The organism is Streptomyces sp. NPDC000348, assembly GCF_042898795.1.
Classification (GTDB): Bacteria; Actinomycetota; Actinomycetes; order Streptomycetales; family Streptomycetaceae; genus Streptomyces.
Genome location: NZ_JBIAZD010000005.1, coordinates 339,762 through 396,151, shown reverse-complemented (window position 1 = coordinate 396,151; position 56,390 = coordinate 339,762). Strand labels below are relative to the sequence as shown.

The 56,390-nt window shown below is 73.5% G+C and carries 52 protein-coding genes and 1 riboswitch (2 of these 53 cut by a window edge); of the genes, 31 read left to right on the top strand and 21 right to left on the bottom strand.

Translation table 11 applies throughout. The features are described from left to right. The 3 genes from ACFY3N_RS13605 to ACFY3N_RS13595 all read left to right on the top strand — a co-directional run. A protein-coding gene (locus ACFY3N_RS13605) for an SURF1 family protein (protein ID WP_390816816.1) crosses the window boundary here: on the top strand, positions 1-676 show its 3' portion. Its footprint begins 176 nt before the window's first position; the window shows 676 of its 852 coding nt (coding positions 177-852); the start codon falls outside the window, past its left edge; it ends in the stop codon at positions 674-676. A gap of 185 nt (positions 677-861) precedes the next feature. Next, complete coding sequence (locus ACFY3N_RS13600; RefSeq protein ID WP_390816815.1) at positions 862-2,664, top strand: glycoside hydrolase family 15 protein; 1,803 nt, start codon at positions 862-864, stop codon at positions 2,662-2,664. 4 nt (positions 2,665-2,668) lie between these two features. Continuing rightward, positions 2,669-3,424 (top strand): SDR family oxidoreductase, encoded by a 756-nt coding sequence (locus ACFY3N_RS13595; protein ID WP_390816814.1) that lies wholly within the window; start codon positions 2,669-2,671, stop codon positions 3,422-3,424. A 191-nt stretch (positions 3,425-3,615) separates the two neighbouring features. Here ACFY3N_RS13595 and amaP read toward each other — a convergent pair whose 3' ends face one another. The 5 genes from amaP to ACFY3N_RS13570 are packed head-to-tail and all read right to left on the bottom strand — an operon-like array spanning position 3,616 to position 5,890. Then, positions 3,616-4,194: an alkaline shock response membrane anchor protein AmaP gene (gene amaP, locus ACFY3N_RS13590; protein WP_390816813.1), complete on the bottom strand. Its 579-nt coding sequence runs from the start codon at positions 4,192-4,194 to the stop codon at positions 3,616-3,618. A 2-nt stretch (positions 4,195-4,196) separates the two neighbouring features. Beyond that, on the bottom strand, positions 4,197-4,811 hold the full coding sequence (locus tag ACFY3N_RS13585) for a DUF6286 domain-containing protein (RefSeq protein WP_390816812.1): 615 nt from the start codon (positions 4,809-4,811) through the stop codon (positions 4,197-4,199). Beyond that, complete coding sequence (locus tag ACFY3N_RS13580; RefSeq protein WP_390816811.1) at positions 4,808-5,188, bottom strand: hypothetical protein; 381 nt, start codon at positions 5,186-5,188, stop codon at positions 4,808-4,810. The genes ACFY3N_RS13585 and ACFY3N_RS13580 overlap by 4 nt, the downstream gene beginning before the upstream one ends. Next, positions 5,185-5,370 (bottom strand): hypothetical protein, encoded by a 186-nt coding sequence (locus ACFY3N_RS13575; protein WP_390816810.1) that lies wholly within the window; start codon positions 5,368-5,370, stop codon positions 5,185-5,187. Before ACFY3N_RS13575 ends, ACFY3N_RS13580 begins: the two co-directional genes overlap by 4 nt. A 25-nt stretch (positions 5,371-5,395) precedes the next feature. Beyond that, entirely contained in the window at positions 5,396-5,890 is a 495-nt protein-coding gene (locus tag ACFY3N_RS13570; protein WP_390816809.1) for an Asp23/Gls24 family envelope stress response protein, read from the bottom strand. An 86-nt stretch (positions 5,891-5,976) separates the two neighbouring features. Between ACFY3N_RS13570 and ACFY3N_RS13565 the strand changes: the two genes are divergently transcribed. Beyond that, positions 5,977-6,702 (top strand): nucleopolyhedrovirus P10 family protein, encoded by a 726-nt coding sequence (locus ACFY3N_RS13565; RefSeq protein ID WP_390816808.1) that lies wholly within the window; start codon positions 5,977-5,979, stop codon positions 6,700-6,702. Between the two features lie 197 nt (positions 6,703-6,899). Here the strand turns inward: ACFY3N_RS13565 and ACFY3N_RS13560 are convergent, their stop codons facing one another. The 6 genes from ACFY3N_RS13560 to ACFY3N_RS13535 all read right to left on the bottom strand — a co-directional run bounded on the left by ACFY3N_RS13560 (position 6,900) and on the right by ACFY3N_RS13535 (position 14,192). Then, positions 6,900-7,703: an enoyl-CoA hydratase/isomerase family protein gene (locus ACFY3N_RS13560; RefSeq protein ID WP_390816807.1), complete on the bottom strand. Its 804-nt coding sequence runs from the start codon at positions 7,701-7,703 to the stop codon at positions 6,900-6,902. Positions 7,704-7,809: 106 nt separating this feature from the next. Further along, entirely contained in the window at positions 7,810-8,031 is a 222-nt protein-coding gene (locus ACFY3N_RS13555; RefSeq protein WP_029385158.1) for a helix-turn-helix domain-containing protein, read from the bottom strand. A gap of 356 nt (positions 8,032-8,387) precedes the next feature. Further along, positions 8,388-9,986: an ABC-F family ATP-binding cassette domain-containing protein gene (locus tag ACFY3N_RS13550; protein ID WP_390816806.1), complete on the bottom strand. Its 1,599-nt coding sequence runs from the start codon at positions 9,984-9,986 to the stop codon at positions 8,388-8,390. A gap of 426 nt (positions 9,987-10,412) precedes the next feature. After that, positions 10,413-11,855 (bottom strand): hypothetical protein, encoded by a 1,443-nt coding sequence (locus tag ACFY3N_RS13545; protein ID WP_390816871.1) that lies wholly within the window; start codon positions 11,853-11,855, stop codon positions 10,413-10,415. A 244-nt stretch (positions 11,856-12,099) separates the two neighbouring features. Next, positions 12,100-13,227, bottom strand: coding sequence for an alpha/beta hydrolase (locus ACFY3N_RS13540; RefSeq protein ID WP_390816805.1), 1,128 nt, complete (start codon positions 13,225-13,227; stop codon positions 12,100-12,102). A 233-nt stretch (positions 13,228-13,460) separates the two neighbouring features. After that, on the bottom strand, positions 13,461-14,192 hold the full coding sequence (locus ACFY3N_RS13535; protein WP_390816804.1) for a class II aldolase/adducin family protein: 732 nt from the start codon (positions 14,190-14,192) through the stop codon (positions 13,461-13,463). 184 nt (positions 14,193-14,376) lie between these two features. Between ACFY3N_RS13535 and ACFY3N_RS13530 the strand changes: the two genes are divergently transcribed. From ACFY3N_RS13530 to cobI, 9 genes are all read left to right on the top strand, one after another. Continuing rightward, positions 14,377-15,621 (top strand): anion permease, encoded by a 1,245-nt coding sequence (locus ACFY3N_RS13530; protein WP_390816803.1) that lies wholly within the window; start codon positions 14,377-14,379, stop codon positions 15,619-15,621. Between the two features lie 34 nt (positions 15,622-15,655). Beyond that, positions 15,656-15,877, top strand: coding sequence for a hypothetical protein (locus ACFY3N_RS13525; protein ID WP_390816802.1), 222 nt, complete (start codon positions 15,656-15,658; stop codon positions 15,875-15,877). Between the two features lie 154 nt (positions 15,878-16,031). After that, positions 16,032-16,170, top strand: a riboswitch (cobalamin riboswitch). 120 nt (positions 16,171-16,290) lie between these two features. Continuing rightward, positions 16,291-17,232 (top strand): cobalamin biosynthesis protein, encoded by a 942-nt coding sequence (locus tag ACFY3N_RS13520; protein WP_390816801.1) that lies wholly within the window; start codon positions 16,291-16,293, stop codon positions 17,230-17,232. Next, positions 17,229-18,764: a cobyric acid synthase gene (locus tag ACFY3N_RS13515; protein ID WP_390816800.1), complete on the top strand. Its 1,536-nt coding sequence runs from the start codon at positions 17,229-17,231 to the stop codon at positions 18,762-18,764. Before ACFY3N_RS13520 ends, ACFY3N_RS13515 begins: the two co-directional genes overlap by 4 nt. Then, the gene (gene cobN / locus ACFY3N_RS13510; protein WP_390816799.1) at positions 18,761-22,429 is read left to right on the top strand and encodes a cobaltochelatase subunit CobN; all 3,669 of its coding nucleotides are present in this window, start codon (positions 18,761-18,763) and stop codon (positions 22,427-22,429) included. The genes ACFY3N_RS13515 and cobN overlap by 4 nt, the downstream gene beginning before the upstream one ends. Next, positions 22,426-24,441, top strand: coding sequence for a putative cobaltochelatase (locus ACFY3N_RS13505; protein ID WP_390816798.1), 2,016 nt, complete (start codon positions 22,426-22,428; stop codon positions 24,439-24,441). Before cobN ends, ACFY3N_RS13505 begins: the two co-directional genes overlap by 4 nt. Continuing rightward, complete coding sequence (cobO, locus tag ACFY3N_RS13500) at positions 24,441-25,049, top strand: cob(I)yrinic acid a,c-diamide adenosyltransferase (RefSeq protein WP_390816797.1); 609 nt, start codon at positions 24,441-24,443, stop codon at positions 25,047-25,049. Before ACFY3N_RS13505 ends, cobO begins: the two co-directional genes overlap by 1 nt. Beyond that, a complete protein-coding gene (locus ACFY3N_RS13495; RefSeq protein ID WP_390816796.1) occupies positions 25,043-26,515 on the top strand; it encodes a cobyrinate a,c-diamide synthase in 1,473 nt (490 codons plus the stop codon). Before cobO ends, ACFY3N_RS13495 begins: the two co-directional genes overlap by 7 nt. Continuing rightward, the gene (cobI, locus tag ACFY3N_RS13490) at positions 26,512-27,243 is read left to right on the top strand and encodes a precorrin-2 C(20)-methyltransferase (protein WP_390816795.1); all 732 of its coding nucleotides are present in this window, start codon (positions 26,512-26,514) and stop codon (positions 27,241-27,243) included. Before ACFY3N_RS13495 ends, cobI begins: the two co-directional genes overlap by 4 nt. A gap of 17 nt (positions 27,244-27,260) precedes the next feature. Here the strand turns inward: cobI and ACFY3N_RS13485 are convergent, their stop codons facing one another. Then, a complete protein-coding gene (locus tag ACFY3N_RS13485) occupies positions 27,261-27,989 on the bottom strand; it encodes a ZIP family metal transporter (protein ID WP_390816794.1) in 729 nt (242 codons plus the stop codon). A 105-nt stretch (positions 27,990-28,094) separates the two neighbouring features. On the opposite strand from ACFY3N_RS13485, the gene cobM reads away from it, so the two are divergent. From cobM to cobC, 6 genes are read left to right on the top strand one after another with little or no spacing between them, the layout of a single operon-like run. Beyond that, positions 28,095-28,913: a precorrin-4 C(11)-methyltransferase gene (gene cobM, locus ACFY3N_RS13480; protein ID WP_390816793.1), complete on the top strand. Its 819-nt coding sequence runs from the start codon at positions 28,095-28,097 to the stop codon at positions 28,911-28,913. Beyond that, a complete protein-coding gene (gene cbiE / locus ACFY3N_RS13475; RefSeq protein WP_390816792.1) occupies positions 28,910-30,145 on the top strand; it encodes a precorrin-6y C5,15-methyltransferase (decarboxylating) subunit CbiE in 1,236 nt (411 codons plus the stop codon). Before cobM ends, cbiE begins: the two co-directional genes overlap by 4 nt. Further along, complete coding sequence (cobJ, locus tag ACFY3N_RS13470) at positions 30,142-31,824, top strand: precorrin-3B C(17)-methyltransferase (protein WP_390816791.1); 1,683 nt, start codon at positions 30,142-30,144, stop codon at positions 31,822-31,824. The genes cbiE and cobJ overlap by 4 nt, the downstream gene beginning before the upstream one ends. Then, positions 31,821-32,414: a precorrin-8X methylmutase gene (locus tag ACFY3N_RS13465; protein WP_390816790.1), complete on the top strand. Its 594-nt coding sequence runs from the start codon at positions 31,821-31,823 to the stop codon at positions 32,412-32,414. Before cobJ ends, ACFY3N_RS13465 begins: the two co-directional genes overlap by 4 nt. Next, on the top strand, positions 32,411-33,319 hold the full coding sequence (locus tag ACFY3N_RS13460; RefSeq protein ID WP_390816789.1) for a sirohydrochlorin chelatase: 909 nt from the start codon (positions 32,411-32,413) through the stop codon (positions 33,317-33,319). The genes ACFY3N_RS13465 and ACFY3N_RS13460 overlap by 4 nt, the downstream gene beginning before the upstream one ends. Then, a complete protein-coding gene (gene cobC, locus ACFY3N_RS13455) occupies positions 33,309-34,376 on the top strand; it encodes an Rv2231c family pyridoxal phosphate-dependent protein CobC (RefSeq protein ID WP_390816788.1) in 1,068 nt (355 codons plus the stop codon). The genes ACFY3N_RS13460 and cobC overlap by 11 nt, the downstream gene beginning before the upstream one ends. A 173-nt stretch (positions 34,377-34,549) precedes the next feature. On the opposite strand, the gene ACFY3N_RS13450 is transcribed toward cobC, so the two are convergent. The 5 genes from ACFY3N_RS13450 to ACFY3N_RS13430 form a co-directional block, all read right to left on the bottom strand. Next, positions 34,550-35,455, bottom strand: coding sequence for an SCO1860 family LAETG-anchored protein (locus ACFY3N_RS13450; protein WP_390816787.1), 906 nt, complete (start codon positions 35,453-35,455; stop codon positions 34,550-34,552). 176 nt (positions 35,456-35,631) lie between these two features. Continuing rightward, a complete protein-coding gene (locus ACFY3N_RS13445) occupies positions 35,632-36,723 on the bottom strand; it encodes an amidohydrolase family protein (RefSeq protein WP_390816786.1) in 1,092 nt (363 codons plus the stop codon). Between the two features lie 21 nt (positions 36,724-36,744). Further along, positions 36,745-37,536, bottom strand: a complete 792-nt coding sequence (locus ACFY3N_RS13440; RefSeq protein WP_390816785.1) for an amino acid ABC transporter ATP-binding protein — start codon at positions 37,534-37,536, stop codon at positions 36,745-36,747. Continuing rightward, positions 37,533-38,369, bottom strand: coding sequence for an amino acid ABC transporter permease (locus ACFY3N_RS13435; protein ID WP_390816784.1), 837 nt, complete (start codon positions 38,367-38,369; stop codon positions 37,533-37,535). Before ACFY3N_RS13435 ends, ACFY3N_RS13440 begins: the two co-directional genes overlap by 4 nt. 4 nt (positions 38,370-38,373) lie before the next feature. Further along, positions 38,374-39,225, bottom strand: a complete 852-nt coding sequence (locus tag ACFY3N_RS13430) for an ABC transporter substrate-binding protein (RefSeq protein WP_390816783.1) — start codon at positions 39,223-39,225, stop codon at positions 38,374-38,376. Between the two features lie 181 nt (positions 39,226-39,406). On the opposite strand from ACFY3N_RS13430, the gene ACFY3N_RS13425 reads away from it, so the two are divergent. The 5 genes from ACFY3N_RS13425 (at position 39,407) to thpD (ending at position 44,140) form a co-directional block, all read left to right on the top strand. Then, entirely contained in the window at positions 39,407-40,507 is a 1,101-nt protein-coding gene (locus ACFY3N_RS13425) for a pyridoxal-phosphate-dependent aminotransferase family protein (RefSeq protein WP_390816782.1), read from the top strand. Between the two features lie 448 nt (positions 40,508-40,955). Next, the gene (gene ectA / locus ACFY3N_RS13420) at positions 40,956-41,462 is read left to right on the top strand and encodes a diaminobutyrate acetyltransferase (protein ID WP_390816781.1); all 507 of its coding nucleotides are present in this window, start codon (positions 40,956-40,958) and stop codon (positions 41,460-41,462) included. 69 nt (positions 41,463-41,531) lie between these two features. After that, positions 41,532-42,803, top strand: a complete 1,272-nt coding sequence (gene ectB, locus ACFY3N_RS13415) for a diaminobutyrate--2-oxoglutarate transaminase (RefSeq protein WP_390816780.1) — start codon at positions 41,532-41,534, stop codon at positions 42,801-42,803. 35 nt (positions 42,804-42,838) lie between these two features. Further along, positions 42,839-43,237, top strand: a complete 399-nt coding sequence (locus ACFY3N_RS13410; protein ID WP_390816779.1) for an ectoine synthase — start codon at positions 42,839-42,841, stop codon at positions 43,235-43,237. A 6-nt stretch (positions 43,238-43,243) separates the two neighbouring features. Beyond that, the gene (gene thpD, locus ACFY3N_RS13405; RefSeq protein ID WP_390816778.1) at positions 43,244-44,140 is read left to right on the top strand and encodes an ectoine hydroxylase; all 897 of its coding nucleotides are present in this window, start codon (positions 43,244-43,246) and stop codon (positions 44,138-44,140) included. Between the two features lie 327 nt (positions 44,141-44,467). On the opposite strand, the gene ACFY3N_RS13400 is transcribed toward thpD, so the two are convergent. From ACFY3N_RS13400 to ACFY3N_RS13385, 4 genes are all read right to left on the bottom strand, one after another. Next, entirely contained in the window at positions 44,468-45,520 is a 1,053-nt protein-coding gene (locus tag ACFY3N_RS13400; protein ID WP_390816777.1) for an aminotransferase class V-fold PLP-dependent enzyme, read from the bottom strand. A gap of 96 nt (positions 45,521-45,616) precedes the next feature. Beyond that, complete coding sequence (locus ACFY3N_RS13395; RefSeq protein ID WP_390816776.1) at positions 45,617-46,327, bottom strand: DsbA family oxidoreductase; 711 nt, start codon at positions 46,325-46,327, stop codon at positions 45,617-45,619. A gap of 82 nt (positions 46,328-46,409) precedes the next feature. Continuing rightward, positions 46,410-47,018, bottom strand: a complete 609-nt coding sequence (locus ACFY3N_RS13390; protein WP_390816775.1) for a DUF1349 domain-containing protein — start codon at positions 47,016-47,018, stop codon at positions 46,410-46,412. Between the two features lie 177 nt (positions 47,019-47,195). After that, the gene (locus ACFY3N_RS13385; RefSeq protein WP_390816774.1) at positions 47,196-48,725 is read right to left on the bottom strand and encodes an aldehyde dehydrogenase (NADP(+)); all 1,530 of its coding nucleotides are present in this window, start codon (positions 48,723-48,725) and stop codon (positions 47,196-47,198) included. 142 nt (positions 48,726-48,867) lie between these two features. Between ACFY3N_RS13385 and ACFY3N_RS13380 the strand changes: the two genes are divergently transcribed. From ACFY3N_RS13380 to ACFY3N_RS13350, 7 genes are all read left to right on the top strand, one after another. Beyond that, a complete protein-coding gene (locus ACFY3N_RS13380) occupies positions 48,868-49,641 on the top strand; it encodes an IclR family transcriptional regulator (RefSeq protein WP_390816773.1) in 774 nt (257 codons plus the stop codon). 3 nt (positions 49,642-49,644) lie between these two features. Then, positions 49,645-50,157: a GNAT family N-acetyltransferase gene (locus ACFY3N_RS13375; RefSeq protein ID WP_390816772.1), complete on the top strand. Its 513-nt coding sequence runs from the start codon at positions 49,645-49,647 to the stop codon at positions 50,155-50,157. Between the two features lie 55 nt (positions 50,158-50,212). Next, positions 50,213-51,670: a peptidoglycan D,D-transpeptidase FtsI family protein gene (locus ACFY3N_RS13370; RefSeq protein ID WP_390816771.1), complete on the top strand. Its 1,458-nt coding sequence runs from the start codon at positions 50,213-50,215 to the stop codon at positions 51,668-51,670. 306 nt (positions 51,671-51,976) lie between these two features. Next, positions 51,977-52,582 carry a SigE family RNA polymerase sigma factor gene (locus ACFY3N_RS13365; RefSeq protein WP_390816770.1) on the top strand — a complete coding sequence of 202 codons (606 nt, stop codon included), beginning with the start codon at positions 51,977-51,979 and terminating at the stop codon, positions 52,580-52,582. Then, positions 52,579-53,445 (top strand): hypothetical protein, encoded by an 867-nt coding sequence (locus ACFY3N_RS13360; protein ID WP_390816769.1) that lies wholly within the window; start codon positions 52,579-52,581, stop codon positions 53,443-53,445. The genes ACFY3N_RS13365 and ACFY3N_RS13360 overlap by 4 nt, the downstream gene beginning before the upstream one ends. 86 nt (positions 53,446-53,531) lie before the next feature. Continuing rightward, a complete protein-coding gene (locus ACFY3N_RS13355) occupies positions 53,532-54,362 on the top strand; it encodes a pectate lyase (protein ID WP_390816768.1) in 831 nt (276 codons plus the stop codon). A 305-nt stretch (positions 54,363-54,667) separates the two neighbouring features. Continuing rightward, on the top strand, positions 54,668-56,390 hold the 5' portion of the coding sequence (locus tag ACFY3N_RS13350) for a family 43 glycosylhydrolase (RefSeq protein WP_390816767.1). It continues 485 nt past the right edge of the window; 1,723 of the gene's 2,208 nt are visible here — the first part of the coding sequence; the start codon lies at positions 54,668-54,670; its stop codon lies off the right edge, out of view.

The window sequence follows — 56,390 nt, the reverse complement described above, 5'->3', positions numbered from 1 at the left end:
GGCCGCGCCCGGGGACGCCGTGACGCGCGCCGAGCGGTACCGCACCGTGACCGCCAAGGGGCACTTCGACACCGATGACGAGGTCGTCGTCCGCCGCCGCACCAACGCCGACGACCGGGTCGGCTTCCACGTCCTCACCCCCTTCGTCCTCGACGACGGCGAGGTCCTGCTCGTGAACCGGGGCTGGATCCCCGCGGAGGCGGGCCGGACCGCGTTCCCCGAGGTTCCCGCACCACCGCGCGGCGAGACCACGATCAAGGGCCGGCTGATGCCCGACGAGACGACCGAGGCGAGCGGCATCAAGGACCTCGAGGGCCTGCCGGACCGGCAGATCATGCTGATCAACAGCGAGCGGGAGGCGGAGCGCCTCGGTGCCCGGGTGCTCGGCGGCTACGTGGCGCAGACGGCGCCCGAGCCGAAGGACGGCACCCCGGAGCTGCTCGGGGACCCCGGCAAGGAGAACGCGGCGCTGAACTACGCGTACGCCGTCCAGTGGTGGCTGTTCGCGGCGGCCGTGCCGGTCGGCTGGTTCGTGCTGGCCCGCCGCGAGGCCCGGGAGCGGGCCGGCACGGCGGCCGGGGGCACGGACGACGCCGAGGAGACGGAACCGGCGGCGGTGCAGGAAGCCCCCGCCGGGGACACGCGCCGCGCCGGGAACGACCGGTCGGTACTGTGACCTGCGCTCCTCTCCCGGTTCGGGGCGGTCCGTGCGCGAGTGGCGCGGCGGGCGCCCCGCCGGCCCGGCGCCATCCGGACGGGCCGTGCGCGCGGCTCTCCCCGGGAGGCACGGCACACCGGGGACGGTGACGCGTGGCCGACGGTCCGTCATTCCCCCGGCCCCGCCCCTGATTGCCGCCCCCGATGGCCGGGAACCCGCACCCCGTGCACCGTATCGAGGACTACGCGCTCATCGGCGACGAACAGACCGCTGCCCTGGTGGGCGCGGACGGCTCGGTCGACTGGCTCTGCCTGCCCCGCTTCGACTCGGCGGCCTGCTTCGCACGGCTGCTCGGGGACGAGGACAACGGGCACTGGCGCATCGCCCCGGCCGGTGCGGACCGGTGCACCCGCCGCTCCTACCGCGAGGACACCCTGGTCCTGGACACCGAGTGGGAGACCCCCGAGGGGGCGGTGCTGGTCACCGACCTGATGCCGCAGCGCCACCGCGCGCCGGACCTGGTGCGGATCGTGCAGGGCGTACGGGGTGAGGTGACCGTGCGCAGCACGCTGCGGCTGCGCTTCGACTACGGCTCGGTCGTGCCGTGGGTGCGCAAGGAGGACGGCCACCGGGTGGCGGTGGCCGGGCCGGACTCGGCGTGGCTGCGCAGCGTCCCGGAGGTGGACACCTGGGGCGAGGACCGGTGCACCGTCTCCGAGTTCACGGTGCGGGAGGGCGAGCGGGTCGCGTTCGTGCTCACCTGGCACCCCTCCCACGAGCCGCGGCCCCCGCTGGTCGACCCGTACTCCTCGCTGCGGCACAGCGTCACCGACTGGCGTGCCTGGGCGTCCCGGTGCCGTTACGACGGCCCGCACCGGGACGCGGTCGTCCGGTCGCTGATCACCCTCAAGGCGCTCACCTACCGCCCCACCGGCGGCATCGTCGCCGCGCCCACCACCTCGCTGCCGGAGGAGCCGGGCGGGGTGCGCAACTGGGACTACCGCTTCTGCTGGCTGCGCGACTCCACCCTGACCCTGAACGCGCTGCTGGCCGCCGGATACCAGGAGGAGGCGGAGGCCTGGCGCAACTGGCTGCTCCGCGCGGTCGCGGGCGACCCGGCGGACCTGCAGATCATGTACGGACTCGCGGGCGAGCGGCGGCTGCCGGAGTCCGAACTGCCGTGGCTGCCCGGTTTCGACGGCGCCACGCCCGTACGGATCGGCAACGGCGCCGTGAACCAGCTCCAGCTGGACGTGTACGGCGAGGTCATGGACTCCCTGGCGCTGGCGCGGAGTTCGGGGCTGTCCCCGCAGCCGGACGTGTGGGCGCTGCAGTCGGTGCTGATGGACTTCCTGCGCACGGCGTGGCGGCAGCCGGACGAGGGGCTGTGGGAGGTGCGCGGCGGCCGGCGCCACTTCGTGCACTCCAAGGTGATGGTGTGGGTGGCCGCCGACCGCGCGGTGCGCACGCTGGAGGAACACCCGGACTTCGACGGGGACCTGGACGGCTGGCGCGTACTGCGCGACGAGGTGCACCGGGAGGTGTGCGAGAAGGGGTACGACCCCGCGCGGAACACGTTCACGCAGTCGTACGGTTCCCGCGAGCTCGACGCCGCGCTGCTGCTGATCCCCCGGGTGGGTTTCCTGCCGCCCGACGATCCCCGGGTGCTGGGCACCATCGACGCGGTCCACGCGGAGCTGGGGCGGAACGGGTTCGTGCACCGGTACACGCCGGACGCCACGGCCGTCGACGGGCTGCCCGGCCAGGAGGGTACGTTCCTGGTCTGCTCGTTCTGGCTCGCGGACGCCCTGCACATGACCGGCAGGACGAAGGAGGCGCGCGAGCTGTTCGAACGGCTGCTGGGGCTCGCCAACGACGTGGGTCTGCTGGCGGAGGAGTACGACCCGGTGGGCGGGCGGCTGCTGGGCAACTTCCCGCAGGCGTTCAGCCACATCGGCCTGGTGAACACCGCCCTCGCCCTGTTCGGGGACGAGGGGGCAGGATAGGGCCATGGATCTTGGACTGAAGGACCGGGTGTACGTCGTCACCGGGGCGACCCGCGGCCTGGGCAACGCCTCCGCGCGGGAGCTCGTCGCCGACGGCGCGAAGGTGGTCGTCACGGGGCGGGAGGAGGAGTCCGCCGTTCGGGCGGCGGCCGCGCTGGGGCCGGACGCGGTCGGGGTGGCCGTCGACAACGCCGATCCCGAGGCGCCCGCACGGCTGATCGCCACCGCGCGGGAGCGGTTCGGGCGCTTCGACGGCGTCCTCGTCAGCGTGGGCGGGCCGCCGCCGGGGTTCGTCGCCGACACCACCGACGAGCAGTGGCAGGCGGCGTTCGAATCGGTGTTCCTGGGCGCGGTGCGGATGGCGCGGGCGGCCGCGGCGGAGCTGGGTGAGGGGGGTGTCATCGGGTTCGTGCTGTCGGGGTCGGTGCACGAGCCGATCCCGGGGCTGACCATTTCCAACGGGCTGCGGCCGGGGCTGGCCGGGTTCGCGAAGTCGCTGGCGGACGAGTTGGGGCCGCGGGGGATCCGGGTGGTGGGGCTGCTGCCGGGGCGTATCGACACGGACCGGGTGCGGGAGCTGGACTCGTTGTCGGCGGATCCGGAGGCTACGCGGCGGGCGGCGGAGTCTCGGATTCCGTTGCGGCGGTACGGGACGCCGGGGGAATTCGGCCGTACGGCGGCGTTCCTGCTGTCGCCGGCGGCTTCTTATCTGTCCGGTGTGATGTTGCCGGTGGACGGGGGTTTCCGGCACGGGTTCTGAGGCCGGGGCTGGTGGGTGCGCTGTGCTGGGGCGGGGCGGGGGGTGGTCACGCAACCCGGCGTTTGCGGGGTGCCTCCCCCAGAGGGGGTACCCCCAGCGCCCACCCTCCCCCATCGCCCCAGCGGCACGACTGCCCGCGGGGACGGCGGCGCACGACTGCCCGCGGGGACGGCGGAGGTGACGGGTGGGGGTTAGGTCACTCGTTCGGGGCGGTGTTTGGTGGTGTGCAGGCGGGCCTCCGTGGGGAGGGCGGTGCGGCCCGTGGCGTTCCGGGCGTGGGTGAGGGGGCCCCTCGTCAGGGACTCCAGGACGGTTCCGGGGTCGGTGTGGGAGTGCAGGCGCAGGAGCACGCGGGCCCTCGGGGCGCTTCGGCCGCCGGTGAGGAGGACGTGGGCCCGGGCTACGCCGTCCAGGTGACCCGCGTCCTCGGCGATGGCTTGTTCCAGGGCCCTCCCGCGCAGTGACGCGCCCTCGTCGTCGCCGGTGTCGAGCAGGACCTCGGTCAGTCGCCGCCGGCGCAGCACCGCGATCAGCCACCACAGGGAGAGCAGGACCAGGACGGCGAGAACGGCGATGACGACCGGCCACCACCAGCCGTCGTCCCGCCACCGGGTCCGCTCGGCCTCGTCCAGCAGCACGTCGTGCCGGCCGTCGTGCAGCCACCAGGAGGGCGCCGGCGCCCCCAGTCCGATCGCCAGCACGGACCCGCCGAGGGCGACCAGTACCAGCCCCACGATCCCGAGCAGCGCCCGGTTGACGCCCTTGAGCACTTCTACCGCTCCTTCCGGCCGGGCCGTCGTACGCGCAGCGACAGCGAGGGCGGCCGGGCCAGGCCCAGCCCTTTCACGGCGCCGTCGAGCACCGCGGTCAAGTCGGCCCGTACGTCGTCCGGTTCACGGAAGTGCGACACCGCGCGGACGTCCGCGCGGGCGCGTTTCACCTTGACCCGCACCGACCGTACGCCGGCCACCTCCAGGGCCCGGTCCCGCAGCACCGTGGCGGCGGCGTCCCGGTGCAGTCCCGCGCGGACGTCGGGATCCGTGGGGCGCATCGGGAGCAGGGTCCGCAGGCCGGGTGTCAGGGCGAGCAGCACCAGCCAGAGTCCGAGGGCGGTGGCGACACCGGCGCCGGTCAGCACCCAGATGTCGTCCAGGGGGCGTTCGGCGAGCTGCCGGGCCAGTTCCCGGCGCCAGCCCAGCGCGGAGCGGTGGGCCCGCACGGCGACGACGTCGTACAGGAACGCGCCCGCGACCACCAGGATCAGCAGCGCGACCAGGCCCGCGGGGACCCGGCGGGCCGACCAGAAGCGCCGGTGCCCGCCGGAGCCGCCGGGCACCTCCGCGGCCGGCGGGTCCTCCCCCAGGACCGCGTCCTCACGGTGACTCATCGCGTCCTCCCCCGGGCCGCTTCCAGCGCGTCCCTCAGGTGCAGCCGTTCGACCAGGACGACGACCTCCGGCACGTGCATCCCCGCCAGGGCGCGCACCCGGTGGACCACCTGGCGCCGTACCTGCGCGCACCGGCCGCCGATGTCGCCCGGATAGTCGAGTTCGACGTGCACCCGGACCCGGGCGGCCTCATGGCGCACGACCACCGTGGCGTTCGCGGGGGCGGCGCCCGGCGGCAGGGGGCCGACCGCCTCCCGGGCCGCCTGCGAGGCGATCTTCGCGACCACCCGGTCGGCGATCCTGGTCGCCCCGCGCTCACCCGGCGCGACGGCGGACGGCCCCCGGCCGGGCTCGGCGACCGTGCTCACCGCCGTCACCGCCGTCGTTCGTCACGGGCGCGGAAGAAGTCGCCGAGTTCCAGGTCCCCCTCGAGGAACCGCCCGACGACGAAGCCGACGGCGCCCAGGGCCGCCACCAGCAGAAATGCTCCGAACCCGCCGAAGTATCCGGCGAAGCCCAACGCCATGCCGGCGATCATGCCGACCACGGCCATGTTCATGGTGCGCTCCTCCGCTCACCTGACCTCACTGAAGGCGGGTCTCCGGCTCCTCTTCCTCCTCCTCGGGCAGCTTCACGTCGCTCACCGCGATGTTGACCTCGACGACCTCCAGGCCGGTCATCCGCTCGACCGCCGCGATGACGTTCTCCCGCACGTCCCTGGCGACGTCGGCGATGGCCACGCCGTAGTCGATGACGATCTCCAGGTCGAGCGCGGTCTGCACCTCGCCGACCTCGGCCTTCACGCCGCGCGTCACCGACTTCGAGCCGCCGGGCACCCGGTCGCGCACGGCGCCGAAGGTCCGTGACAGGCCGCTGCCCATGGCGTGCACGCCGAACACGTCCCGCGCGGCCAGCCCCGCGATCTTCTCCACCACCCCGTCGGCGATGGTGGTACGGCCGCGGGACGCGGGGTCACCGCCGCCGCGCCGGGTTCCCTGGCCCTTGCGGGAGCCGGTCTCCACGAGGTTCTTCTGCGGGTCGGAGGCCCGTACCGAGTCACCTTCGGTCATGTCGGTCATCTCCATGTATCCCTTCGATCGTCCTCCTGCGACCACCGTATGCGCGTTTGCTCCGTATCGCGCCGGAAATGCGTCAGGCTGGAGGAATGACGGCGGACCGGTGGACTCGGGCAGTGCGGGAGCAGGTGGGGCTGGGCAGGATCCTGGCCCTGGGAGGACCGCGCGACGGCGCGTGGATCGTGGAACGGGCGGCGGAGGCGGCGCTGCGGCGCGCGGTGGTACGGGACGCGCCGGGCGTACGCCTGGACGGGGTGCGGATCGGGCTCACCGATCCGGGGGCGGCGACGGACGAGCCGGTCGTACCGCCTCCGCCGAGCGCGCTGCCGCCGGGGCCGTTGCGGCTGACCGCCGAGTTCGCGGCCACGGCGGTGCGGCCGGTGCCGGTGACGGCGTCACGTCTGCGGGCGGTGCTGGCGGAAGCGGCGGTGGAGTGGATCGGGCTGTCCGTCACGGAGGTGGACCTGCGGGCGACGGAGCTGTTGGATGCGGAGCCGGCGCCGGCCGCGGAGCCGGCGCCGGGGCGGGAGGCGGCGCCCGAGTCGTCGGACGCGGGCGACTCCGAGGTGGCTCGTGTCGCGGCGGCGGCGCGCGGGGTGGCGGGGGTGAGTCGGCTGACGGGGGTGCTGGGGCGGTCGGTTCATCTGACCGAGCAGCCGGGTGAGGCCGCGCTGCCGCGGCGCCACGCGCGCGTGGACCTCGCGGTGGTGGCGGACGCCCCTCCTCTGGACGTGGCCCAAAGGGTCCGCTCGGCGGTGGCGTCCGCTCTGCGGGACGGGCCCACGGTGGCCGTGCTGATCACCGCGGTCGACTGACGGGGCCACCCCGGCCGGTGAGGGGTTCTTCCCGCCGGGCCGCGCCCGGGGCCACGGCCGGGTGGTCCACCGGGGCGGGGAGGCGGCGCAGCCCGGCGTTCGCGGGGTGCCTCCCAGGCCCCTGAGGCACCGGGAGGGGCACGACCGCCCGCGGTTCATGGAGACCGGCGGCCGCCCGCGGGAGCGGACGGCGGGGGTTATTCGCCGAGGCCGGCCAGGTCGCGCAGGCGGCGGGACTGGGATGCCCGTTCGGCGGTGCGCTGTTCGTCGTAGGTGCGGTCCTGGGCGCCGCGGAGCAGGGACTTGGTCTCGATGACGGCGTCCCGGGGGGCGGCCAGCAGGGCCGCGGCGAGGTCCTGGACCGCCGCGTCCAGGTCGGCCGCGGGCACGGCGAGGTTGGCCAGGCCGGTGTTCACGGACTCCTCGGCCGTGACGAAGCGCCCGGTCGCGCAGATCTCCAGCGCGCGGGCGTATCCGACCAGGCCGACCAGCGGATGCGTACCGGTCAGGTCGGGGACGAGACCGAGGCTGGTCTCGCGCATGGCGAACTGCACGTCGTCCGCGACGACGCGCAGGTCACAGGCGAGGGCCAGCTGGAACCCGGCCCCGATGGCGTGTCCCTGGACGGCCGCGACGGACACGATGTCGCTGCGCCGCCACCAGGTGAACGCCTCCTGGTACTCGGCGATGGTCGCGTCCAGCGCGGCGTCGTCGCGGCGCGCGAGGTCGAGGAACGACGGCTCGCCCTCGATCCCCTCGGGCGTGAACATCTGCCGGTCGAGCCCGGCGGAGAAGGACTTGCCCTCCCCGCGCAGTACCACGACCCGGACGGAGCCGGGCAGCAGCCGGCCCGCCTCGGTCAGCGCCCGCCACAGAGCGGGGCTCTGCGCGTTGCGCTTGGCCGGGTTGGTCAGCGTCACCGTGGCGATCGCGTCGTCGACGGTGAGCCGTACGCCGTCCTTGTCGAGTACGGGACCGAGGTCCTGGGCGGACGAAGCCATGGGGCGCCTCCGATGGGTGCGGTCATCCAAGTGACTGCACAGTAACCACCCGGCCGGTCAGTCGCCCGACCGGGTGGCCACCATCGGGAAAGCGGGGCTCCCGGAGTCAGGCCGAAGGGGCTTTTTTACCCCGTGTCGCCCCGCCACGCCCTCGCAGCGTGACACCCGATTCGCTGAGCATGCGGTGCACGAAGCCATACGAGCGGCCGGTCTCCTCGGCCAACGCCCGGATGCTCGCACCGGCGTCGTACTTCTTCTTCAGGTCTGCCGCGAGCTTGTCGCGCGCGGCGCCGGTCACCCGGCTGCCCTTCTTCAGAGTCTCGGCCACCCGTGCCTCCTCATGGGAAGTGCGCTCTGGTCCCCTCATGATCACCCCTCCCGGCCCTCATGGCCACCCATTCGGCAAGGTCGGTGAGACAAGGTTGTGACGACGGGAGCGCATCCCCACATACGGAATGAGAGATTCCGCGACGGGCCCGCAGTACCTCCGTACGGGTTCTTCCGCGAAGCGCCAGGTCAGAAAGGCGTAACGGCCGAGCCCCGGTTCACCGGGAGCTCGGCCGCGAAATGCGTGTAGGACACACCACGGGATGAGGAGATCTCACACGAATGACGGATCACCGATGGGCCGAATGATCCATACGCAGTGGATCACGCCTCCGGTCGGCCCCGGCGCGGCGTCTCTCAGGCGAGGGCGACCAGGTCCGCGTAGTCGGCGCCCCACAGGTCCTCGACGCCGTCCGGCAGCAGGATGATCCGCTCCGGCTGGAGCGCCTCGACGGCGCCCTCGTCGTGCGTGACGAGGACGACCGCGCCCTTGTACGTGCGCAGCGCGCCGAGGATCTCCTCGCGGCTGGCCGGGTCGAGGTTGTTGGTCGGCTCGTCGAGGAGCAGCACGTTGGCCGAGGAGACCACGAGGGTCGCGAGCGCGAGACGGGTCTTCTCACCGCCGGAGAGCACACCGGCCGGCTTGTCGACGTCGTCGCCGGAGAACAGGAACGAGCCGAGCACCTTGCGGACCTCGACGAGGTCCATGTCGGGCGCGGCGGAGCGCATGTTCTCCAGGACCGTGCGGTCGGGGTCGAGGGTCTCGTGCTCCTGGGCGTAGTAGCCGAGTTTGAGGCCGTGGCCGGGCACGACGGCGCCGGTGTCCGGCTGTTCGACACCGCCCAGGAGCCGCAACAGGGTGGTCTTGCCGGCGCCGTTGAGGCCGAGGATGACGACCCGGGAGCCCTTGTCGATGGCCAGGTCGACGTCGGTGAAGATCTCCAGGGAGCCGTACGACTTCGACAGGCCCTCGGCCATCAGCGGGGTCTTGCCGCAGGGCGAGGGCTCGGGGAAGCGCAGCTTGGCGACCTTGTCGGACTGGCGGACCTCCTCCAGGCCGGACAGCAGCTTCTCCGCGCGGCGGGCCATGTTCTGCGCGGCGACCGTCTTGGTGGCCTTGGCGCGCATCTTGTCGGCCTGTGCGTTGAGCGCGGCGGCCTTCTTCTCGGCGTTCTGCCGCTCGCGCCGGCGGCGCTTCTCGTCGGCCTCGCGCTGCTGCTGGTAGAGCTTCCAGCCCATGTTGTAGACGTCGATGGTGGCGCGGTTGGCGTCCAGGTAGAACACCTTGTTGACGACCGTCTCGACCAGGTCGACGTCGTGGGAGATCACGATGAAGCCGCCGCGGTAGGTCTTGAGGTAGTCGCGCAGCCAGACGATCGAGTCGGCGTCGAGGTGGTTGGTCGGCTCGTCCAGCAGCAGGGTGTCCGCGTCGGAGAACAGGATCCTGGCGAGTTCGACGCGACGGCGCTGACCGCCGGAGAGGGTGTGCAGGGGCTGGCCCAGCACGCGGTCGGGCAGGTTCAGCGCGGCGGCGATGGTGGCGGCCTCGGCCTCGGCGGCGTATCCGCCCTTGGTGAGGAACTCGGTCTCCTGGCGCTCGTACTGCTTGAGCGCCTTCTCCCGGGTGGCGCCCTGGCCATTGGCGATGCGCTGCTCGTTCTCGCGCATCTTGCGGATCAGTGTGTCGAGGCCGCGGGCGGAGAGGATGCGGTCGCGGGCGAGGACGTCGAGGTCGCCGGTGCGGGGGTCCTGGGGCAGGTAGCCGACCTCGCCGGAGCGGGTGACGGTGCCGCCGGCGGGGATGCCCTGGCCGGCGAGGACCTTGGTGAGGGTGGTCTTGCCGGCGCCGTTGCGGCCGACGAGACCGATGCGGTCGCCCTTGGCGACGCGGAAGGTGGCGCTTTCGATGAGGACGCGGGCACCGGCGCGCAGCTCGATGCCGGAGGCGGAGATCACGGACAGACTCCTGGGCAGGTGTGGGGTGGCGGTGGGCGGCTGAGGACGTTCCCGCCGTCTAATGCGCGAGGAGAATGGCCATGCGAGCCATTCTAACGGGGCCGTGCAACCGCTTTTCCTGAGTGCGGGCGAGCCCGGCGGCGCCGGTGGCCGGTGCCGGACCGGGCGGATCACGGAGGCTCTCGGCCCCACGGAGGCGTCGGCGCACGGGGGCGGGGACGGCACGGTGGCGCACACCGGGCCGGCGCGGGGCGGCGCCGGACGCGAAGGGGCCCGGCGGGGTGTTCGACGCGGCGGTGAGGGGCGCGGGCCCGGCCGGGGCGCACGTCGTCGTGGACGACGCCGACGCGCACCACCGGCGGGCGGTGGACCGGGGCCGCGGCCCCCGCGGCTCCACGGCCCGCGCCCTCGGGGACCGGAGCCCGGTCAGCTGCCCGTGTGCACCTGGAAGGCGGCTCGGCGGACCGCCTTGGCCAGGGCCGGGTCGGGATGGGCGGCGGCCAGGGCGACCAGGACCTGGACGGTGCGCGGGTGGCCGACGGCGCGCACCTCGGTGAGCAGCGCGGGGACGGTCGGCTGGACCGCGGACTCCAGGTGGCGGACGAGCAGCGGGGCCTCGCCGTGGTCGGCCACGGCGGCCGCGGTGTCCACCCACAGCCAGGTGGCCTCCTCGCGGGTGAGGACCTCGTGGGCGTCCTCGGGGTCGGCGCCGTCGTGCTCGGCGAGCCACAGCAGGGCGTACGGCCGCAGCGTCGGCTCGTCGAGCACGGCGCGGACCTCGGGCTCGGCGGGGGCGCCGACCACGCGCAGCGCCTCGAAGGCGAGGCCGCGCAGCAGGGCGTCCTCGCCGCGGGCGGCGTCGATCAGCTCCGTGACGGCGCTGCCGACCGGCCGGGCGGCGAGCCAGGCGCGGTATTCGGCGCGGGCCGCGTTGGGGCGCAGCTGGGCGCAGCCGCGCAGCATGTCCTCCGCGCCCTGCTCGATGTTCCCGGCGGGGCTCTGCGCGGCGACGCAGATCTGCTCCAGCTTGACCCACACCGCCCAGCTGCCGAGCGGGGTGAGCGTGGCCTGCCCGTCGCCGTAGGTGAGGGCCCCGACGGAGGCGAGGGCACGCAGCGCCCAGTCGAGCAGCGGCTCGAGCGGGGCGTCGTCGGCGGCGGGCGCGGCGGGCGCGGGCCGGGTCCGCTGGAGCGGCACCCCGGGTCCGGGCTCCGCCCCGCGCCGGGGCCCGGCCCCGGGCCGGGCCCCGGCGGTTCCGGACGTCTCGGCCCGCGGGGCGGCGGGACGGGCCGGGTCGGGCTGCGGGACGTAGTCGACCTCGCAGCGTTCCGTGCGGAGTTCGGTGACCCGCTGCTGGAGGAGGTCGAGGAGCTGGGGCACGGGGACCGGGCCGGCGGAGAGCTGGAGGAAGGAGAGGACCTGTGGCATGGCCGTGACGACCTCGGCGACGGCGGCGGCCTCGTACTCCTCGGGTTCCGGGTGGGCGAGCGACCAGGCGTCGCACAGGGCGACCCAGCCGCGCAGCACGGCGCTGTCGTCGCGGTCCCAGGCGCGCAGCCGCCAGCCCGGGCGGGCGCTGTCGCCGTGCACCTCGATGAGGCCGGCCAGGCGGGCGGTGTCCCAGTCGGCGCGGACCTGAGCGGGGGTCAGGCCCAGGGCGCGGGCCGCCCGTTCGGCGGTCGCGTCGGAGAGGGTGGCCTTGCCGTCGGCGGTGGCGCTGTCCCCGCCGGGGCCGAGGGCGGCGTCGGCCCAGCGGGCGACGCGGGCCGCGGCGGCCAGACCGGAGCGCGCCATTCTGGCCAGCTCCGCCGGTGCCGGAGTGCCCTCCGGGGGGCGTGGCGCGGGGCGGCGCGAGCGCCGCTGGTTCATCGCTCTGGGGGCGGCGGCCAGGGGTCGCGGGCGGACGAGTCGAAGCCTGGAGTCGCGCGGGATACGGGACGTCACGGGTGCAGTCTTCCGGTTGACGGTCCGAAAACCCAAACGGAATGCCGACGAGGCCGCCGGGACGGCTCGCGTCTCGGCCCCGGATGCGGTCGGAGGGAGGGATTCAGGCCACTGGTACGGCCATAAACGGAATACTCGGCACCGGCTGTCCGGTGCTCTCTCCGCGCGGTCACATCAGGGGGGTGAGGAAGCGCCGCAGCGCCTCTTCGTAGGCCTGTGGGTCGGCGTTCCACATCGCGCCGTGCGGGGCGCCCCTGACGGTGTGCAGGGTGATGGTGTTCGGGTGGTCGGCGGCGAGGCGGCGGGAGAACCGCCAGGGCGCCACCGTGTCGTCGGGACCGTGGAAGATCTGCGTGGGGACCGCGATCCGGTCCAGGTGGGTGGCGCCGGGCCGGCGGTCGCCGTACAGGCCCGTGCGTCCCTGGGCGGCGCGGACCGCGAGCGGCAGCAGGGCGCCCGGGGTGTGCCGGGCCGCGGCGAGGGCGCGCAGGGTCGCCTCCCAGCTGAGCACCGGGGAGTCGAGGACGAGGCCGGCGACGCGTGCGCGCACCTCGGAGCGGGCGGCGGCGCGCAGTGCCATGGTCGCTCCGGTGGACCAGCCGTACAGGACGACCTGCCGTGCGCCGGAGTCCACGGCGTGGTGGAGCGCCGCGTCGAGATCGCGCCACTCGGTCTCGCCGAGGTGGTTGAGGCCGTCCGGGGAGCGCGGCGCGCCGGGGTCGCCCCGGTGGGCGGGGGCGAGCACCGGGAAGCGGTGGCGGTGCAGGAACTCCATGAGGTTCATGGTGTGTTCCCGGGTGGTGCCGAGGCCGTGGACGGCGACCACCCAGGTGTCCCGGGCACCCGGCACGAACCAGGCGGGCAGGGGGCCGAGTTCGCCGGGGATGATGAGGTCGGTGTGGTCCAGGCCGAGGGCGCTGCCCGGGTCGCCGACGTACAGGTTCGGGGTGAGCCGGGCGCGGTCGCCGGGCTCCAGGGTGCCGTACGTGACGCGTTCGAGGCGGCGTACCACGGTGTCGGCGGAGTCCGGGGTGCCGGGCAGCACGGGTCCGACGACCGCGTGGAAGTCGTCACCGGTCAGGCCGTGGCGTCCGGGCCGCAGGGTGGCGAAATCCCTGGTGAGGGCGACCTGGCCGGCGGCGGTGGCGTGGACGGTGAGTCCGGGTTCGGTGGGCAGGGGCCCGCCCGGGGGGATCCTGAGCGCGGCGTCGCTGGCGAACCGGCCGGCGGCCACCGCGGCGGCGCCGGCCCCTATCACGGCGGTGACGGCGACGGCCGTCGCTCTGGCAGTGCGCACGTTCTCCAGTGTCATGTCGGAACGTGTACCCGGCCAGTGGGAGTGGGCACGGCGGGGTCGGGCGGCGCCCGCGCGTTTCCTGTCCGCGGGAGGGCGTCACGCGGGCGTGGGGTCCCGGGGCGGGGTCCTCGCCCCCGCCGCCCCTTCCCTCCCCCACTCTCGACTTCGCTCGAGCGGGGGGACCCCCATCGTCCCCGGTGGCCGCGCCCCGGCCCCCCTCCGGCCCCGCCGGGTCAGCCCCGCTGCCCGTACCCCCGCATGCGTTCCCCCGCCTCCGCCAGTTGCCCCGGGGTCAGCAGGTGCGGGGACAGGCCCGGGACGGACGACGCGGTCAGCCAGAGGCGGCACATCCATTCCAGCTGGGCCGTGCGGTCGTAGGCCTGGGCGAGGGTGGTGCCGTGGGTGACGGTGCCGTGGTTCTGCAGGAGGCAGCCGGTGCGGCCGTCGAGGGCGCGGAGCATGTTCCCGGCCAGTTCGTCCGTGCCGTACGTCGCGTAGCGGGCGACCCGGACGGGTCCGCCGAGCGCCGCCGCCATGTAGTGGATCGGCGGCAGCTCGTCGACGAGCGTGGAGACGGCCGTCGCGTGCACGGCGTGCGTGTGCACGACGGCGTGCGCGCCGGTCGTGCGGTAGACCGCGAGGTGCATGGGCAGCTCGCTGGTGGGGACGAGGGAGCCGAGGACCTGCCGGCCGGTGAGGTCGACGCCCGTCACGTCGTCCGGCGTCAGCCGGTCGTACGGCACCCCCGACGGCGTGACCAGGACGGTCCCGCCGACCCGCACCGAGACGTTGCCCGAGGTGCCGACGACGAGTCCGTCGGAGACGGTCCGGCGCGCGGCCTGGACGAGCTCCGTCCAGGCGTGCGCCTCCTCCTCGCGCACGCGCCTCCCCCGCGCCTCCCGCCCGTCCCGGCCGCCGTCCCCGGCGCCCCCCGCTTCCCGCCCGCTCCACCGCTGCTCAGCCATGCCGTGATCCTGCCAGGCGGCCCGCCCGCCGTGGGCCGTCCGTACGGCGCGGCGGCGGCACCGCCGTTCGGCGGAGCACCCACCCCCTCTTACGGTCACTCCGATGCCCATTCCAGTTCATCTTCCGTTCACCCTGGTTACCTACGTTCGACCAGCCAATGACCTCGAACGATTGCCTGGGTAAATGGAAAGCTTCTCGCTGATCCTCGCGATTGTGGTGGTAACCGCACTCGCGTTCGATTTCACGAACGGTTTCCACGACACCGCGAACGCGATGGCAACGACCATTTCGACCGGTGCTCTCAAGCCCAAGGTCGCGGTGGCCATGTCCGCCGTACTGAACCTTGTGGGCGCCTTCCTCTCGGTGGAGGTCGCCAACACGATCTCCAAAGGACTCGTCGACGAGTCCGGCATCCGTCCCGAGGTCATCTTCGCCGCGTTGGTCGGTGCGATCCTCTGGAACCTCCTGACCTGGCTGGTCGGTCTGCCGTCCAGCTCCTCGCACGCCCTCATGGGCGGTCTGATCGGCGCCACCGTCGCCTCCGCCGGCCTCGGCGCGGTGCACGGCGACGTCCTCGTCACCAAGGTCCTGATCCCCGCGATCGCCGCCCCGCTGGTGGCCGGAGTCGCCGCGATGTTCGCCACCCGGCTGACCTACCGCCTGGGCGCGAAGGCCGACGGCAAGGCCTCCGCCAAGGGCTACCGCGCCGGGCAGATCGCCTCCGCCGGCCTGGTCTCCCTGGCCCACGGCACCAACGACGCCCAGAAGACGATGGGCATCATCACCCTCGCCCTGGTGGCCGGCGGCACCCTCGCCCCCGACTCGGACCCGCCCCTGTGGGTCATCCTCTCGGCGGGCGTCGCCATCGCGCTCGGCACCTACCTCGGCGGCTGGCGCATCATCCGCACCATGGGCAAGGGCCTGACCGACCTCCAGCCGCAGCAGGGCTTCGCCGCCCAGACCAGCGCCGCGACGGTCATCCTGGCCTCCTCGCACCTCGGCTTCTCCCTCTCCACCACGCATTCCGTTTCCGGTTCCGTGATGGGCGCGGGCCTGGGCCGCAAGGGCGGTGTCGTCCGCTGGTCGACCGCCACCCGGATGTTCGTCGCCTGGGGTCTGACGCTGCCGGCGGCGGCCCTGGTCGCGGCGCTCGCCGAGTGGGTCTGCGGCTTCGGCGACTGGGGCACCGCCATCGTGGCCGTCTTCCTGGTCGCCTCCAGCGCCGCGATCTGGAAGATCTCCCGGCGCGAGGTCGTCGACCACACCAACGTCAACGACCACGGGGGTCCGGACGAGGAGCCGTCCGGCGTGGTGACGCAGGCGATGGCCGCGGTGACCCCGCCCCCGGCGGGCACCGTGAGCGAGGAACTCACGGCCACGATCACGGCCACCGCCGACCCGGCACCGCCGGCGAAGACCACCGTCTGACCGCGCCGACCCGGCACGAAGGAAGAAGAGCACCATGAAGATCGACTGGGCGGCCCTCGGTTCCGTCTTCGGCGTCAGCCTCGTAGTCACCGTGGCCCTGGTGGGCCTGTTCACCCTCGGCATCAACGGCCTGTCCCGCCAGGAGCGGGCCGCCGCGCAGGGCGGGTCCGCGGCCCTGGCGGTCGCCGCCGCCTACGCCTGCTTCGCGGCGTGCGCGGCGGCGGTGGGGTACGGGATCTACCTGATCATGGCCTGATCGCAGAACGTCTCCGTCCGGCGGGCGGTGCGGGAGCCCCGGCTCCCGCACCGCCCGCCCGCGTGTGCGGCACCCCCGCCCGCGGTTCACCCACCGGAGCCCCGCTGTGGGCCTCAGCACACTTCAGCCTCGCAGGTCAACGGCAGGTTGACGGCCCTTCCGGGGCCGTGGTGGACTGCCTCAGCCACTACGGCGGCAGGAGAGGAAGCCGGTGCGATTCCGGCGCGGTCCCGCCACTGTCACCGGGGTGAACACCCCGGGAGCCAGGAACTCTCACCGCCGGTCTCGTCGAACCAGGGCGTGGACACCCTGAGTGAGGACATAACGCCATGCGCGGCTGCCTGCCGAGGTCGATCAGCGACGCTCCGCCCCACCACGGGGCCCTCCTCTCCGGATCCTCGGCCGGCTGAGCCATGGGTGCCGATCGCGTGTTCGCGTACGGCGCCGCCGCCGGCCTCCTGGGCGACCTGCTGCTCGGCGACCCCCGCCGGGGACATCCGGTCGCCGCTTTCGGGCGGGCCGCGGCCGGCGTGGAACGGGTGCTGTGGCGGGACGACCGGGGCCGGGGCGCGGTGCACACCGCCGTCTGCGTCGGCGGGACCGTCGCGCTGGGAGGCCTGGCCGCACGCCTCGTGCGCTCCTCCCCCGCCGCCTCCGCCGCCCTGACCGGCGTCGCCACCTGGGCCGTCGTGGGCGGCACCTCGCTGGCCCGTGAGGCCCGCGCCATCGGGCGGGCGCTGGAGGCCGGGGACGTCGAGGCGGCGCGGGCGCGGCTGCCGCACCTGTGCGGCCGGGACCCGCAGGCGCTGGACGCCGACGGGATCGCCCGCGCGGTGGTCGAGTCCGTCGCCGAGAACACCTCCGACGCCGTGGTGGGCGCGCTGGTGTGGGGTGCCGTCGCCGGGGTGCCGGGCCTCCTCGGGTTCCGGGCCGTCAACACGCTGGACGCGATGGTCGGCCACAAGTCCCCGCGTTACCGCCGCTACGGCTGGGCCTCCGCCCGCCTCGACGACGTCGCCGGGTGGCCCGGGGCGCGGCTGACCGCCGTACTCGCCGCGCTCGCGGGACCGGACCCGCGCGGGGCCGTGCGGGCGTGGCGCGCGGACGCGGCGAAGCATCCGAGCCCCAACGCTGGGCCCGTCGAGGCGTCCTTCGCGGGCGCGCTCGGCGTACGGCTCGGCGGGACCCTCTCCTACGGCGGGCGGGTCGAGCACCGGCCCGTCCTCAACGGCGGCGGGCGTGCCGTCGCCGTGTCCGACATCGACCGGGCGGTACGGCTCTCGCGGCGGGTCGGCTGGCTCGCGCTCGGGGCCGGAGCCGCCGCGCGGAGCCTGAGGAAGGGGCGTGCATCGTGAACGGTGGGGGGCTGCTGGTCGCCGGGACCACCTCGGACGCCGGCAAGAGCGTGGTGACCGCCGGGATCTGCCGGTGGCTGGTGCGGCAGGGTGTCAAGGTCGCGCCGTTCAAGGCGCAGAACATGTCGCTGAACTCGTTCGTGACGCGGGAGGGCGCGGAGATCGGGCGGGCGCAGGCCATGCAGGCCCAGGCCTGCCGGATCGAGCCGACCGCGCTGATGAACCCGGTGCTGCTCAAGCCGGGCGGCGAGCAGTCCAGCCAGGTGGTGCTGCTGGGCAAGCCGGTCGGCGAGCTGAGCGCGCGCGGGTACCACGGCGGGCGGCAGCAGCGGCTGCTCGGCACGGTGCTGGACTGTCTGGAGCGGTTGCGGGGCACGTATGACGCGGTGATCTGTGAGGGGGCCGGCAGCCCGGCCGAGATCAACCTGCGGCGCACGGACATCGTGAACATGGGCATCGCCCGGGGCGCCGGACTGCCGGTCCTGGTGGTCGGCGACATCGACCGGGGCGGCGTCTTCGCGTCCTTCTTCGGCACCGTCGCGCTGCTCTCCCCCGAGGACCAGGGGCTGGTCGCCGGGTTCCTGGTGAACAAGTTCCGGGGCGACGTGTCGCTGCTGGAACCGGGCCTTGACATGCTGCACGGCCTGACCGGGCGGCGGACGTACGGCGTGCTGCCCTTCCGGCACGGGCTCGGCATCGACGAGGAGGACGGACTCAGGGTGTCGCTGCGCGGCGCCGTGCGGGAGTCCGTGGTCGCCGCGCCGGTCGGCGAGGACGTGCTGCGGGTCGCCGTGTGCGCGGTGCCGCTGATGTCCAACTTCACGGACGTGGACGCGCTCGCCGCCGAGCCGGGTGTCGTGGTGCGGTTCGTGGACCGGCCCGAGGAGCTCGCCGACGCCGACCTGGTGGTCGTACCGGGCACCCGCGGGACCGTGCGGGCACTGGAGTGGCTGCGGGAGCGCGGGCTCGCGGACGCGCTGGAGCGGCGGGCGGCCGAGGGGCGGCCCGTGCTCGGGATCTGCGGGGGCTTCCAGATCCTCGGCGAGCACATCGAGGACGACGTGGAGAGCCGCCGGGGCCATGTGGACGGCCTCGGGGTACTGCCCGTGCGGGTGCGGTTCGCGCGGGAGAAGACCCTCACGCGTCCCTCGGGCGAAGCCCTCGGGGAGCCCGTCGAGGGGTACGAGATCCATCACGGGGTCGCCGACGTCACCGGCGGGGAGACGTTCATCTCCGACGGCCGAGGACACAGCCTGGACGGCTGCCGGGTCGGGCAGACCTGGGGCACGCACTGGCACGGCTCGCTGGAGTCGGACGGTTTCCGCCGGGCCTTCCTGCGCGAGGTGGCGCGGGCCTCGGGCCGCCGCTTCGTGCCGGCCCCCGGCACCTCGTTCGCCGCGCTGCGCGAGGAGCAGCTCGACCGGCTCGGCGACCTGATCGAACAGCACGCGGACACGGACGCGCTGTGGCGGCTCATCGAGTCCGGCGCGCCGCAAGGACTGCCTTTCATTCCACCGGGAGCGCCCGCATGAGCACTGTGTTGTTGTTGTCGACCGCCGACACGGACCTGCTGGCGGCCCGTGCCTCCGGCGCCTCCTACCGGATCGGCAACCCGACCCGCGTCGACGTCACGGACGAACTGCCCGCGCTGCTGGACGGGGCGGACCTCGCCGTCGTACGGCTGCTGGGCGGCAAGCGCGCCTGGGAGGACGGGCTCGCGGCGCTGAAGGCGTCCGGGATCCCGGCGGTGCTGCTCGGCGGGGAGACCGTGCCCGACGCCGAGCTGATGGCCGAGTCGACGGTGCCGGCCGGTGTGGTGGCCGAGGCGCTGCGGTACCTCGTCGAGGGCGGCCCGGACAACCTCACCGAGCTGGCCCGGTTCCTGTCGGACACCGTGCTGCTGACCGGCGAGGGGTTCGAGGAGCCGCGGAGGATGCCGGAGTACGGCGTCCACGGCGGACGTGCCGTGGACCAGGGCCGCCCGACGGTCGGCGTGCTCTTCTACCGGGCGCACGAACTGAGCGGCAACACCGCCTTCGTGGACACGCTGTGCGACGCGATCGAGGCGCGGGGCGCCAACGCCCTGCCCGTCTACTGCGGTTCGCTGCGCGGCGCCGACCCGGGGCTGTACGAGCTGCTGGCCGGGGCCGACGCCCTGGTCGCCACCGTGCTCGCGGCCGGCGGCACGCACGCCTCGCAGGCGTCGGCGGGCGGTGACGAGGAGGCCTGGGACATCGGGGCGCTCGCCGACCTGGACGTGCCGGTGCTGCAGGGGCTCTGCCTGACGTCGTCGCGCGCCGCCTGGGAGGAGTCCGACGCCGCCCTCTCCCCCATGGACGCGGCGATGCAGGTCGCCATCCCGGAGTTCGACGGCCGGCTGGTCACGGTGCCGTTCTCCTTCAAGGAGCAGGGCCCGGACGACGTCCCGGTGTACGTCGCCGACCCGGAGCGGGCCGCACGGGTGGCCGGGATCGCCGTGCGGCACGCCCGGCTGGGGCACAAGCCGAACGCCGAGAAGAAGCTCGCGCTGGTCTTCACCGCGTACCCGACGAAGCACTCGCGCGTCGGGAACGCGGTGGGGCTCGACACGCCGGCCTCGGCGGTGCGGGTGCTGGACGCGCTGCGGGACGCGGGCTATTCCCTGACCGAATACCCCGACAACGGCGACGAGTTGATCCACCGGCTCATCGAGGCCGGTGGCCACGACGTCGAGTGGCTGACCGAGGAGCAGCTGGCCGCCGCGCCCGCGCGGGTGCCGCTGGCGGACTACCGGGCCTGGTTCGAGAAGCTGGATCCCGAGCTGCGGGACGGGATGCGTCAGGCGTGGGGCGAGCCCCCGGGGTCGCTGTACGTCGACGGGGAGGACATCGTCCTCGCCTCGCTCCGGTTCGGGAACGTCGTGGTGATGATCCAGCCGCCGCGCGGCTTCGGGGAGAACCCGATCGCGATCTACCACGACCCCGACATGCCGCCGTCGCACCACTACCTGGCGGCCTACCGCTGGCTGGAGGCCGCGACATCGGAGGGGGGCTTCGGCGCCGACGCGATCGTGCACATGGGCAAGCACGGCACGATGGAGTGGCTGCCGGGCAAGGGGCTGGGGCTGAGCGCCGGGTGCGCCCCGGACGCGGTGCTCGGCGAACTGCCGCTGATCTACCCGTTCATCGTGAACGACCCCGGCGAGGGGACGCAGGCCAAGCGGCGCGGGCACGCGACGGTGGTCGACCACCTGGTGCCGCCGATGGCACGGGCCGACACCTACGGCGACCTGGCCAAGCTGGAACAGCTCCTCGACGAGTACGCGCTCGTCTCCGACCTGGACCCGGCGAAGGCACCGGCGGTCCGCGCGCAGATCTGGACGCTGGTCAAGGCCGCGGAACTCCACCACGACCTGCACGTGGACGACCAGCCGGGCGACGACGACTTCGACGAGTTCGTCATGCACATCGACGGCTATCTGTGCGAGATCAAGGACGTGCAGATCAGGGACGGCCTGCACATCCTCGGCGGCGGCCCGGTCGGCGAGCCGCGCGTGAACCTCGTCCTGGCGGTGCTGCGCGCCTCGCAGGTGTGGGGCGGGCGGGCGAACGCGCTGCCGGGGCTGCGGGCCGCGCTGGCCGCGCACTTCGGGCTGGTGGAGAAGGAACTGCTGGCCGAGCCGGGTGCGCCGGTGAAGGTGCCGGTGGAGCTGACGGCCCTGGTGGACGGCCCGGCGCGCACGGGCGCCGACGCGATCGACCTGCTGGAGCGACTGTGCCGGCGGATCGCGGAGGGGATGGAGGAGCGCGGCTGGGCGGCCGACGCGGTCCCCGCGCTGGTGCGCGAGGCGCTGGGCACGGAACTCCCCGACGCGGTGGCCGTGGTGCGGTTCGCGTGCGAGGAGGTCGTGCCCCGGCTGGCCCGTACGACGGACGAGATCGGGAACGTCCTGCGGGCGCTGGACGGCGGTTACGTCCCGGCGGGACCGTCGGGCTCGCCCACCCGCGGCCTGGTCAACGTGCTGCCCACCGGACGGAACTTCTACTCCGTCGACCCCAAGGCGATTCCGTCACGGCTGAGCTGGGAGGTCGGGCAGTCGCTCGCCGACTCGCTGGTGCAGCGGTATCTGCAGGACACGGGCGAGTATCCGAAGTCCGTGGGCCTGACGGTGTGGGGCACGTCGGCGATGCGCACCCAGGGCGACGACATCGCCGAGATCCTGGCGCTCCTCGGGTGCCGTCCGGTGTGGGACGACGCGTCGAGGCGGGTGACCGGGTTCGAGGTGGTCGGCCTCGAGGAGCTGGGCCGGCCGCGCATCGACGTGACGGTCCGCATCTCCGGGTTCTTCCGGGACGCGTTCCCGCACGTGGTGGGGCTGATCGACGACGCGGTGCGCGCGGTGGCGGAGCTGGACGAGCCGGCCGACCGGAACTACGTACGCGCCCACGCCGACGAGGACACCGCCGAGCACGGCGACCGGCGGCGGGCCACGGCGCGCATCTTCGGCTCGAAGCCGGGGGCGTACGGTGCGGGGCTGCTGCCGCTGATCGACGCCCGGAACTGGCGGTCGGACGCGGACCTCGCCGAGGTGTACGCGGTCTGGGGCGGTTACGCCTACGGGCGCGGGCTCGACGGGCGGGCCGCGCGCGGGGACATGGAGACGGCGTTCCGGCGGATCGCGGTGGCGGCGAAGAACGTCGACACGCGCGAGCACGATATCCACGACGCGGACGACTACTTCCAATATCACGGCGGCATGGTCGCCATGGTGCGGCACCTGACGGGGGCCAGCCCCGAGGCGTACGTGGGGGATTCGGCGACTCCGGACCAGGTGAGGACCCGCACGCTCGGCGAGGAGACGCACCGGGTCTTCCGGGCCCGCGTGGTCAACCCGCGCTGGATGGCGGCGATGCGGCGGCACGGCTACAAGGGCGCCTTCGAGATGGCGGCCACCGTGGACTACCTCTTCGGGTACGACGCCACGGCCGGGGTCGTGGACGACTGGATGTACGAGAGGCTCAGCGCGGAGTACGTCTTCGACGCGGAGAACCGGGACTTCATGAAGAAGTCCAACCCGTGGGCGCTGCGCGGCATCACCGAGCGGCTGCTGGAGGCCGCCGACCGCGGGCTGTGGGCCGAGCCGGACGCGGACACGCTGGAGCGGCTGCGCGCCACCTACCTGGAACTCGAAGGCGATCTGGAGGGCGACGACCAGTGACCACCCCCTTTCCGTTCACGGCCGTCGTCGGTCAGGACGACCTGCGGCTCGCGCTGCTGCTGAACGCGGTCTCCCCGGCGGTCGGCGGGGTGCTGGTGCGCGGTGAGAAGGGCACGGCGAAGTCGACGGCGGTGCGCGCGCTCTCGGCGCTGCTCCCGGAGGTCGCCGTGGTGCCCGGCTGCCGGTTCTCCTGCGACCCCTCGGCCCCGGACCCCGGCTGCCCGGACGGTCCGCACGGGAGCGGGGGCGGCGCCGCGCGGCCCGCGCGGATGGTCGAGCTGCCCGTGGGCGCCTCCGAGGACCGGCTGGTCGGGGCGCTCGACATCGAGCGGGCCCTGGCGGAGGGCGTGAAGGCCTTCGAGCCGGGGCTGCTGGCCGACGCCCACCGGGGCATCCTGTACGTCGACGAGGTCAACCTCCTCCACGACCACCTGGTCGACCTGCTGCTGGACGCGGCGGCGATGGGCGCCTCGTACGTCGAGCGCGAGGGTGTCTCCGTGCGGCACGCGGCGCGGTTCCTGCTGGTCGGGACCATGAACCCCGAGGAGGGCGAGCTGCGGCCGCAGCTCCTCGACCGGTTCGGGCTGACCGTCGAGGTGGCCGCCTCGCGCGAGCCCGGCCAGCGGGTGGAGGTCGTACGGCGGCGGCTGGCGTACGACGACGATCCCGCCGCCTTCGCCGCGCGGTGGGCCGGGGAGGAGGCCGCCGTACGGGCGCGGATCGTGGCGGCGCGGGAGCTGCTGCCGTCGGTGCGGCTGGGGGACGGGGCGTTGCGGCAGATCGCGGCGACCTGTGCGGCGTTCGAGGTGGACGGCATGCGCGCCGACATCGTGATGGCGCGTACGGCGACCGCGTTGGCGGCCTGGGCCGGGCGGACGGACGTGCTGGCCGAGGACGTGCGGCAGGCGGCGCTGCTGGCGTTGCCGCACCGGCGGCGGCGGAATCCGTTCGACGCGCCCGGTCTGGACGAGGACAGGCTCGACGAGACGCTGGAGGAGTTCGGGGGCGACGACGACCCCGACACCGACCCGGACGGGCCCGACGGACCCGGCGGGGGCGGCGGGCAGCCGCCCGCGGAAGGCCCGGAGGGTCCGGGGGACGGCGGTGCGGCGGGGGCGCCGGACGGGGCCGAGGAGTCCGGTCCGGCGCAGCCCGCCGGGGCCGGCTCCGGCGAGCGGTCCCCCGTGGGTGCCGCCGAGCCCTTCCGCACCAAGGTGCTGAGCGTCCCCGGCATCGGCGAGGGTGCCGCCGGGCGGCGGTCGCGGGCGCGGACCGAGCACGGGCGGACGACGGGGGCGCGACGGCCCCGGGGTGCGCTGACCAAGCTGCACCTGGCCGCCACCGTCCGGGCGGCGGCCCCGCACCAGCGGGCGCGGGGCCGGTCCGGGCCGGGGCTGGTGGTGCGCCGGGACGATCTGCGGCAGGCCACGCGCGAGGGGCGTGAGTCGAACCTCGTGCTGTTCGTCGTGGACGCCTCCGGGTCCATGGCGGCGCGGCAGCGGATGAGTGCCGTGAAGGGTGCCGTGGTGTCGCTGCTGCTCGACGCCTACCAGCGGCGGGACAAGGTGGGGCTGGTGACCTTCCGGGGGGCGGCGGCCGACGTCGCCCTGCCGCCGACCTCGTCGGTGGACGCCGCCGCGGCCCGGCTGGAGTCGCTGCCGACCGGTGGGCGGACCCCGCTGGCGGCGGGACTGCTCAAGGCGCACGACGTGCTGCGGGTGGAGCGGCTGCGGGATCCCTCGCGGCGGCCGCTGGTCGTCGTGGTGACGGACGGACGGGCGACCGGTGGTCCGGAGCCGGTCGCGCTGGCCTCGCGCGCGGCGCGGCTGTTCGCGGCCGAGGGGGTCGCGTCGGTGGTCGTGGACTGCGAGTCGGGGCCGGTGCGGCTGGGGCTCGCCGGGCGGTTGGCCGGTGAGCTGGGCGGCGGTGCCGTGACGCTGGACGAGCTGCGGGCCGACTCGATCGCCGGGCTGGTCAGGGATGTGCAGGGGACTTCGAGGAGGGCCGCGTAATGCCGAAGGGGCAGCCGAGTGTCGTACCCGATGACGGCCTGACGACGCGGCAGCGGCGCAACCGGCCGCTGGTCGTCGTGCACACGGGCATCGGGAAGGGGAAGTCGACCGCCGCGTTCGGGCTCGCCCTGCGGGCCTGGAACCAGGGGTGGCCGATCGGGGTGTTCCAGTTCGTCAAGTCGGCGAAGTGGAAGGTCGGCGAGGAGAACGCGCTGCGGGTGCTCGGTGCCTCCGGTGAGGGCGGCACCGTGGACTGGCACAAGATGGGCGAGGGCTGGTCGTGGGTGCAGCGCGACCTGCGGGGGGACAACGTCAGCAACGAGGAGAAGGCCCGGGAGGGCTGGGAGCAGGTCAAGCGGGATCTCGCCGCCGAGACGTACCGGCTGTACGTGCTCGACGAGTTCGCCTACCCGATGCACTGGGGGTGGGTCGACACCGATGAGGTGGTGTCCGTGCTGCGGGAGCGGCCGGGGACGCAGCATGTGGTGATCACGGGGCGGAACGCGCCGGAGGAGCTGGTCGGGGCGGCCGACCTCGTGACCGACATGTCCAAGGTGAAGCACCCCATGGATGCCGGGCAGAAGGGGCAGAGGGGCATCGAGTGGTGAGCTCCGTTCCCCGGCTGGTGATCGCCGCGCCCTCGTCGGGCAGCGGCAAGACCACCGTCGCCACGGGGTTGATGGCCGCGCTGTCCGCGCGGGGGTTCGCCGTGTCCGGGCACAAGGTGGGGCCCGACTACATCGATCCCGGGTACCACTCGCTCGCCACCGGGCGGGTGGGGCGGAACCTCGACGCGTACCTGTGTGGGCCGGAGCTGGTGGCTCCGCTGTTCGCGCACGGGGCGCGGGGGTGTGACGTCGCCGTCGTCGAGGGTGTCATGGGGCTGTACGACGGGGCCGCCGGTGAGGGCGAGCTGGCGTCCACCGCGCAGGTGGCGAAGTTGCTGCGGGCGCCGGTCGTGCTCGTCGTGGACGCGTCGTCGCAGTCGCGGTCGGTGGCGGCGCTGGTGCACGGGTTCGTGAGCTGGGATCCGGAGGTGCGGATCGGGGGGGTGATCCTGAACAAGGTCGCCTCGGACCGGCACGAGGGCTTGTTGCGGGAGGCGTTGGACTCCGTCGGGGTGCCGGTGCTCGGTGTCCTGCGGCGGGCCGCTCAGGTGGAGACGCCGTCTCGGCATCTGGGGTTGGTGCCCGTCGCCGAGCGGGGCTCTGTGGCTGTCGAGGCTGTTTCGGCGATGGCCGCGCAGGTGGCCTCCGGGTGTGATCTGTCGGCGTTGGTCGCGCTCGCGCGGAGTGCGGGGGCGTTGACCGGTGCGGCTTGGGACGCGGGTGAGGCCTTGGTTTCCTCGCCCCCGCCGCCCCTTCCCTCCCCCACTCCCGGCTCCGCTCGAGCGGGGGGACCCCCATCGTCCCCGGGGGCTGCGCCCCCAGACCCCCATCGGCCCTGCGGGCCTCGTCCTCAAGCGCCGGACGGGCTGGTTGTGGCTGTTGCTGGTGGGGCTGCGTTCACGTTCTCCTATGCCGAGCACGCCGAGTTGCTGACCGCCGCCGGGGCCGAGGTCGTCACCTTCGATCCCCTGCGGGACGAGGAACTGCCCGAAGGAACTTCCGGGTTGGTCATCGGCGGGGGCTTTCCCGAGGTGTACGCCTCCGAGCTGTCCGCCAACGAGTCGTTGCGCAAGGCCGTCGCCGGACTCGCCCTCGGTGGGGCTCCCGTCGCGGCCGAGTGCGCCGGGCTGCTGTATCTGTGCCGGGAGCTGGACGGGCTGCCCATGTGCGGGGTGCTGGACGCCTCCGCGCGGATGTCGGAGCGGCTGACCCTCGGCTACCGGGACGCGGTGGCCGTGAGCGACAGTGCGCTGGCCGGCGCCGGTACGCGGATGCGGGGACACGAGTTCCACCGGACCGTGGTCGAGCCGGGGGCCGGGGACGGACCCGCCTGGGGGATGCGGGCGCCCGAGCGGCGCGTCGAGGGATTTGTACAGCGCGGTGTGCACGCGAGCTATCTGCACACGCACTGGGCGTCCGAGCCCGGTGTCGCCCGTCGGTTCGTGGAGAGGTGCCGGACGTCATGAGCAGCAGGCTGATCGGGGTGGGGGTCGGTCCCGGGGACCCGGAGCTGGTGACCGTCAAGGGGGTCAACGCCCTGCGGGCCGCGGACGTCGTCGTCGTACCGGTGATGGACAGCGGTGAGCGGGGGCGCGCCGAGGCGACCGTGCTGCACTACGCGCCCGCGGGGAAGGTCGTCCGGGTGGTGTTCGCGCTGAACGAGCGGACCGACCGGGCGCGGCGCGAGGCGGCCTGGGACGCCGCCGGTGAGCGGGTCGCCGGGCTGCTGCGGGAGCACGGGTCCGTCGCCTTCGCGACCATCGGGGACCCCAATGTGTACTCGACGTTCACGTACCTCGCCCACACCGTCGCGCGGCTGGTGCCGGACACCGTCGTCGAGACCGTTCCGGGGATCACCGCCATGCAGGAGCTCGCGGCGCGTTCCGGGGCCGTGCTGACCGAGGGGACCGAGCCGCTCACGCTGGTTCCGGTGACCGCGGGGGCCGCCGTGCTCAAGGACGCCCTGGCCGGGCCCGGGACCGTCGTCGCGTACAAGTTCGGGCGGCAGGCCGGTGAGGTCGCCGAGGCGCTGCGGGAGGCCGGGCGGATCGGCGACGCGGTGTGGGGGTCGGCGCTCGGGCTGCCGGAGGAGTCGGTCCGGCCCGCCGCCGAGCTGGACGGTGCGCCGCTGCCGTACCTCTCGACGCTCATCGCACCGCCGCGGCGTGACGGCGGGCGGGGCGGCAAACTGTGAGCCGGGCCGGGTCGTGCTCAGTGCGCGGCGCCCACCACCAGCCAGATGAACAGCGCGCCCGCGATCGTGCACAGCAGGGTGGAGCGGGCCGGGTGCTCGTGGTGGGCCTCCGGCAGGATCTCGGCCGCCGCGAGGTAGAGCAGGGCCCCGCCGAACAGGCCGAGGTAGCCGCCGAGCAGCGGTTCCGGGATCGTGAAGAACAGCGTCGACGCGGCGCCGGCGACCGGTGCCGCCGCGTCCGCGAGCAGCATCGTCAGCGCGCGGCGGCGGGCGTTGCCGTAGACGCGCGTGAGCGTGTACGTGTTGAAGCCGTCCGCGAAGTCGTGGGCGATCACGGCCACCGCGACGGCGGCGCCCATGCCGCCGCCGACCTGGAAGGCCGCGCCGATCGCCACGCCGTCCATGGCGCTGTGGCCGACCATCGCGGCGGCGGCCGTGAGGCCCACCTCGGGCGTGCGGCCGTTCCTCTCCTCGGCGCCGTGCGCGGCCTGCCGGTGGGCCAGCAGGCGTTCCACCAGATGGGCCAGCAGGAAACCGGCGACGAAGAGCAGCAGGGCCGCGGGGACGCCGTACACCTCGGTGCCGGCCGCCTCCAGGGACTCCGGGAGGAGCTCGAGGCCGACGACGCCGAGCATCAGCCCGCCGGCCAGGCCCAGCACCAGGTGGCGGCGGTCGGTCACGCGGTGCGCCGACCAGCCGCCGGCCAGCGTCATCAGGAACGCGCCGAGCGCGACGAGGACCGCCATGTGTTCTTCGTATCCGATCGGCGTCCGGTCGCGCACGCGTGACAGCCGCTCACCGCCCACTTCTTGACCTCCGACATCCCTGACCTCAGGAGAGGACCGATTTCCATGGCCGATGCCGCAGGCGGCAAGGTGACCTTCGTCGGGGCCGGCCCCGGCGCCGCCGATCTGCTGACGTTCCGTGCCGCGCGCGCCATCGCCGAGGCCGATGTCGTGATCTGGGCCGCCAGCCTGGTGCAGGAGGAGGTCCTCCGGCACGCGCGTGAGGGCGCCGAGATCCTCGACTCGGCGACGATGTCCCTGGAGGACGTCGTCGCCGTCTACGAGCGGGCCCACGCGGAGGGGCTGAAGGTCGCGCGGATCCACTCGGGTGATCCCGCCCTGTGGGGCGGCACTCAGGAGCAGGTCGACCGGTGCGCGGAGCTCGGTGTCGCGACCGAGATCGTGCCCGGCGTGTCGTCGTTCTCCGCCGTCGCGGCGCTCGCGCAGCGGGAGCTGACCATTCCCGAGGTGGCGCAGTCCGTGGTGCTGACCCGGCTCGGCGGCGGCAAGACGCCGATGCCGCCGGGCGAGGAGGTCCGCGAGTTCGCGCGGCACGGCACCACCATGGCGGTCTTCCTGTCGGCCGCCCGCAGCGGGCAGCTGGTGCGGGAGCTGCTGGAGGGCGGCTACCCGACGTCCACGCCGGTCGTGGTCGCGTACCAGGCGACCTGGCCGGAGGAGCTGGTCGTGAAGTGCACGATCGGCACGCTGGAGGAGACGGTCAAGGAGCACAAGCTGTGGAAGCACACGCTGTTCCTGGTCGGTCCGGCCCTCGACGCGCACGGCACCCGCTCGCACCTGTACCACCCCGGTCACTTCCACGGCTTCCGCAAGGCCGACCCCCAGGCGCGCCGGGCGTTGCGTTCGCGGGGTGCGAGCACGTGATCACCGTCGTCGGGATGGGCGCCGGGGCGCCGGTCGACGCCGGGGTGACGGCGGGGGCGGAGCTGGTGGTCGGCGGGCGTCGGCACCTGGACGCCGTGCGGGCGCCGGAGGGGGCCGAGCGGATCGTGCTCGGGCCGCTGGCGCCGGCCCTCGACACCGTGGAGAAGTACGTCGCCGAGGAGCGGCCGGTCGTGGTGCTGGCGTCCGGGGACCCCGGGTTCTTCGGGATCGTGCGGGCGCTGGCCGAACGGTTCGGGCCGGAGCGGCTCGACGTGCGGCCCGGGGTCTCCTCCGTGGCCGCCGCGTTCGCGCGGGTCGGGCTGCCGTGGGACGACGCCGTGGTGGTGAGCGCGCACGGCAGGGATCCGCGTACGGCGGTGAACCTGTGCCGGTCCCGTCCGAAGGTCGCCGTGCTGACGGGGCCGGGGGCGGGTCCGGCCGAGCTGGGGGCCGCGCTGCGGGACAGCGCGCGCGTGCTGGTCGTCGCCTCCGCGCTCGGTTCCGACCGGGAGCGGGTGGAGCGGGTGACGCCCGCCGAGGCCGCCGTCCGGGACTGGGGTGCGGCGGTGAACGTGGTGCTGTGCCTGGACGAGGCGCAGGTCCTCGGGCCGGTGCGGACCGTGGCGGGCGGGGGCGGGGAGCCCGTCGGCTGGGCGCTGGACGAGGCCGAGTTCGACCACCGCGACTCCATGATCACCAAGTTCGAGGTGCGGGCCCTGGCCCTGGCCCGGCTCGGTCCGCGCCCCGGTGAGCTGGTGTGGGACGTCGGTGCGGGGTCGGGGTCCGTGGCGGTGGAGTGCGCGCGGCTGGGGGCCGCCGTCACCGCCGTGGAGAAGACGCCGGACGGGGTGGAGCGCGTCCGCGCCAACGCCGCCGCGCACGGGGTCGACGTGCGCGTGGTGCACGGATCGGCGCCGGATGCGCTGGCCGGCCTCGACGACGACCCGGACGCCGTGTTCGTCGGCGGCGGGGGACGCGAACTGCCGGCGGTCGTCACCGCGTGCGCGCGCCGGGCGCGACGGACCGTCGTCGTCGCCGTGGCCGCGCTCGACCGGGTCCCGGCGGCCCGTGCGGCGCTGACGGACGCCGGTCTCTCCTGCGACGGCGTGCTGCTGCAGTCGTCGCGGCTCGCTCCGCTGCCCGGGGACGTGACCCGGCTGGCGGCCACCAATCCCGTTTTCCTGCTGTGGGGCGTCCGGTCCCGCGGCCGTACCGAAGGAGTCACCCAGTGATCGGCCTCATCTCCGCCACCGCGGCGGGAGCGGCAGCGCGGGACCGGCTGGCCGCCGCGTGGCCGGACCGCACGCGCGTGTACGAGGGTCCCGTCGCGGACGCCGTACGGGCCGCGTTCGCCGAGTGCGGGCAGCTCGTGTGCTTCCTCGCCACGGGCGCCGTGGTGCGGCTGGTGGCGCCGCTGCTGCACGACAAGGCGAGCGACCCGGGCGTGGTCTGCGTCGACGAGGGCGGACGGTTCGCGGTGTCGCTGGCCGGCGGGCACGGCGGCGGGGCGAACGAACTGGCCCGTGAGGTCGCCGAGGTGCTGGGCGCCGAACCGGTGGTGACGACGGCGACCGACGCCGCCGGTCTGCCGGGTCTGGACACCCTCGGTCTGCCGGTGGAGGGGAACGTCGCCGCCGTGTCGCGGGCCCTGCTGGACGGCGAGGCGGTGGCGCTGCGCGCCGAGGTGACCTGGCCGCTGCCGCCGCTGCCGGTCGCGGACGAGGGGCCGTACACGATCCGGGTCACGGACCGGCTGGTGGAGGCGGGCGAGCGGGAGGCGGTGCTCCGGCCGCCCACCCTCGTCGTCGGCGTCGGCGCCTCGAAGGGCGCCCCCGTGGACGAGGTGCTCGGCCTGGTCGAGGGCGCCCTGCGCGAGGCCGGGCTGTCGGCGGCGTCGCTCGCCGCGCTGGCCACCGTGGACGCCAAGGCCGACGAGCCCGGCGTCGTGGCGGCGGCCCGGCGGCTCGGGGTGCCCCTGGTGACGTACGCCGCCGAGGAGTTGGCGCGCGTCGAGGTGCCCAACCCGTCGGACGCGCCGCTCGCCGCCGTCGGCACCCCGTCGGTGGCGGAGGCCGCCGCGCTGGTGGGCGGGGGCGAACTCCTGGTGCCCAAGCGGAAGTCGGCGGCGCGGCCCGCGATGGCGACCTGTGCCGTCGTACGGCGGCCGGGGCGCGGACGGCTCGCGGTAGTGGGGCTGGGGCCCGGTGCGCGGGACCTGCTCACCCCGCGGGCGAAGTCCGAACTGCGGCGCGCCTCCGTGCTGGTGGGGCTCGACCAGTACGTCGACCAGATCCGCGATCTGCTGCGGCCGGGCACCCGCGTGCTGGAGTCCGGGCTCGGGGCGGAGGAGGAGCGGGCCCGCACAGCCGTCGCCGAGGCCCGGCGCGGGCAGGCGGTCGCGCTCATCGGCAGCGGGGACGCCGGGGTGTACGCCATGGCCTCCCCGGCGCTCGCGGAGGCGTCCGACGACATCGACGTGGTCGGGGTGCCGGGCGTGACGGCGGCGCTGGCGGCCGGGGCGGTCCTCGGGGCGCCGCTGGGGCACGACCACGTGTCGATCAGCCTGTCCGACCTGCACACGCCGTGGGAGGTCATCGAGCGGCGAGTGCGGGCGGCGGCCGAGGCGGACCTCGTGGTGACGTTCTACAACCCGCGCAGCCGGGGCCGTGACTGGCAGCTGCCGAAGGCGCTCGCGATCCTCGCCGGGCACCGGGAGCCGGCGACGCCGGTCGGGGTCGTGCGCAACGCGTCCCGCGCGGACGAGTCGAGCCGGCTGACCACGCTGGCCGCGCTCGATCCGGCGTGGGTGGACATGATGACGGTCGTGACCGTGGGCAACACGGCGACCCGTGAGATTGCGGGGCGCATGGTCACCCCGCGTGGCTACCGCTGGCAGGAGGAGGCACGGTGAACCGCGTGGTGCACCCCATCGAGCAGGAGTCCTTCCGGCGGCTGCGCGCCCGCCTCGACACCTCGCGCTTCCCGCCGCTGACCCGGGCGGTGGTGGAGCGGGTCATCCACTCCGCGGCCGACCTGGAGTACGCCTCCGACCTCGTCATGGACGAGGACGAGCTGGCGGGGGCCCACGCCGCGCTGCACGCCGGGGCACCGGTCGTGGTGGACGTGGAGATGGTGGCGGCCGGGATCACCCGCCGGGAGACCGTGTGCCGGCTGAAGGACGCGAGGTCCGGTCCCGGTCTGACGCGTTCGGCGCACGCCGTGCGGCTGGCGTACGAGGAGGTCGGGCCCGGCGCCCTGTGGGTGATCGGCTGCGCGCCGACCGCCCTGGAGGAGCTGCTGACCCTGGACGCCTCCCCCGCGCTCGTCATCGGGCTGCCCGTCGGTTTCGTCGGGGCGGCCGAGTCCAAGGCCGCGTTGCGGGAGAGCGGGCTGCCCGCCGTGAGCAACGTGTCCGAGAAGGGCGGGTCGGCGGTCGCCGCCGCCGCCCTCAACGCCCTGCTGTACCAGCCCGCTTCATCCGAATCCGAGGAGAACCTGTGACCACCCCGCCGCCCGCCCTGCTCATCGCCGGCCACGGCACCCGGGACGACGCCGGAGCGGAGGCGTTCCGTGACTTCGTGCGGGAGCTGGGACGCCGCCACCCCGAACTGCCCGTCGCCGGCGGGTTCATCGAGCTGTCCCCGCCGCCGCTGGGCGAGGCCGTCGCCGAGCTGGTGGAACGGGGGGCGCGGCGGTTCGCGGCTGTGCCGCTGATGCTGGTGTCCGCCGGGCACGCCAAGGGGGACATCCCGGCCGCGCTGGCCCGCGAGAAGGAACGGCACCCCGGGATCTCGTACAGCTACGGCCGTCCGCTGGGCCCGCACCCCGCGCTGCTGACCGTGCTGGAGCGACGGCTGGCCCAGGCGGTGGACCCCTCCTGGGACCCGGCCGGGGTGACCGTGCTCCTGGTGGGGCGCGGGTCGACGGACCCGGACGCCAACGCCGAGGTGTTCAAGGCGGCGCGGCTGCTGTGGGAGGGGCGCGGGTACGCGGGCGTGGAGACGGCGTTCGTGTCGCTGGCGGCGCCGGACGTGCCGGACGGCCTGGACCGGTGCGCGCGGCTGGGGGCGCACAGGGTCGTCGTGCTGCCGTACTTCCTGTTCACCGGGATCCTGCCGGACCGGGTGCGGCAGCAGACCGAGGAGTGGGCGGCGGCGCACCCGGAGACCGAGGTGCGGTCGGCGGACGTCATCGGTCCGGAGCCGGAGCTGCTGGATCTGGTGTGGGAGCGGTACGAGGAGGCCGTGCGGGGCGACCTGCGGATGAACTGCGACTCGTGCGTGTACCGGATCGCGCTGCCCGGTTTCGAGGACAAGGTGGGGCTGGCCCAGCAGCCGCACTTCCACCCGGACGACGACGGTCACCACCATCACGGGCACGGTCACACGCACTCCCATGCGCACTGAGTCCGGGGGCGGCGGGCACGATCTGCGGCACCACGGGGACGCCGAGGTCCGCGACGACGGCTCCGCGCTGGTCGACCTCGCGGTGAACGTCCGCGCGGACACGCCTCCGGGGTGGCTGCGGGAGCACATCGCCGGGTCGCTGTCCGGGCTCGCCGCCTACCCGGACGGGCGGGCCGCGCGGGCGGCGGTGGCGGCGCGGCACGGGCTGCCGGTGGAGCGGGTGCTGCTGACGGCCGGGGCGGCGGAGGCGTTCGTGCTGCTGGCGCGGGCGCTGAAGGTGCGCCGGCCGGTGGTGGTGCATCCCCAGTTCACGGAGCCGGAGGCGGCGCTGCGGGACGCCGGGCACACGGTGGACCGGGTGCTGCTGCGGGAGGCGGACGGTTTCCGGCTGGATCCGGCGGCGGTGCCCGGGGACGCGGACCTGGTGGTGATCGGCAACCCGACGAACCCGACGTCGGTGCTGCACCCGGCCGCGGCGGTCGCCCGGCTCGCCCGGCCGGGGCGGACGCTGGTGGTGGACGAGGCGTTCATGGACGCGGTGCCGGACGAGCGCGAGGCGCTGGCCGGGCGCACGGACGTCCCCGGTCTCGTCGTCCTGCGCAGCCTCACCAAGACGTGGGGGCTGGCGGGGCTGCGGATCGGTTACGTCCTGGCGGCCCCGGAGACCGTGGCGGAGCTGGAGCGCGCGCAACCGCTGTGGCCGGTGTCCACACCGGCGCTGGCGGCGGCGGAGGCGTGCGTGGGGCCGGGGGCGCTCGCGGAGGCGGCGCGGGCGGCCGGCCGCGTCGTGGCGGACCGGGCGCACCTGGTCGCGGGACTGCGGGAGTTCGCCGGGCACGGGCTGCGGGTCGTGGAACCCGCCGAGGGGCCGTTCGTCCTGGTGCGGCTGCCGCACGCGGCGTCGGTACGGGGACGGCTGCGCGCCCTCGGTTACGCGGTGCGGCGCGGGGACACGTTCCCGGGGCTGGGCGAGGAGTGGCTTCGGCTGGCGGTACGGGACCGGGGGACGGTGGACGGGTTCCTGGGCGCGCTGGGGCGGGTCCTGAGAGCGGTTTGATTCGCCCCCGCCGCCCCTTCCCGTCCCGAAACTGGGGCTCCGCCCCAGACCCCGCTCCTCAAACGCCGGAGGGGCTGACTTCCAGCCCTTCCGGCGTTTGAGGAGCGGGGGTCCGGGGGCAGCGCCCCCGGGGGGGGGACGGGAAGGGAAAGGGGCGGCGGGGCGAGGAACCGTCAGTTCGCCCGGCCCCGGCGGGACAGGGCCACCGCTCCGGCGCCCGCCGCCAGGAGGGCGATCGCGCCGCCCGCGATGTACGGCGTCATCGGATCGCCCCCCGTCTCGGCGAGGTCGGCCTGCGCCCGCGCCCCCTGCGGCTGCGCGCCGGCGGCCTCCTCCTGGGCCGCGGGAGCGTCAGGGGCGTCAGGGGTCTCGCACGCGGCCTCCGCGAGGGTCAGCGTGCCGTCGACCTCGGCGACGTTCAGCTTCAACGGGTTGACGGAGACCTGGAGTCGGAGGGCGGTCGCCGCGGCCGTCGTCGACGTGGTCCCGGTCCTCGACAGGTCCAGCCGGACCTCGCCCACGCCCGGCACCTCGACACGGGTGGGACCGCCGGAGGTCAGGGTGACGCGTTTGCCGAGGACGGTCACCGAGGCGGGCAGGGTCACCGAGGCGTGCGGGGTCCGCCCGGCCTCGCAGACGGCCCTGGAGGTGATCGACTCGAGCTCGACGACCGACAGCAGCGGCAGACCGGGAACGTGGAGCCGGGCCTTGGCGAGCGTGGCGGACGCCTCGGCCCGCCCGCCGTCCACCGTCGCCCTGGCGTCGGCCGCCTCCGCCCGCAGCACGCTGAAGGGCCTGCCGCCGTCGACGCCGTCCAGGCTGGCGGTGAGGGCCGTCTTCCGCGCGCTCTGCGGTGCCCGGACCTCGTTGAGGGTGACGGCGAGCGGGGCGTGCACGGTCTTGTTGAGCAGGGACACGTCGAGCCCGGTGCGGAGCACGGCGGCGCTCGCGCCGCCGTGCTCCCCGGTGGCGTGCGCGGTGCCCGCGCCGGCCAGGACGGCGGGACCCGCGGCGAGGGCGGCGGCCGCGGCGACGGCGACCCAACGGCATGCGGGCGTAAGGAAGTTGATGCTGTACAAGGTGGCGGGACCCCCATGGGACACGACTGGGACCCGGCAAGGATGTCCGCGCGCACGGCGGGACGTCAGCGGTCCGCCGACTCTTCACCCCTTCGGGGTGAATCGGCGGATACGTTCGAATCGCGGGGCACGGCTGTTCCCCGTCGTCACCCTCGTGCGTCCCACCGGGCGCGTTCCTAACCGACCACGCGCCCGTTCAGCACCACCCGGCGCGGATCCGCCAGCACGCGCAGGTCCGCGCGCGGGTCGGAGCCGTAGACCACCAGGTCGGCCGGGGCGCCCTCCTCCAGGCCCGGCCGCCCGAGCCACTTCCGGGCCGCCCAGGTGCCGGCGGCCAGGGCCTCGACGGCCGGGAGGCCGGCCTTGGCCAGTTCGGCGACCTCGTCGGCCGCCAGGCCGTGCGGGAGGGTGCCGCCGGCGTCCGTGCCGACGTAGACGGGGACGCCGGCGTCGTAGGCGGAGCGCACGGTGTCGTAGCGGCGTTCGTGGAGCCGGCGCATATGGGCCGACCAGCGGGGGAACTTGGACTCGCCGCCGTCGGCGAGCGCGGGGAAGGTGGCGATGTTGACGAGGGTGGGGACGATCGCGACACCCCGCTCGGCGAAGAGGGGGACGGTGTCGTCGGTGAGGCCCGTGGCGTGCTCGACGCAGTCGATGCCGGCCTCGACCAGGTCCCGCAGGGAGTCCTCGGCGAAGCAGTGCGCGGTGACGCGGGCGCCCAGCCGGTGCGCCTCGGCGATCGCCTCCTCGACCGCGGCGCGCGGCCAGCAGGCCGACAGGTCGCCCAGGTCGCGGTCGATCCAGTCGCCGACCAGCTTCACCCAGCCGTCGCCGCGGCGGGCCTCCCGGGCGACGTACGCGACGAGGTCGTCGGGCTCGACCTCCCAGGCGTAGTTCCGGATGTAGCGGCGGGTGCGGGCGATGTGCCGGCCGGCCCGGACGATCTTCGGGAGGTCGTCGCGGTCGTCGATCCAGCGGGTGTCGGAGGGCGAGCCCGCGTCGCGCAGCAGCAGGGCGCCGGCGTCGCGGTCGGTGAGCGCCTGCTTCTCGGCGACGTCCTCGGGGACCGCGCCGTGCCGGTCGAGGCCCACGTGGCAGTGGGCGTCGACCAGCCCGGGCAGCACCCAGCCCTCGACGGTGCGGACGTCCCGGGCGCCGGCGGGCCGGTCGTAGGAGATCCGGCCGCCGACGACCCACAGCTCGTCGCGGACCTCGTCCGGGCCGACGAGGATCCGCCCCTTCACGTGCAGCACCGCGCGTTCGCTCATGCACCGCACCCTAGTCAGGCGCTACTCGGACGTCCCCACCTGGTCCGAGGTCTCCTCCTCCACGTCCGCCATGGCGGGGTCGAGGAGGCGGGAGAGGAAGTGGCGGGTGCGTTCGTGCCGCGGGTGGCCGATGACCTGCCCCGGGGTGCCGTCCTCGACGACCACCCCGCCGTCCATGAAGACGACCCGGTCGGCGACCTCGCGGGCGAAGGTCATCTCGTGGGTGACGACCATCATCGTCATGCCCTCGTCCGCGAGCATCCGCATCACGGCCAGGACGTCGCCGACCAGCTCGGGGTCGAGCGCCGAGGTCGGCTCGTCGAACAGCATCACCTCGGGGCCCATGGCCAGCGCGCGGGCGATGGCGACGCGCTGCTGCTGTCCGCCGGAGAGGGAGGACGGGTAGGCGTCCGCCTTCTCGGCCAGCCCCACCCGCCGGAGGTTCTCGGCGGCCACCTCCGCCGCCCGCGCCTTGTCCCTCCTCAGCACCCTGCGCTGCGGCAGCGTGAGGTTCTCGGTCACCGTGAGGTGCGGGAAGAGGTTGAACTGCTGGAAGACCATGCCGATACGACGGCGTACGGCGTCGATGTCGACGTCCGGGTCGGTGAGTTCCGTACCGCCGACGAAGACCTGGCCCTCGGTGGGTTCCTCCAGGAGGTTCACGCACCGCAGCAGGGTCGACTTGCCCGAGCCGGACGGGCCGATGACGCAGACGACCTCGCCCTGGCCGATCTCCAGGTCGATGCCGCGCAGCACCCGGTTGTCGCCGAAGGACTTGTGCAGACCGCTGACGCGGATCTCCGGCCGGCTCATTTCACGGCCTCCTGGGCCTTGGCCTCCATGCGGCGCACGACGAAGCCGAGCGGAACGGTGATCAGCAGGTAGCACAGGCCGGCCACCAGGATGGGGGTGGAGTTGGCGGTCTGGCTGGCCAGGTCGCGGCCGTACTTGGACAGTTCGCGCTCCTCCAGGGTGACGCCGAGGAACAGCACCAGCGAGGAGTCCTTGAAGAGCAGGACGAGTTCGTTGGTGAGCGGCGGCAGGATGATCCGGAAGGCCTGCGGGATGATGATGGAGACCATGGCCCGGGCGGGCGAGAAGCCCAGGGATCGGGCCGCCTCCATCTGTCCCTTGGGCACCGCCTGGATGCCGGCCCGGATCGTCTCCGCCATGTACGCGGCGGCCACCAGGCCGAGCGCGAGGGCGACCTTGCCGTAGGTGCCGCCGACGATCTCCGTGCCGGGGAAGGCGAGCGGCACGGCCACGCCGATGAAGATGAAGATCAGCAGGGCGGGCAGGCCGCGGAAGATCTCGATGTAGACGCCGGCCAGCCAGCGGTACGGGCCGACGGACGACAGCCGCATCAGCGCGATCACCATGCCGAGGGCGAGTCCGACGGCGAAGCCGGTGACCGTGTAGAGCACGGTGTTCTTCAACGCCAGGGTGATGACGTCGGGGAACATCCGCCCGGCGATCTCGGCCTGCGCGAACTGGTTCTGCAGCCTGTCCCAGTCGGCCGCGACCGCGAAGGCGATCACGGCCGCGACGAACACGGCGTACTGGACGCCGCGCGACAGGCTGCGCCTCTGGCGCCGCGTCAGGCCCTTCCTCTTCGGCTGGAGTCGTCGCTCCTCCGTGTCGGTCATGGGTTCAGGACGCGGCCGGCGAGGCGGCGGACTCGTCGTACGGGCCGATCCACTGCTCGTACAGCTTCTTGTACGTGCCGTCGGCCTTGGCGTCCGCGAGCGCCTTGTCGACGGCCTCGCGCAGCCCGGTGTTGCCCTTCTTCACCGTGAAGCCGTACTCCTCCCCGGTGTCGATCTGCTCGGCGACCTCGAAGGCGTCGGCGTTGGCCTTGTCCTTCAGCCAGCCCTGGACGACCGGGTAGTCGATGACGACGGCCTTCACCTGGCCGGTGCGCAGGCCGTTGAGGACGGCGTCGGAGGACTCGAAGGAGACCGGGTCGAAGCCCTGGCCCTTGACGTAGTCCTCGCCGGTGGTCTGCGCCTGCGCGCCCAGCTTCACGTTCCCGGACTTCACGTCGGCGAGGGAGGTGACGCCGCTGCCCTTGTCGACGAGGACGGCCTGGGTGGCGTTGAAGTAGGGGTCGGAGAAGTCGACGTTCTTCTTCCGCTCCTCGGTGATGGTCATGCCGGCCGCGGCCAGGTCGCACTCGCCGGAGTTGAGGAAGGCGCCGGTCTTGAAGTTCTCGAAGGGCGTGTCGAGGATCTCCTGCTTCACGCCCAGGTCGTCGGCGACCAGGTCGATCAGCGCGACGTCGAAGCCCTGCACCTTGCCGTCGATCTCCGACTGGAAGGGCGGGTACGGGAGGTGGGTGCAGGTGGTGAGCTGCCCCGCCTTGACGAGCTCGACACCGCCGGCGGCGGTCTTGGAGCCGCCGCCCCCGTCGTCGCTGGAGGTGCAGGCGGTCAGGAGGACCAGCCCGGCCGTCGCGGTGGTGGCGGCCAGCACACGGGTCCGGCGGCCGAGGAGCGTCTTCACGGGAGCCTCCTGTCAGGGAACTGTGAGTTCCGATTATAAGGAGAGGTTTGAGCCCCTCAAAACAAAACGATGGTCACGGAGCCGTCCGGCCTGAGAACCCTCCGGTCGAGCGGCGCCCCGGGGGACGGTTACCCTCGACTGCGTCGTACCCGCGCAGTCGCGAAGCAAAGAGAGCACCGCCGTGACCCACCTCCTCCTCGATCTGCCCCCGCTGAGCGCCGCGCACTTCGCGTCGATCGAGGACCGGGTGGCACGGCTGCTGAGCACCCGGCAGGACGTCGTGATCATGCAGGGCGAGGCGCTGCTGCCGCTGGAGGGCGCGATCCGCGCGACGGCCGGCCCCGGCACGACCGCGCTGAACGTCATCACCGGCCCCTACGGGCAGACCTTCGGCGACTGGCTGCGGGACTGCGGCGCCACCGTGATCGATCTGGCGGTGCCGTTCCACACGGCGGTGACGGCCGAGCAGATCCGGACCGCGTTCGCCGAGCACCCGGAGATCGACTTCGTGTCCCTGGTGCACGCGGAGGCGGCGACCGGGAACACCAACCCGGTCGCGGAGATCGGCGAGGTGGTGCGGGCGCACGGGGCGCTGTTCTACCTGGACGCGGTCGCCTCGATCGGGGCGGAGCCGGTGCTGCCGGACGCGTGGGGCGTGGACCTGTGCGTGATCGGGGCGCAGAAGGCGATGGGCGGTCCGGCCGGGGTGTCGGCGGTGTCGGTGAGCGAGCGCGCGTGGGCGCGGATGGCGGCGAACCCGAGGGCGCCGCGCCGCTCCTACCTCTCCCTGCTGGACTGGAAGGAGCGCTGGATCGACGGCGGCCGCAAGGCGCTGCTGCACGCTCCGGCGCAGCTGGAGATGCTGGCGCTCGAGGCGTGCGTGGAGCGGATCGAGGCGGCGGGGCCGGCCGCGGTGATGGCGCGGCACGCGTCGGCCGCGGCGGCGACACGGGCGGGTGCGGTCGCACTGGGCGGGGGCCTCGAGCCGTACGTCCATGACGCGCGTGAGGCGGCGCCGGTCGCCACGACGCTGCGGGCGCCGGCCGGGACGGTGGCCTCGGACCTGGTGGCCCGTGCCCTGGCGGTCGATCCGGCGGTCCCGCTGGCCGCGGGGGGTGGCGCGCTGGCCAAGGAGATGATCCGGGTCAACCACTACGGGCCCGAGGCGACGGCGGGTGCGGTGCGGGCGTGTCTGACGGCCCTGGGGGCCGCTCTGGCGGACGCGGGCCTGACGGTGGATCTGCCGGCGGCGCTGAGCGCGGCCGAGGGGGCCTGGCACTGATCCCGGGCCGAGGCCCTCGGCCCCTCGCCCCGCCAGGGGGAATTCCAGGGGGTCCCGCCCCTTGGCCCCGGCTCCCGGACGGGTCGGCACGAGCCGTGAATTCCAGGGATTCCCGGAATCATTCACGCGCATTCCCCCGAGGCATTCCTTCCCTTATTCTTCGAATATCAGACGGGCAGCTTCCCGTCTTCTTCTGCCCGGTTTCCCCGACCCTAAACGCCACGATTTCGTGAGCATTCGATGAGCATTCCGGGGGTCGCCGCAAGGGTTGCGCGGTTGTGATCCATTCCACATCACGCCCGTTTTGCGGTGTATGCACCAGGAGAAATGGTGCATCTCGCCGAGATCTCGCGCGGACCCACCCGCACGCGCGATAACACAGATCACGTCGGCGCGTAACCCCGACGGGCGATGCAATTTTGAATTTACCTGGGTAAGTTCAATTCGCATGACTGCCGCACAAGCAGACCTGCAAATCGACCGCCCCACCGTGGCGGACGGAGCCGTGCTGTGGCGGATAGCCAGGGACTCGAAGGTCCTCGACCTGAACTCGTCGTACAGCTATCTGCTGTGGTGCCGCGACTTCGCCGCCACCTCGGCCGTCGCCCGCGACGAGCGCGGAGAGCCGATCGGCTTCGTCAGCGGATACCTGCGGCCGGACAGCCCGCGCACCCTGCTCGTCTGGCAGGTCGCGGTCGACGCGTCGTACCGCGGCCGCGGCCTCGCCGCCGCCCTGCTCGACGGACTGGCCGCCCGGACCGCCGAGGAGCACGGGGTGGACACCGTGGAGACCACCATCACGCCGGGCAACACCGCGTCCGAGCGCCTGTTCACCGCGTTCGCGGAGCGTCACGGCGCCCTGCTGGAGCGCGAGGTGCTGTTCGACGCCGACCACTTCCCCGACGGACCGCACGACCCCGAGGTCCTGTACCGCATCGGGCCGCTCGCGCACTGACCGGCCGGCCGCCCGCCCCTGATCCTCCGACTCCCTCCGACCTCCCACGCCACCGAGGAGCGATTCGTCGTGACCATCACCCAGCCCGACCTCAGCGTCTTCGAGACCCTCGAATCCGAGGTGCGCAGCTACTGCCGCGGCTGGCCCACCGTCTTCGACCGTGCGCACGGCAGCCGCATGTACGACGAGGACGGCCACGAGTACCTCGACTTCTTCGCCGGAGCCGGCTCCCTCAACTACGGGCACAACAACCCCGTGCTGAAACGGGCGCTGATCGACTACCTGGAACGGGACGGCGTCACGCACGGCCTCGATATGTCGACGACGGCCAAGCGCGCGTTCCTGGAGTCCTTCCAGAACTACGTCCTGCGCCCCCGCGACCTGCCGTACAAGGTCATGTTCCCGGGCCCGACGGGCACCAACGCCGTGGAGTCCGCGCTGAAGCTGGCGCGAAAGGTGAAGGGGCGCGAGGCGATCGTGTCGTTCACCAACGCCTTCCACGGCATGTCGCTGGGCTCGCTCGCCGTGACCGGCAACGCCTTCAAGCGGGCCGGCGCCGGCATCCCGCTGGTGCACGGCACGCCGATGCCGTTCGACAACTACTTCGACGGCACGGTCCCGGACTTCCTGTGGTTCGAGCGGCTCCTGGAGGACCAGGGCTCCGGCCTCAACAAGCCCGCCGCCGTGATCGTCGAGACCGTGCAGGGCGAGGGCGGCATCAACGTCGCCCGGCCCGAGTGGCTGCGCGCCCTGGCCGATCTGTGCGAACGCCAGGACATGCTGCTGATCGTCGACGACATCCAGATGGGCTGCGGCCGTACCGGCGCCTTCTTCTCCTTCGAGGAGGCCGGCGTCACGCCCGACATCGTCACCGTCTCCAAGTCGATCAGCGGCTACGGGCTGCCGATGGCGCTGACCCTGTTCAAGCCCGGACTGGACGTCTGGGAGCCGGGCGAGCACAACGGCACCTTCCGCGGCAACAACCCCGCCTTCGTCACGGCCACCGCGGCCCTGGAGGCGTACTGGGCCGACGGCTCCGCGATGGAGAAGCAGACCCGTGCGCGCGGCGAGCAGGTCGAGCAGGCGCTGATCGCGCTCACCGAGGAGAACCTCGCCGACGTCAAGGAGTACCGCGGCCGCGGCCTGGTCTGGGGCGTGGAGTTCCACGACAAGGAGCGCGCGGGACGGATCGCCCGGCGCGCCTTCGAACTCGGGCTGCTGATCGAGACGTCCGGCCCCGAGAGCGAGGTCGTCAAGCTGCTCCCGGCCCTGACCATCACCCCGGACGAGCTGGACGAGGGTCTCACCGTCCTCGCCCGCGCCGTCCGCGAGACCGCCTGACCCACGCACCCGAGCCGAGGAGGCATCGCACCACCGTGATCGTCCGTTCGTTCAAGGAGATCGAAGGCACCGACCGGCACGTGAAATCGGCGTCCGGCACCTGGGAGAGCAAGCGCATCGTCCTCGCCAAGGAGAAGGTCGGCTTCTCCGTCCACGAGACGATCCTGTACGCGGGTACGGAGACGTCGATGTGGTACGCGAACCACATCGAGGCCGTCGTCTGCACCAAGGGCGACGCCGAGCTCACCGACCACGAGACCGGGAAGACGTACCACATCACGCCCGGGACCATGTACCTCCTGGACGGCCACGAGCGGCACACGCTCAAGGTCAAGGAGGACTTCCACTGCATCTGCGTCTTCAACCCGCCCGTGACCGGACGGGAGGACCACGACGAGAACGGCGTCTACCCGCTGCTCACCGAGGAGGTGTAAGTCACCGTGACCACGACCACGAACGTCACCGACCTCTACCCCACCCGCGGCACCACCGAGGTGGCGACCCCCCGGCAGGACCCGGTCGTCTGGGGCTCCCCGGACACGCCCGGCCCCGTCTCGCCCGCCGACCTGGAGGCCCTGGACCGCGACGGCTTCCTCGCCGTCGACCAGCTCATCGGGCCGGACGAGGTCGGCGTCTACCGGCGCGAGCTGGAGCGGCTCGTCACCGACCCGGCGATCCGCGCGGACGAGCGCTCGATCGTCGAGCCTCAGTCCAAGGAGATCCGGTCCGTCTTCGAGGTGCACAGGATCAGCGAGGTGTTCGCGAACCTGGTGCGCGACGAGCGGGTGGTCGGGCGGGCCCGGCAGATCCTCGGCTCGGACGTCTACGTCCACCAGTCGCGGATCAACGTCAAGCCGGGCTTCGGCGCCAGCGGCTTCTACTGGCACTCGGACTTCGAGACCTGGCACGCCGAGGACGGCCTGCCGAACATGCGCACCATCTCGGTCTCGATCGCGCTCACCGAGAACTACGACACCAACGGCGGTCTCATGATCATGCCGGGGTCGCACAAGACGTTCCTCGGGTGCGCGGGGGCCACGCCGAAGGACAACTACAAGAAGTCCCTGCAGATGCAGGACGCGGGGACGCCGTCCGACGAGGCGCTGACGAGGATGGCGTCGGAGTACGGCATCAGGCTGTTCACCGGCAAGGCCGGCTCGGCGACCTGGTTCGACTGCAACGCCATGCACGGTTCGGGCGACAACATCACGCCGTTCCCGCGCAGCAACGTGTTCATCGTGTTCAACAGCGTGGAGAACACGGCGGTCGAGCCGTTCGCGGCACCGATCCGGCGGCCCGAGTTCATCGGGGCGCGGGACTTCACGCCCGTCCGGTGAGCCGGACCCGGCCGGGGGTCCGGGGGTCGCCCCCGGATGACACGGCATCGGGGCGCGGGACTTCACGCCCGTCCGGTGAGCCGGACCCGGCCGGGGGTCCGGGGGTCACCCCCGGATGACACGGCATCGGGGCGCGGGACTTCACCCCCGTCCGGTGAGCCGGACCCGGCCGGGGGTCCGGGGGTCGCCCCCGGGTGACACGGCATCGGGGCGCGGGACTTCACGCCGGTGAAGCAGGCGCCGGGACGGTGCGGCGGGCGCACCACGGAACTGCGGGCCGGGCCTCCTGGTTGTGGGACGGGGAGGCACCGGCCCGCCGCCGTGCGGTCAGCCGGACAGCGCGTCCAGCAGCCGGTCCACGTCGGCGGCCGTGTTGTAGAGGTGGAAGGACGCCCGCAGGTTGCCCGCGCGGTCCGACACCTGGATGCCCGCCTCGGCCAGCTCCGGCTGGCGGTGGCCGAGCCCGGGCACGGACACGATCGGCGAACCGGGCGAGGGCACGGGCGTGTGGCCCAGGGTGGCGAGCCCCGCGCGGAAGCGGTCGGCGAGGGCCAGGTCGTGGGCGCGGACGGCGTCCACGCCGAGTTCCTCGACGAGTTCGAGGGAGGCCCGCAGCCCCGCGTAGTCGAACAGGGCGGGGCTGGAGTCGAACCGCCGGGCGGAGCGGGCGAGTTCGGCGACGGGACCGTAGCAGCTGTCCCAGGGGTCCTCCCCCGCGACCCAGCCCGCCTGCACCGGCGTCAGGTCGCCGAGGTCCTCGGGGACGACGAGGAAGGCCGCGCCGTGCGGGCCGAGCAGCCACTTGAAGGTGATGGAGACGCTGTAGTCGTACGCGCCGGCCGCCATCGGGAGCCAGCCGGCCGCCTGGGAGAAGTCGACGTAGGTGCGAGCCCCGTGGCCGCGGGCCGCCTCCCGCAGCGCGGGCAGATCGGCGATCCGGCCGTCGGCGGACTGCACGGCGCTGACCGCGACCAGCGCGGTGCCGGGCCGGACGGAGTCGGCGAGCCGCTCCAGCGGCACGGCCCGCACCTTGAGGTCGCCGCGCGTGTGGAAGGGGTTGAGCACGGAGCTGAAGTCGCCCTCCGTGGTGAGGACTTCGGCGCCCGGCGGCAGCGAGGCCGCGATCAGCGAGGTGTGCAGGGCGACCGTGGCCCCGGCCGCCACCCGCTCGACGGGGACGCCGGCCAGCCGGGCGTACGCGGCACGGCAGGCCTCGACGTCGGCGAACAGCGGATCCAGCGCACGGCCCTGTGCGCGCAGCCGTGCGGCGTCCTGGAGCGCGGTCACGGTGCGGGCGGGCAGGAGGGCGTTGCTCGCGGTGTTCAGGTAGGTGTTCTCCGGGGCGAACTCGGCACGGACGAGGTTCTCGAAGGTCTCCATGGGACCACTCTGCGGTCCCGGGACCTCCCCGTCCATTGCCGAGCTCTGCCCGGCATCCCTAAGGAAGACTTATGCGTACGCGCCGACCTGCGCGTTCTACCGCTGCGGCACCGCGCATCCGTCGGGGCCGCATGCCTCCGCGTCGCCGTCGACCACCGTCAGCGGCGGGCGCTCGCCCCAGGCCTGCGTCAGCGCCTGGGTGAACACCTCGGCGGGCTGGGCGCCGGAGACGCCGTACGTGCGGTCCAGCACGAAGAACGGCACACCGTTCGCGCCGAGCTGCGCGGCCTCGCGCTCGTCGGCGCGGACCTCGTCGGCGTACGCCCGCGGATCGGCGAGGACCTCGCGCACGGCACCGGCGTCGAGGCCGGCGGCGACGGCGAGCTCGACGAGCCGTTCGTCGTCGTTGAAGACGGACCGCTCCTCGGCGAAGTTCGCCTTGTACAGCAGGTCGAGCAGCTCCTCCTGGCGGCCCTGCTCACGGGCGAAGTGCAGCAGCCGGTGCATGTCGAAGGTGCTGCCGTGGTCGCGGCCCCGGGTGCGGTAGGGCAGGCCCTCGGCGGCGGCCTGGGCGCCCAGGTTGTCCTCACCGGCCTCGGCCTGCGCCTCGCTCATGCCGTACTTCCCGGTGAGCATCGAGATCACCGGCTGGATGTCGTCCTTGGCCCGGCCCGGGTCCAGCTCGAAGGAGCGGTGCACGACCTCGACCTGCTCCCGGTGCGGGAAGGCGGCCAGCGCCTTCTCGAAGCGGGCTTTTCCGACATAGCACCAGGGGCAGGCGATATCGGACCAGATTTCGACGCGCATCGTGATCGGCACTCCAGGTCGTACGGGTACGGAGACTCCCTCCGGCGACTACGTGAACATTCAACGAGTCGCTTCCATTCCCTCAGCCGCCGTCCCGCAGATCGCCCGGCCAGTGGGGCCGGTACTCGATGTGGTCGTACGTCACCGCACACCCCTCTCCCGTCGGCGACTGGGTCATGAAGCCGACCAGGGCGGCCCCGGTCTCCTTCTCCCCGCCGAGGGTGAAGAGGCGGACGAAAGTCCAGCGCTCGCCGTCCCGGGAGGCGTGGAAGGCGAAGGCGCGCCCGGTGCGGCTCACCCGGAGCCAGACGGAACCGCCTTCGACGGTGAAGGAGTTGACGTCGTCGGAGTGGCCCCGGGTGACCACCGTGCAGACGGTGGGCACGTCCGGCGAGTACTCCAGGCAGAGCTTGGCCCACGCCCGCTCGCCCACGTGGACGTAGAGGACGCCGGCGTCGAAGGAGGCGGCGAAGCCGACCGTGACCCGGGCGATCAGCTGGAAGTCGCCCTCGGGCGCGCCCAGCAGGCGCGGCGCGTCGGAGGCGGGGTCCAGGGCCTCGTCGGTGGGCGGCACGAAACGGTCCTGCCGGGGTCCGGCCCATCCGGTGAGGACGCCGTCCTCGTGGGACCAGTGGCCGTCGGGGCCGTAGGTGCGCAGGGGGAAGGGCAGTTCGGGGATCTCGAGGTCCATGGCGGGATTCTTCCAGGCGGGGCGCGGCGGAGGTGGCCGGGGCGGGTCTCCCCCGCAAGCGGGAGGACCCCGGCGCAAACGCCGGGGTCCTCCTGGCAAAAAACACAGGTGACGACAGGGTCCAGGCGGCGCTCCCGGCCCGCGTCGCGGGCCTGGAGCCGAGCGCGGGGTGAGCCCTCAGCGCTCCAGCCGGCCGTTGAACCTCCTGGGCAGCCCCAGCGGGTTGTCGTCCTTGAGCTCCGCGGGCAGCAGGGCCTCGGGCGTCCCCTGGTAGACGACCGGCCGCAGCCACCGCTCGATGGCGGTGCCGCCCACCGACGTGGACGTCGACGTGGTCGCCGGGTACGGGCCGCCGTGGTGCTGGGCCGGGGCGACCGCGACGCCCGTCGGCCAGCCGTTGACCAGGACCCGCCCGGCCAGCGGGGTCAGTTCCTGCACCAGCTCCGCGCCGCGGCCCTCCCCCGCCGCCTCCTCGGCGGACAGCTGCACGGTCGCCGTGAGGTTGCCCGGCAGCCGCGACAGCACCTCCCGCACCTCGGCGTCGTCCTCGTAGCGGGCCACGACGGTGACCGGCCCGAAGCACTCCTCGAGCAGCAGGTCGTGCTCGCCCTCCTGGGCCAGCCGGCCCGCCGGGACCGTGAGGAAGCCCGCGCTGACCGTGTGCTCGCCGCCCGCGCCCGGCGTCACCGGGGACTCCACGTCGGGCAGCTGGGCGCGCTCGGCGACCCCGGCGACGAAGTTGTCGCGCATGCGGTGGTCGAGCAGGACGCCGGCGTCGGTGTCGCTGACGGCGTCGGTCAGCGACTTGACCAGCGCGTCGCCGGCCGCGCCGGCCGGCGCGAGGACGAGGCCCGGCTTCACGCAGAACTGGCCGACGCCCAGCGTCATCGAACCGGCGAGCCCGGCGCCGATCGCCTCGCCGCGCTCGGCGGCGGCGGCCTCGGTGACCACGACCGGGTTCAGGGAGCCCAGCTCGCCGTGGAAGGGGATCGGGACGGGCCGGGCGGCGGCCGCGTCGAAGAGGGCACGGCCCCCGCGGACGGACCCGGTGAAACCGGCCGCCGCGACCAGCGGGTGCTTGATCAGCTCGATGCCCGCCTCGAAGCCGTGCACCAGGCCGAGCACGCCCTCGGGGATGTCGTGGCGGGCCGCGGCCCGGCGCAGCACCTTGGCGACCAGCTCGGACAGTCCGGGGTGGTCGGGGTGGGCCTTGACGACGACCGGGCAGCCGGCCGCGAGGGCGCTCGCGGTGTCGCCGCCGGCCACGGAGAAGGCGAAGGGGAAGTTGGAGGCCGAGTAGACGGCGACGACGCCCAGCGGGATCTTGTAGCGGCGCAGGTCCGGGACGGGCGGGGTCGCGGTGTCGTCGGGGTGGTTGATGACGACGTCGAGGAAGGCGCCCTCCTCGACGATGCCGGCGAAGGCCCGCAGCTGGTAGCAGGTGCGGGCGAGTTCTCCGGTGAGCCGGACCGGGCCGAGCGCGGTCTCCGCGTCGGCGGCCTCCACGAGCCGGTCCTTGGCCGCCTCCAGCTCGTCGGCGGCCGTGCGCAGGAAGGCCGCCCGGACGGTGCGGTCCGTCAGCGCGCCGCGCGCGTCGTGCGCGGCGCGGACGGCGGCGTCGACCTCCTGGGCTGTGGCCTCCACCGCAACCTGTTCACGCTGCTTCCCGGTTCGGGGGTCGACACTCCAGACTGGTGCTGCTGCCACCGCGGGTCCCTCCACTTGATTGCCGCATGCAATGCCGCAGTATGTACGCCACTCAACAGGGGTGTTCGATATACTGAACACTGTCTCTGTGGGTGAATGTACTTCGGAGACTATTTCCCGGCGAACGAAGGGGTCAAGGGCGATGTCGGCTGGCGAGACGGGCGGCGGGGCACAGGTCAAGTCCGCGGTACGGACCGTTGAACTGCTCGAATACTTCGCCGGGCGCCCCGGTATGCACTCCCTGGCGGCGGTCCAGGAGGCCGTCGGGTACCCCAAGTCGAGCCTCTACATGCTGCTGCGCACCCTCGTGGACCTCGGCTGGGTGGAGACGGACGCGACGGGCACGCGGTACGGCATCGGCGTGCGGGCGCTGCTGGTGGGGACGTCGTACATCGACGGCGACGAGGTCGTCGCGGCGGCCCGCCCCACGCTGGACCGGCTCTCCGACGACACCACGGAGACCATCCACCTCGCCCGGCTCGACGGCACCAACGTGGTCTATCTCGCCACCCGCCAGTCGCAGCACTACCTGCGCCCGTTCACCCGGGTGGGCCGCCGGCTGCCCGCGCACTCGACGTCGCTGGGCAAGGCGCTGCTGAGCACGTACCCGGACGAGCAGGTGCGCAAGATGCTCCCGGAGACGCTGCCCGCGCTGACCGAGAACACCATCACGGACCGGGAGAAGCTCATCGAGGAGCTGCACCTGGTGCGGGAGCAGGGCTTCGCCGTGGACCGCGAGGAGAACACGCTGGGGCTGCGCTGCTTCGGTGTGGCGATCCCGTACCGCGCCCCCGCGCGGGACGCGATCAGCTGCTCGGTCCCGGTGGCGCGGCTCACGCCCGCGCACGAGCAGATGGTCAAGGACGCCCTGTTCGACGCGCGCGACCGGCTGACCCTGGCCACCCGGAGGCTCTGACCCGTGGACATCGCCCTGCGGCCGGTGCACGACAGCGACCTGCCGGTCTTCCACCGCCAGCTCAACGATCCGGAGGCGCTGCGCATGGCGGCCTTCACCCCCGTGGACCCGGCCGACCGGGACGCCTTCGACGCCCGCTGGGCCCGCATCCGCACCTCGCCGGACATCGTGGCGCGCACGGTGCTCGGCGACGGCGACGTGGTGGGCCACGTGTCGGTGTACGGGGAGCCGGGCGAGCGCGAGGTGACGTACTGGATCGACCGCGCCCACTGGGGCAGGGGCGTGGCCACCGCCGCGCTGCGCGGCCTGCTGGCGGTGGTGACCGAGCGCCCGCTGTACGCGCGCACGGCCGCGGACAACGCGGGCTCGCTGCGGGTGCTGGAGCGGTGCGGCTTCGAGGTCTCCGCGCGGACCACGGGGTACGCGCCCGCGCGGGGTGCGGAGATCGACGAGGTCGTGCTCACGCTGGAGGGCCGACCGCCGGGGCGGCACGGCCGCTCGATGAGCATCCGATGAGAAACCGGGGCGGAAGGGAACGGTCCGACGCCTCCCGTTCGTCTGTCCGATCGGAATGAACAGGACGATCAGGCGTGCCTCCGTCTTCACCCTGCTCCTGGTGTTCACCCTGCTGATCAGGGCCACCTGGGTGCAGTTCTACGAGGGCCAGGCACTCGCGGACGACAGCGACAACCGGCGCAACGCGATCGAGACGTACGCGGAGCCGCTCGGGAACATCATCGTGGCCGGCGAGCCGATCACCGGCTCGGCGCGGACGGAGGGAGGCGACCTCGCGTACAAACGCACGTACGAGAACGGTCCGCTGTACGCGGCGGTGACGGGCTACGCCTCGCAGGCCTACGCGCCGACGCAGCTGGAGGGCATCTACCAGGACCTGCTCAACGGCACGGACCCCCGCCTGAAGACGGTGACGGACACCGTCACCGACCGGCGCGCCGACCCGGGCAACGTGGTGACGACCGTCGACCCGGCGGTGCAGGAGGCGGCGTACGAGGCCCTCGGCGACAAGAAGGGCGCGGTGGTCGCGATCGACCCGGGAACGGGCCGGATCCTCGCGGCGGTGTCGACCCCGTCGTACGACCCCGCGTCGCTGACCGACGCCAACACCGCGGGCGGGGCCTGGAAGGAGCTCAACGCGGACCCGGACAAACCGCTCACCAACCGGGCGCTGCGCCGGCCGCTGCCGCCGGGCTCGACCTTCAAGCTGGTCGTGGCGGCGGCCGCGCTGGAGGACGGGCTGTACGGGTCGGTGGACGAGAGGACCGACAGCCCCGACCCGTACCGGCTGCCCGGCACCCTCACGGACCTGGGCAACGAGAACCCGGACGCGCCCTGTGAGAACGCCTCGATCCGCGTAGGGCTCCAGTACTCCTGCAACAACGTCTTCGCGAAGATGGCCGTCGCCCTGGGCCAGGACAAGGTGCGGGCGATGGCCGAGAAGTTCGGCTTCAACGACGGGACGCAGGACGTGCCGGTGCGCGCCTACACCAGCGTGTACCCCTCGGACATGGAGCCGTCGCAGACCGCGCAGACCGGGATCGGCCAGTTCGACGTGACCGCGACCCCGCTGCAGATGGCGATGGTGTCGGCGGCGGTGGCCAACGGCGGCGAGCTGGTGTCGCCGCACATGGTCAGCCGGATCACCGACGGCGACGGCGACGTGCTGAAGGACTACGACGGCGAGGCCGCGACCGAACGGATCGTCAGCTCCTCGACCGCCGAGCAGCTCCGGTCGGCGATGCAGACGGTCGTCGAGGAGGGCACGGGGTCGAACGCGCGGATCTCCGGCGCCACCGTGGGCGGCAAGACCGGCACCGCGCAGCACGGCGAGAACAACAGCAAGACGCCGTACGCCTGGTTCACCTCGTACGCCACGTCGGACTCCTCGGACCGGGAGGTCGCCGTGGCGGTCGTGGTGGAGCAGTCCGACGCGGCCCGCTCGGAGGTCAGCGGCAACGGTCTGGCGGCCCCGGTCGCCAAGGCGGCGATGGAAGCGGCACTGCGGGACTGAACCTCCCGGCGACGGGCCGCCCCCTTCCCCTCGGGGGCGGCCCGTCGCCTTGCGCGGGCGGCTGTTCCGCGGCGGGCACCGGATCGGCCGGACCCGCGTTGAACCCCGCCGCGCCGCGGCCCGTGTCATGGGTGGGTGCACCGACCGGCCAGACACCGTTCGACCCTCCGCACGAGCCCGTGGATGATCACTGCTACGCTCCGGAACTCACGCCGGTCACTCCGGACTTTCACATGTCATCTACATGACACACATCGTCACCGGCGCCCCTCGGGCGCCCGACGCCGCTGCGAGGGGAGGTCGCCCGTGGGCACCGTCGTCGACGACGCCGCCGCGGTGGAGTTCCACGCGTTCTTCGAACGCCACTACGCCGAACTGTCCCGGCTGGCCCATCTGCTGACGGGTGAGGCGGACACCGCCGACGATCTGGCGGCGGACGCGCTGCTGGCGCTGTGGCACCGCTGGGACCGGGTGCGCGCCGCCGACCATCCGGCCGCGTACGCCCGGGGCGTGGTGGCCAATCTGGCCCGCACCCGGATCCGCAGCGCGGTGCGCGAGCGGCGGCGGATCGCGCTGTTCTGGTCGCCGCGCGAGGAACGGATCGAGAACCCCGACGTGCCGGGGGTGGTGGACGTGCAGGAGGCGCTGCGCCGGCTGCCGTTCCGCAAGCGGGCGTGTGTGGTGCTGCGACACGCCTTCGACCTGTCGGAGAAGGACACCGCGCTGGCTCTGGGCGTCTCGGTGGGTACGGTGAAGAGCCAGACCTCGAAGGGGATGGCCGAACTGCAGCGGCTGCTGGGCACGCGGGAGGTACCGCGTCAGGTGCACGCGGCGGTGGCGGCCACCGCGGGCGGGGAAGCGGTCGGGAACGCGCGGAAACGCCCCCACGGGGCCAGGGGAAGGAAGCGATGACGATGCGGCGGGACGTGCACGAGGAGCTGCGCGCCCGGCTGCAGGAGGCGGCCGGGGCGCACGAGCCCGACCGGGAGCGCATGCTGGCCCGGGTGGAGCGCGGCATGGCCGGACCGGCCCGCCGGGAGCACCGGGCCACGCGTCCGCCGGTGTTCGGCTGGTTCCGGGTGGCGGGCGCGACGGCCGCGGTGGCCGGGGTGCTGGCGGTGGGCGGCTACGCGGTCGCGTCGTCCGTGCGGGGCGAGGAGGCTCCGCCGCAGCGGCAGGTGGCCGTCTCCCCGACGCCCACACCGTCCCCGGAGGCGACGAGCCGGCCGCCCGAGCGGTCGGCGGACCCCGCTCCGGACGCCTCCGAGCAGCCCCGGAACACGGCCACCGAGCCCGCGGCGACGCCGAGTTCGTCCGGCACCCCCCGGCCGCCGGCGGGGGTCGAGGACGGGCCGCTGTGGTCGGACGGCTCGGTGGACCCGCACAGCAACGAGTTCTGGGCGCAGAGCAACGTCACCCTGAAGACCACCGAGCGCCTGACCTCGCTCACCGTGGAGCTGCGGATCGCACAGACCGGCGGGGTGACCTCCACGGGCGCCTGGCGCTCGCTGCCCGAGGACGACTTCGAGCTCTCGGTGGAGGAGCGGGACGGCTTCCTCGTCTACGTCTGGACGCTCAAGGACGGCCGTGCGGTCAAGCCCGGCGAGTGGGTCTTCGCGGGGCAGTACGACCACGAGCGCGGCGGCCGGGACGCCGGGGAGGACACCTACACGGCGAGGGCCGGCACCGGCTCCGAACAGCTCGCGGTCGGCGGCGACTTCGCGGCGCAGGACGACCGGGACGACCAGGACGCGACGGACGACGAGGACTCGTAGAAAAAAGATCGTGCGAGACGGCAACCCTTTCCGGGGCGGCGGCGACCAGGAGACGCAAAGACCCTCTCCACGCAAGGACATCGCGCATGACTGCACGACCCGAACAGCCCGTCTCCCACCGCCGCCGGACCACCGGGCGGCGGGCCGTGATCGCCGGGGTCTCCGCGCTCGGCATCACGGGGGCGGCGATCGTCACCACGACGATGCTGTCCACCGCGGGCGCCGCCTCGTCCTGGCCCTCGGACACCGGCGGCAAGCCGGTGTCGAAGACCGTCCCGGTCTCCGGGACGTACGACGGCGGCATGAAGAAGTTCTACGGCACCGGCGCCCTCGGCGGCGACAGCCAGGACGAGGGCCAGGACCCGATCTTCGAGCTGGCCGACGGCGCCACGCTGAAGAACGTGATCATCGGCACCCCGGCCGCCGACGGCGTGCACTGCAAGGGCAGCTGCACGCTGCAGAACGTGTGGTGGCTGGACGTCGGCGAGGACGCCGCCAGCTTCAAGGGGAAGTCGTCGTCGGCCCAGTACAAGGTGATCGGCGGCGGCGCGAGGAAGGCCGACGACAAGGTGCTGCAGTTCAACGGCGCCGGCACGCTGACCGTGAGCGGCTTCCGGGTCGAGGACTTCGGCAAGCTGGTGCGCTCCTGCGGCAACTGCAAGACGCAGTACAAGCGCACGATCGTGCTGAAGGACATCGACGTCGTCGCGCCCGGCAAGTCCCTCGTCGGCATCAACACCAACTACGGCGACACCGCCACGCTGTCGCAGATCCGCATCCAGGGCGACAGCAAGAAGAAGATCAAGACCTGCACCCGCTTCCAGGGCAACAACACGGGCAAGGAGCCGAAGGAGCTCGGCTCCGGCGCCGACGGCACGTACTGCAAGTTCTCCTCCTCGGACATCACCTACAAGTGATCCCTCCGGGCCCATGACCCCGGGCCGCCGCCTCGACGTCCGGCGGCCCGGTGGCCGGTACCGTCCGAGCCCCCCTCGGACGGCCGGCGACCCCGGCGGTTCCGGACCCCCATCCGGACCGCCACCAGGACGCCCCGCCGGTTCACCCCCGGCGGGGCGTTCGCCGTTCGTCCGGGGCCGCGCACGGCGAAAAGACCCGAAAACTTTCGGCGCTCCCCGTCCCGTCCGCATCGGTTGACGCCCCGCACTCCCCTGGTGACACTCCGAGAAACAACAGAATCCCTCAGACTCCGACAGGAAGTGTCATGCGCCGCCACACCGCACGTCGCACGCTTCTCGTCCCGTTCCTCGCCCTTCTCCTCGCCCTGCTCGCCGCCCCGCCGGGCGCCGCACACTCCGGAGCACCACCCGTGAAGAAGCCCACGTACGCCGGTTACCTCTTCGCCTACTTCACCGGCGAGGGCACCGCCGACGGCGAGCAGATCCGCTACGCCCTCAGCCGCGGCAACGACGCCCTGCACTGGCGCGAACTGAACGCCGGCAAGCCGGTGCTGACCTCCACGACCGGCGAGAAGGGGCTGCGCGACCCGTTCGTGATCCGCTCCCCCGGGGGCGACAGGTTCTACATGATCGCCACCGACCTGCGGATGTACCGCGGCAGCAGCGGCAGCTGGGACGAGGTCCAGCGGCACGGCAGCAAGTCGATCATGGTGTGGGAGTCCACCGACCTGGTCCACTGGACCGACCAGCGCCTGGTGAAGGTGTCCCCGGACAACGCGGGCAACACCTGGGCCCCGGAGGCCTACTGGGACGACGAGCTCGGCGCCTACGTCGTCTTCTGGGCGTCCAAGCTGTACGCCGACGACGACCCGGACCACACCGGTTCGACGTACAACAGGATGCTGTACGCGACCACGGAGGACTTCCGCACCTTCAGCGAGCCGAAGGTCTGGAACGACCCGGGCCACTCGGTCATCGACTCGACCGTCGTCGAGCACGGGGGCACGTACTACCGCTACACCAAGGACGAGCGCGACCCGGCCTCCGGCTCGCCCTGCTCGAAGTTCGTCACCGGCGAGAAGTCGGCGTCGCTGACCGACACCTCGTACGACTTCGTCTCCGACTGCATCGGCAGCGGCGCGATGAGCCGGGGCGAGGGGCCGACGGTGTTCAAGTCGAACACCGAGGAGAAGTGGTACCTGTTCATCGACGAGTACGGCGGCCGGGGCTACCTCCCGTTCGAGACCACCGACCTCGACTCGGGCGAGTGGACCCCGTCGACGGACTACCAGCTGCCCGCGAGCCCGCGGCACGGCACCGTCATCCCGGTGACACAGGCGGAGTACGACCGGCTGCTGGCCGCGTACCCGGAGAGCCCCGCGTCGATCGTGGACGCCACCGCCCCGGGCCAGAAGGGGTACGCCGTCGTCAGCGAGGAGACGGGCAAGGTGGTCCTGCCAATGGAGCCGGACGCCGACCTGCGGCACCTCGCGCCCAGGCTGTGGGTGGGCGAGGGCGCGACGGTCAGCCCGGGGCCCGGTGCCCGCCGTGACTTCCGCGAGCCGCGGACGTACACGGTGACGGCGGCGGACGGCACGAAGCGCGAGTGGACCGTCGAGGCGGTGCCCACCCGCAGCCCCGTGCTGCCCGGCCTGTACGCGGACCCCGACGTGCGGTACATGGACGGCCGGTACTGGATCTACCCGACGACCGACGGCTTCCCCGGCTGGGGCGGCACCCGGTTCAAGGCGTTCTCGTCGAAGGACCTGGTCCACTGGAAGGACCACGGCGTGATCCTCGACCTCGGGCCGGACGTGTCCTGGGCCGACGGGAACGCCTGGGCGCCCGCGATCGCGGAGCGCGACGGGAAGTACTACTTCTACTTCTGCGCCGAGCAGCAGATCGGCGTCGCGGTGGCCGACTCCCCGGCCGGCCCCTTCGAGGACGCGCTCGGCGCACCGCTGATCGGGAAAACGCAGTTCAGCGGTCAGATGATCGACCCGGCCGTGTTCACGGACGACGACGGCC

What these genes read in the sequence shown, in the direction of transcription:
- ACFY3N_RS13600 (WP_390816815.1), top strand. Translation starts at nt 862, where the DNA reads ATGGCCGGGAACCCGCACCCCGTGCACCGTATCGAGGACTACGCGCTC.
- ACFY3N_RS13595 (WP_390816814.1), top strand. Translation starts at nt 2,669, where the DNA reads ATGGATCTTGGACTGAAGGACCGGGTGTACGTCGTCACCGGGGCGACC.
- ACFY3N_RS13585 (WP_390816812.1), bottom strand. Translation starts at nt 4,811, where the DNA reads ATGAGTCACCGTGAGGACGCGGTCCTGGGGGAGGACCCGCCGGCCGCG.
- ACFY3N_RS13575 (WP_390816810.1), bottom strand. Translation starts at nt 5,370, where the DNA reads ATGAACATGGCCGTGGTCGGCATGATCGCCGGCATGGCGTTGGGCTTC.
- ACFY3N_RS13570 (WP_390816809.1), bottom strand. Translation starts at nt 5,890, where the DNA reads ATGACCGACATGACCGAAGGTGACTCGGTACGGGCCTCCGACCCGCAG.
- ACFY3N_RS13565 (WP_390816808.1), top strand. Translation starts at nt 5,977, where the DNA reads ATGACGGCGGACCGGTGGACTCGGGCAGTGCGGGAGCAGGTGGGGCTG.
- ACFY3N_RS13560 (WP_390816807.1), bottom strand. Translation starts at nt 7,703, where the DNA reads ATGGCTTCGTCCGCCCAGGACCTCGGTCCCGTACTCGACAAGGACGGC.
- ACFY3N_RS13545 (WP_390816871.1), bottom strand. Translation starts at nt 11,855, where the DNA reads ATGAACCAGCGGCGCTCGCGCCGCCCCGCGCCACGCCCCCCGGAGGGC.
- ACFY3N_RS13535 (WP_390816804.1), bottom strand. Translation starts at nt 14,192, where the DNA reads ATGGCTGAGCAGCGGTGGAGCGGGCGGGAAGCGGGGGGCGCCGGGGAC.
- ACFY3N_RS13530 (WP_390816803.1), top strand. Translation starts at nt 14,377, where the DNA reads ATGGAAAGCTTCTCGCTGATCCTCGCGATTGTGGTGGTAACCGCACTC.
- ACFY3N_RS13525 (WP_390816802.1), top strand. Translation starts at nt 15,656, where the DNA reads ATGAAGATCGACTGGGCGGCCCTCGGTTCCGTCTTCGGCGTCAGCCTC.
- ACFY3N_RS13520 (WP_390816801.1), top strand. Translation starts at nt 16,291, where the DNA reads ATGGGTGCCGATCGCGTGTTCGCGTACGGCGCCGCCGCCGGCCTCCTG.
- cobN (WP_390816799.1), top strand. Translation starts at nt 18,761, where the DNA reads ATGAGCACTGTGTTGTTGTTGTCGACCGCCGACACGGACCTGCTGGCG.
- cobO (WP_390816797.1), top strand. Translation starts at nt 24,441, where the DNA reads ATGCCGAAGGGGCAGCCGAGTGTCGTACCCGATGACGGCCTGACGACG.
- cobI (WP_390816795.1), top strand. Translation starts at nt 26,512, where the DNA reads ATGAGCAGCAGGCTGATCGGGGTGGGGGTCGGTCCCGGGGACCCGGAG.
- ACFY3N_RS13485 (WP_390816794.1), bottom strand. Translation starts at nt 27,989, where the DNA reads ATGGCGGTCCTCGTCGCGCTCGGCGCGTTCCTGATGACGCTGGCCGGC.
- cobM (WP_390816793.1), top strand. Translation starts at nt 28,095, where the DNA reads ATGGCCGATGCCGCAGGCGGCAAGGTGACCTTCGTCGGGGCCGGCCCC.
- cobC (WP_390816788.1), top strand. Translation starts at nt 33,309, where the DNA reads ATGCGCACTGAGTCCGGGGGCGGCGGGCACGATCTGCGGCACCACGGG.
- ACFY3N_RS13445 (WP_390816786.1), bottom strand. Translation starts at nt 36,723, where the DNA reads ATGAGCGAACGCGCGGTGCTGCACGTGAAGGGGCGGATCCTCGTCGGC.
- ACFY3N_RS13440 (WP_390816785.1), bottom strand. Translation starts at nt 37,536, where the DNA reads ATGAGCCGGCCGGAGATCCGCGTCAGCGGTCTGCACAAGTCCTTCGGC.
- ACFY3N_RS13435 (WP_390816784.1), bottom strand. Translation starts at nt 38,369, where the DNA reads ATGACCGACACGGAGGAGCGACGACTCCAGCCGAAGAGGAAGGGCCTG.
- ectA (WP_390816781.1), top strand. Translation starts at nt 40,956, where the DNA reads ATGACTGCCGCACAAGCAGACCTGCAAATCGACCGCCCCACCGTGGCG.
- ACFY3N_RS13400 (WP_390816777.1), bottom strand. Translation starts at nt 45,520, where the DNA reads ATGGAGACCTTCGAGAACCTCGTCCGTGCCGAGTTCGCCCCGGAGAAC.
- ACFY3N_RS13395 (WP_390816776.1), bottom strand. Translation starts at nt 46,327, where the DNA reads ATGCGCGTCGAAATCTGGTCCGATATCGCCTGCCCCTGGTGCTATGTC.
- ACFY3N_RS13390 (WP_390816775.1), bottom strand. Translation starts at nt 47,018, where the DNA reads ATGGACCTCGAGATCCCCGAACTGCCCTTCCCCCTGCGCACCTACGGC.
- ACFY3N_RS13380 (WP_390816773.1), top strand. Translation starts at nt 48,868, where the DNA reads ATGTCGGCTGGCGAGACGGGCGGCGGGGCACAGGTCAAGTCCGCGGTA.
- ACFY3N_RS13370 (WP_390816771.1), top strand. Translation starts at nt 50,213, where the DNA reads ATGAACAGGACGATCAGGCGTGCCTCCGTCTTCACCCTGCTCCTGGTG.
- ACFY3N_RS13360 (WP_390816769.1), top strand. Translation starts at nt 52,579, where the DNA reads ATGACGATGCGGCGGGACGTGCACGAGGAGCTGCGCGCCCGGCTGCAG.
- ACFY3N_RS13355 (WP_390816768.1), top strand. Translation starts at nt 53,532, where the DNA reads ATGACTGCACGACCCGAACAGCCCGTCTCCCACCGCCGCCGGACCACC.